This window comes from Salinigranum sp. (assembly GCF_041641895.1).
Lineage (GTDB): Archaea > Halobacteriota > Halobacteria > Halobacteriales > Haloferacaceae > Salinigranum.
This window is the reverse complement of record NZ_JBEPXO010000011.1, coordinates 1-54640: the sequence shown is the minus strand read 5'-3', so window position 1 is coordinate 54640 and position 54640 is coordinate 1. Positions and strand designations below refer to the sequence as shown.

At 68.6% G+C, this 54640-nt stretch carries 55 protein-coding genes, 6 tRNA genes and 1 pseudogene (1 of these 62 cut by a window edge); 32 read left to right on the top strand and 30 right to left on the bottom strand.

The features are described from left to right. A protein-coding gene (locus tag ACESK5_RS04010; protein ID WP_372910256.1) for a type II glyceraldehyde-3-phosphate dehydrogenase crosses the window boundary here: on the top strand, nt 1-888 show its 3' portion. It extends 174 nt beyond the left edge of the window; only the last 888 of its 1062 coding nucleotides appear in the window; its start codon lies beyond the left edge, outside the window; the stop codon is at nt 886-888. A gap of 63 nt (nt 889-951) precedes the next feature. On the opposite strand, the gene ACESK5_RS04005 is transcribed toward ACESK5_RS04010, so the two are convergent. From ACESK5_RS04005 to gap, 4 genes are all read right to left on the bottom strand, one after another. Further along, entirely contained in the window at nt 952-1923 is a 972-nt protein-coding gene (locus ACESK5_RS04005) for a WD40/YVTN/BNR-like repeat-containing protein (protein ID WP_372910255.1), read from the bottom strand. A gap of 146 nt (nt 1924-2069) precedes the next feature. Further along, nucleotides 2070-2765: a helix-turn-helix domain-containing protein gene (locus tag ACESK5_RS04000; RefSeq protein WP_372910254.1), complete on the bottom strand. Its 696-nt coding sequence runs from the start codon at nt 2763-2765 to the stop codon at nt 2070-2072. Nucleotides 2766-2853: 88 nt separating this feature from the next. Further along, nucleotides 2854-4059, bottom strand: a complete 1206-nt coding sequence (gene pgk / locus ACESK5_RS03995; RefSeq protein ID WP_372910253.1) for a phosphoglycerate kinase — start codon at nt 4057-4059, stop codon at nt 2854-2856. A gap of 163 nt (nt 4060-4222) precedes the next feature. Continuing rightward, nucleotides 4223-5272: a type I glyceraldehyde-3-phosphate dehydrogenase gene (gene gap / locus ACESK5_RS03990; RefSeq protein WP_372910252.1), complete on the bottom strand. Its 1050-nt coding sequence runs from the start codon at nt 5270-5272 to the stop codon at nt 4223-4225. Nucleotides 5273-5465: 193 nt separating this feature from the next. On the opposite strand from gap, the gene ACESK5_RS03985 reads away from it, so the two are divergent. After that, a complete protein-coding gene (locus tag ACESK5_RS03985; protein ID WP_372910251.1) occupies nt 5466-5831 on the top strand; it encodes an Hsp20/alpha crystallin family protein in 366 nt (121 codons plus the stop codon). A gap of 17 nt (nt 5832-5848) precedes the next feature. Here ACESK5_RS03985 and ACESK5_RS03980 read toward each other — a convergent pair whose 3' ends face one another. The 3 genes from ACESK5_RS03980 to ACESK5_RS03970 form a co-directional block, all read right to left on the bottom strand. Beyond that, nucleotides 5849-6736, bottom strand: coding sequence for a RimK family alpha-L-glutamate ligase (locus ACESK5_RS03980; RefSeq protein WP_372910250.1), 888 nt, complete (start codon nt 6734-6736; stop codon nt 5849-5851). Between the two features lie 59 nt (nt 6737-6795). After that, nucleotides 6796-7326 carry a 50S ribosomal protein L16 gene (locus ACESK5_RS03975; protein ID WP_372910249.1) on the bottom strand — a complete coding sequence of 177 codons (531 nt, stop codon included), beginning with the start codon at nt 7324-7326 and terminating at the stop codon, nt 6796-6798. A gap of 163 nt (nt 7327-7489) precedes the next feature. Then, nucleotides 7490-7648, bottom strand: coding sequence for a hypothetical protein (locus ACESK5_RS03970; protein WP_372910248.1), 159 nt, complete (start codon nt 7646-7648; stop codon nt 7490-7492). A gap of 196 nt (nt 7649-7844) precedes the next feature. On the opposite strand from ACESK5_RS03970, the gene ACESK5_RS03965 reads away from it, so the two are divergent. Then, on the top strand, nt 7845-8492 hold the full coding sequence (locus ACESK5_RS03965) for a type 1 glutamine amidotransferase (RefSeq protein WP_372910247.1): 648 nt from the start codon (nt 7845-7847) through the stop codon (nt 8490-8492). Between the two features lie 38 nt (nt 8493-8530). Here the strand turns inward: ACESK5_RS03965 and nucS are convergent, their stop codons facing one another. Then, nucleotides 8531-9316, bottom strand: coding sequence for an endonuclease NucS (gene nucS / locus ACESK5_RS03960; protein WP_372910246.1), 786 nt, complete (start codon nt 9314-9316; stop codon nt 8531-8533). 111 nt (nt 9317-9427) lie between these two features. On the opposite strand from nucS, the gene ACESK5_RS03955 reads away from it, so the two are divergent. Both ACESK5_RS03955 and ACESK5_RS03950 read left to right on the top strand, forming a co-directional pair. Continuing rightward, nucleotides 9428-10681, top strand: coding sequence for an MFS transporter (locus tag ACESK5_RS03955; RefSeq protein WP_372910245.1), 1254 nt, complete (start codon nt 9428-9430; stop codon nt 10679-10681). Between the two features lie 64 nt (nt 10682-10745). Continuing rightward, nucleotides 10746-11201, top strand: coding sequence for a pyridoxamine 5'-phosphate oxidase family protein (locus tag ACESK5_RS03950; protein WP_372910244.1), 456 nt, complete (start codon nt 10746-10748; stop codon nt 11199-11201). 29 nt (nt 11202-11230) lie between these two features. Here ACESK5_RS03950 and ACESK5_RS03945 read toward each other — a convergent pair whose 3' ends face one another. Beyond that, a complete protein-coding gene (locus ACESK5_RS03945; protein WP_372910243.1) occupies nt 11231-12847 on the bottom strand; it encodes a hypothetical protein in 1617 nt (538 codons plus the stop codon). Nucleotides 12848-12925: 78 nt separating this feature from the next. Between ACESK5_RS03945 and ACESK5_RS03940 the strand changes: the two genes are divergently transcribed. After that, entirely contained in the window at nt 12926-13129 is a 204-nt protein-coding gene (locus ACESK5_RS03940; protein WP_372910259.1) for a hypothetical protein, read from the top strand. Nucleotides 13130-13207: 78 nt separating this feature from the next. Here the strand turns inward: ACESK5_RS03940 and ACESK5_RS03935 are convergent, their stop codons facing one another. Further along, nucleotides 13208-13402, bottom strand: a complete 195-nt coding sequence (locus ACESK5_RS03935; RefSeq protein ID WP_136590639.1) for a cold-shock protein — start codon at nt 13400-13402, stop codon at nt 13208-13210. 148 nt (nt 13403-13550) lie between these two features. On the opposite strand from ACESK5_RS03935, the gene ACESK5_RS03930 reads away from it, so the two are divergent. Beyond that, nucleotides 13551-14429 carry a DUF5995 family protein gene (locus ACESK5_RS03930; protein ID WP_372910242.1) on the top strand — a complete coding sequence of 293 codons (879 nt, stop codon included), beginning with the start codon at nt 13551-13553 and terminating at the stop codon, nt 14427-14429. An 89-nt stretch (nt 14430-14518) separates the two neighbouring features. On the opposite strand, the gene ACESK5_RS03925 is transcribed toward ACESK5_RS03930, so the two are convergent. After that, nucleotides 14519-15505, bottom strand: coding sequence for a Gfo/Idh/MocA family protein (locus ACESK5_RS03925; RefSeq protein WP_372910241.1), 987 nt, complete (start codon nt 15503-15505; stop codon nt 14519-14521). A 108-nt stretch (nt 15506-15613) separates the two neighbouring features. Between ACESK5_RS03925 and ACESK5_RS03920 the strand changes: the two genes are divergently transcribed. Together ACESK5_RS03920 and ACESK5_RS03915 are read left to right on the top strand one after the other, a co-directional pair. Beyond that, nucleotides 15614-16360 (top strand): DUF429 domain-containing protein, encoded by a 747-nt coding sequence (locus tag ACESK5_RS03920; protein WP_372910240.1) that lies wholly within the window; start codon nt 15614-15616, stop codon nt 16358-16360. 177 nt (nt 16361-16537) lie between these two features. Continuing rightward, nucleotides 16538-17383, top strand: a complete 846-nt coding sequence (locus tag ACESK5_RS03915) for a hypothetical protein (RefSeq protein WP_372910239.1) — start codon at nt 16538-16540, stop codon at nt 17381-17383. Between the two features lie 4 nt (nt 17384-17387). On the opposite strand, the gene ACESK5_RS03910 is transcribed toward ACESK5_RS03915, so the two are convergent. The 7 genes from ACESK5_RS03910 to ACESK5_RS03880 all read right to left on the bottom strand — a co-directional run bounded on the left by ACESK5_RS03910 (nt 17388) and on the right by ACESK5_RS03880 (nt 25924). Further along, complete coding sequence (locus tag ACESK5_RS03910; RefSeq protein WP_372910238.1) at nt 17388-19730, bottom strand: pentapeptide repeat-containing protein; 2343 nt, start codon at nt 19728-19730, stop codon at nt 17388-17390. A 91-nt stretch (nt 19731-19821) separates the two neighbouring features. Further along, nucleotides 19822-21276 (bottom strand): hypothetical protein, encoded by a 1455-nt coding sequence (locus ACESK5_RS03905; protein WP_372910237.1) that lies wholly within the window; start codon nt 21274-21276, stop codon nt 19822-19824. Next, nucleotides 21273-22226 carry a hypothetical protein gene (locus tag ACESK5_RS03900; protein ID WP_372910236.1) on the bottom strand — a complete coding sequence of 318 codons (954 nt, stop codon included), beginning with the start codon at nt 22224-22226 and terminating at the stop codon, nt 21273-21275. Before ACESK5_RS03900 ends, ACESK5_RS03905 begins: the two co-directional genes overlap by 4 nt. Beyond that, nucleotides 22223-22789 (bottom strand): DUF2617 family protein, encoded by a 567-nt coding sequence (locus tag ACESK5_RS03895; RefSeq protein ID WP_372910235.1) that lies wholly within the window; start codon nt 22787-22789, stop codon nt 22223-22225. The genes ACESK5_RS03900 and ACESK5_RS03895 overlap by 4 nt, the downstream gene beginning before the upstream one ends. Nucleotides 22790-22794: 5 nt before the next feature. After that, entirely contained in the window at nt 22795-24549 is a 1755-nt protein-coding gene (locus tag ACESK5_RS03890) for a spermidine synthase (RefSeq protein WP_372910234.1), read from the bottom strand. Between the two features lie 18 nt (nt 24550-24567). Then, nucleotides 24568-25284 carry a twin-arginine translocation signal domain-containing protein gene (locus ACESK5_RS03885; protein ID WP_372910233.1) on the bottom strand — a complete coding sequence of 239 codons (717 nt, stop codon included), beginning with the start codon at nt 25282-25284 and terminating at the stop codon, nt 24568-24570. Between the two features lie 163 nt (nt 25285-25447). After that, nucleotides 25448-25924 carry a redoxin domain-containing protein gene (locus tag ACESK5_RS03880; RefSeq protein WP_372910232.1) on the bottom strand — a complete coding sequence of 159 codons (477 nt, stop codon included), beginning with the start codon at nt 25922-25924 and terminating at the stop codon, nt 25448-25450. A 146-nt stretch (nt 25925-26070) separates the two neighbouring features. Here ACESK5_RS03880 and ACESK5_RS03875 point away from each other — a divergent pair, with 146 nt between their 5' ends. Continuing rightward, complete coding sequence (locus tag ACESK5_RS03875; protein WP_372910231.1) at nt 26071-26505, top strand: SRPBCC family protein; 435 nt, start codon at nt 26071-26073, stop codon at nt 26503-26505. A 439-nt stretch (nt 26506-26944) separates the two neighbouring features. Here the strand turns inward: ACESK5_RS03875 and ACESK5_RS03870 are convergent, their stop codons facing one another. Next, nucleotides 26945-27427, bottom strand: coding sequence for an Hsp20/alpha crystallin family protein (locus tag ACESK5_RS03870; RefSeq protein ID WP_372910230.1), 483 nt, complete (start codon nt 27425-27427; stop codon nt 26945-26947). 259 nt (nt 27428-27686) lie between these two features. Between ACESK5_RS03870 and ACESK5_RS03865 the strand changes: the two genes are divergently transcribed. Next, nucleotides 27687-28217 carry a hypothetical protein gene (locus tag ACESK5_RS03865; RefSeq protein WP_372910229.1) on the top strand — a complete coding sequence of 177 codons (531 nt, stop codon included), beginning with the start codon at nt 27687-27689 and terminating at the stop codon, nt 28215-28217. A 190-nt stretch (nt 28218-28407) separates the two neighbouring features. On the opposite strand, the gene ACESK5_RS03860 is transcribed toward ACESK5_RS03865, so the two are convergent. Then, nucleotides 28408-28481 (bottom strand) — tRNA-Phe (locus ACESK5_RS03860). Nucleotides 28482-28593: 112 nt separating this feature from the next. On the opposite strand from ACESK5_RS03860, the gene ACESK5_RS03855 reads away from it, so the two are divergent. Further along, a complete protein-coding gene (locus ACESK5_RS03855) occupies nt 28594-28920 on the top strand; it encodes a cupin domain-containing protein (protein WP_372910228.1) in 327 nt (108 codons plus the stop codon). A 283-nt stretch (nt 28921-29203) separates the two neighbouring features. Here the strand turns inward: ACESK5_RS03855 and ACESK5_RS03850 are convergent. Beyond that, nucleotides 29204-29277 (bottom strand) — tRNA-Val (locus ACESK5_RS03850). 102 nt (nt 29278-29379) lie between these two features. Here ACESK5_RS03850 and ACESK5_RS03845 point away from each other — a divergent pair. From ACESK5_RS03845 to ACESK5_RS03830, 4 genes are all read left to right on the top strand, one after another. Next, a complete protein-coding gene (locus ACESK5_RS03845) occupies nt 29380-29898 on the top strand; it encodes a DUF192 domain-containing protein (RefSeq protein WP_372910227.1) in 519 nt (172 codons plus the stop codon). Nucleotides 29899-29979: 81 nt separating this feature from the next. Further along, nucleotides 29980-30270 (top strand): hypothetical protein, encoded by a 291-nt coding sequence (locus ACESK5_RS03840; protein WP_372910226.1) that lies wholly within the window; start codon nt 29980-29982, stop codon nt 30268-30270. 50 nt (nt 30271-30320) lie between these two features. Next, on the top strand, nt 30321-32249 hold the full coding sequence (locus ACESK5_RS03835; protein WP_372910225.1) for an ABC transporter ATP-binding protein: 1929 nt from the start codon (nt 30321-30323) through the stop codon (nt 32247-32249). 234 nt (nt 32250-32483) lie between these two features. Next, a complete protein-coding gene (locus ACESK5_RS03830) occupies nt 32484-34049 on the top strand; it encodes a Na+/H+ antiporter NhaC family protein (RefSeq protein WP_372910224.1) in 1566 nt (521 codons plus the stop codon). 50 nt (nt 34050-34099) lie between these two features. On the opposite strand, the gene ACESK5_RS03825 is transcribed toward ACESK5_RS03830, so the two are convergent. After that, nucleotides 34100-34537, bottom strand: a complete 438-nt coding sequence (locus tag ACESK5_RS03825) for a DUF5790 family protein (RefSeq protein ID WP_372910223.1) — start codon at nt 34535-34537, stop codon at nt 34100-34102. A gap of 98 nt (nt 34538-34635) precedes the next feature. Beyond that, complete coding sequence (locus ACESK5_RS03820) at nt 34636-34974, bottom strand: dihydroneopterin aldolase family protein (protein WP_372910222.1); 339 nt, start codon at nt 34972-34974, stop codon at nt 34636-34638. Nucleotides 34975-35147: 173 nt separating this feature from the next. Here ACESK5_RS03820 and azf point away from each other — a divergent pair, with 173 nt between their 5' ends. Further along, entirely contained in the window at nt 35148-35942 is a 795-nt protein-coding gene (gene azf / locus ACESK5_RS03815) for an NAD-dependent glucose-6-phosphate dehydrogenase Azf (RefSeq protein ID WP_372910221.1), read from the top strand. Between the two features lie 13 nt (nt 35943-35955). Here the strand turns inward: azf and ACESK5_RS03810 are convergent, their stop codons facing one another. After that, nucleotides 35956-36567: a DUF309 domain-containing protein gene (locus ACESK5_RS03810; RefSeq protein ID WP_372910220.1), complete on the bottom strand. Its 612-nt coding sequence runs from the start codon at nt 36565-36567 to the stop codon at nt 35956-35958. A gap of 78 nt (nt 36568-36645) precedes the next feature. Here ACESK5_RS03810 and ACESK5_RS03805 point away from each other — a divergent pair, with 78 nt between their 5' ends. Next, nucleotides 36646-36924 carry a hypothetical protein gene (locus ACESK5_RS03805; protein ID WP_372910219.1) on the top strand — a complete coding sequence of 93 codons (279 nt, stop codon included), beginning with the start codon at nt 36646-36648 and terminating at the stop codon, nt 36922-36924. Nucleotides 36925-37498: 574 nt separating this feature from the next. Here the strand turns inward: ACESK5_RS03805 and ACESK5_RS03800 are convergent. Both ACESK5_RS03800 and ACESK5_RS03795 read right to left on the bottom strand, forming a co-directional pair. Then, nucleotides 37499-38293 (bottom strand): alpha/beta fold hydrolase, encoded by a 795-nt coding sequence (locus ACESK5_RS03800; RefSeq protein WP_372910218.1) that lies wholly within the window; start codon nt 38291-38293, stop codon nt 37499-37501. 521 nt (nt 38294-38814) lie between these two features. After that, a tRNA-Arg gene (locus tag ACESK5_RS03795) sits at nt 38815-38887 on the bottom strand. A 138-nt stretch (nt 38888-39025) separates the two neighbouring features. Here ACESK5_RS03795 and ACESK5_RS03790 point away from each other — a divergent pair. The 4 genes from ACESK5_RS03790 to ACESK5_RS03775 all read left to right on the top strand — a co-directional run bounded on the left by ACESK5_RS03790 (nt 39026) and on the right by ACESK5_RS03775 (nt 42660). Further along, nucleotides 39026-39541 (top strand): hypothetical protein, encoded by a 516-nt coding sequence (locus tag ACESK5_RS03790; RefSeq protein WP_372910217.1) that lies wholly within the window; start codon nt 39026-39028, stop codon nt 39539-39541. A 145-nt stretch (nt 39542-39686) separates the two neighbouring features. Continuing rightward, nucleotides 39687-41162 (top strand): single-stranded DNA binding protein, encoded by a 1476-nt coding sequence (locus ACESK5_RS03785; RefSeq protein ID WP_372910216.1) that lies wholly within the window; start codon nt 39687-39689, stop codon nt 41160-41162. A gap of 59 nt (nt 41163-41221) precedes the next feature. Then, a complete protein-coding gene (locus ACESK5_RS03780; protein WP_372910215.1) occupies nt 41222-41653 on the top strand; it encodes a histone family protein in 432 nt (143 codons plus the stop codon). Nucleotides 41654-41655: 2 nt separating this feature from the next. Continuing rightward, nucleotides 41656-42660, top strand: a complete 1005-nt coding sequence (locus ACESK5_RS03775; protein WP_372910214.1) for a histone deacetylase family protein — start codon at nt 41656-41658, stop codon at nt 42658-42660. Between the two features lie 48 nt (nt 42661-42708). Here the strand turns inward: ACESK5_RS03775 and cca are convergent, their stop codons facing one another. Continuing rightward, nucleotides 42709-44076: a CCA tRNA nucleotidyltransferase gene (gene cca, locus ACESK5_RS03770; RefSeq protein ID WP_372910213.1), complete on the bottom strand. Its 1368-nt coding sequence runs from the start codon at nt 44074-44076 to the stop codon at nt 42709-42711. A 136-nt stretch (nt 44077-44212) separates the two neighbouring features. Here cca and ACESK5_RS03765 point away from each other — a divergent pair. Continuing rightward, a tRNA-Asn gene (locus ACESK5_RS03765) sits at nt 44213-44317 on the top strand. Between the two features lie 302 nt (nt 44318-44619). Here ACESK5_RS03765 and ACESK5_RS03760 read toward each other — a convergent pair. Then, a pseudogene (locus ACESK5_RS03760) lies at nt 44620-44778 on the bottom strand (group I intron-associated PD-(D/E)XK endonuclease); the annotation flags it as partial. A gap of 88 nt (nt 44779-44866) precedes the next feature. On the opposite strand from ACESK5_RS03760, the gene ACESK5_RS03755 reads away from it, so the two are divergent. The 3 genes from ACESK5_RS03755 (at nt 44867) to ACESK5_RS03745 (ending at nt 45945) form a co-directional block, all read left to right on the top strand. Beyond that, nucleotides 44867-44971, top strand: a tRNA-Asn gene (locus ACESK5_RS03755). A gap of 106 nt (nt 44972-45077) precedes the next feature. After that, nucleotides 45078-45150, top strand: a tRNA-Ile gene (locus tag ACESK5_RS03750). Nucleotides 45151-45213: 63 nt separating this feature from the next. After that, nucleotides 45214-45945 carry a cupin domain-containing protein gene (locus ACESK5_RS03745; protein WP_372910212.1) on the top strand — a complete coding sequence of 244 codons (732 nt, stop codon included), beginning with the start codon at nt 45214-45216 and terminating at the stop codon, nt 45943-45945. Between the two features lie 25 nt (nt 45946-45970). Here the strand turns inward: ACESK5_RS03745 and ACESK5_RS03740 are convergent, their stop codons facing one another. Continuing rightward, on the bottom strand, nt 45971-46177 hold the full coding sequence (locus ACESK5_RS03740; protein ID WP_372910211.1) for a hypothetical protein: 207 nt from the start codon (nt 46175-46177) through the stop codon (nt 45971-45973). Then, entirely contained in the window at nt 46162-46773 is a 612-nt protein-coding gene (locus ACESK5_RS03735) for a hypothetical protein (protein ID WP_372910210.1), read from the bottom strand. The genes ACESK5_RS03740 and ACESK5_RS03735 overlap by 16 nt, the downstream gene beginning before the upstream one ends. A 122-nt stretch (nt 46774-46895) precedes the next feature. Between ACESK5_RS03735 and ACESK5_RS03730 the strand changes: the two genes are divergently transcribed. The 6 genes from ACESK5_RS03730 to ACESK5_RS03705 all read left to right on the top strand — a co-directional run bounded on the left by ACESK5_RS03730 (nt 46896) and on the right by ACESK5_RS03705 (nt 54604). Then, nucleotides 46896-47381, top strand: coding sequence for an Lrp/AsnC family transcriptional regulator (locus ACESK5_RS03730; RefSeq protein WP_372910209.1), 486 nt, complete (start codon nt 46896-46898; stop codon nt 47379-47381). Between the two features lie 281 nt (nt 47382-47662). After that, entirely contained in the window at nt 47663-49150 is a 1488-nt protein-coding gene (locus ACESK5_RS03725; RefSeq protein WP_372910208.1) for a proton-conducting transporter membrane subunit, read from the top strand. After that, entirely contained in the window at nt 49140-51626 is a 2487-nt protein-coding gene (locus tag ACESK5_RS03720) for a DUF2309 domain-containing protein (RefSeq protein ID WP_372910207.1), read from the top strand. The genes ACESK5_RS03725 and ACESK5_RS03720 overlap by 11 nt, the downstream gene beginning before the upstream one ends. A gap of 294 nt (nt 51627-51920) precedes the next feature. Continuing rightward, nucleotides 51921-52985, top strand: a complete 1065-nt coding sequence (locus tag ACESK5_RS03715; protein WP_372910206.1) for a metal ABC transporter substrate-binding protein — start codon at nt 51921-51923, stop codon at nt 52983-52985. Continuing rightward, a complete protein-coding gene (locus ACESK5_RS03710; protein ID WP_372910205.1) occupies nt 52982-53734 on the top strand; it encodes a metal ABC transporter ATP-binding protein in 753 nt (250 codons plus the stop codon). Before ACESK5_RS03715 ends, ACESK5_RS03710 begins: the two co-directional genes overlap by 4 nt. A 3-nt stretch (nt 53735-53737) precedes the next feature. Further along, a complete protein-coding gene (locus tag ACESK5_RS03705) occupies nt 53738-54604 on the top strand; it encodes a metal ABC transporter permease (RefSeq protein ID WP_372910204.1) in 867 nt (288 codons plus the stop codon). The last annotated feature ends 36 nt before the right edge of the window (nt 54605-54640 follow it).

Genomic DNA, 54640 nt, shown 5'->3' with positions numbered 1-54640 from the left:
CCGCTCTTCGCCGAGGCCGGACTCGAACTCGCCGGCGCCGTCGACGAACTCGTCGCCGAGGCCGACGTCATCGTCGACGCCACCCCCTCCGGCATCGGGGCCGAGAACCGCTCTCTCTACGAGTCGCACGACACCCCCGCGCTGTTTCAGGGGGGCGAGTCGCCCGACGTCGCGGACGCGAGTTTCAACGCCCGCGCCAACTTCGACGCCGCGGCGGACGCCGACTACGTCCGCGTCGTCTCGTGTAACACCACGGGGCTCTCTCGCGTCATCGCCCCCCTCCAGGAGGAGTACGGCGTCGAGAAGGTCCGGGCCACGCTGGTCCGCCGGGGCGGCGACCCCGGGCAGAACACGCGCGGGCCGATCAACGACATCCTGCCCAACCCCATCTCCGTGCCCTCTCACCACGGCCCCGACGTCAAGACCATCTTCGCCGACCTCGACATCGACACGATGGGGCTGAAGGTGCCCGCGACGCTGATGCACGTCCACGCGCTGAACGTCACGCTCGACGAACGCGTCACCGCTGCACACGTCCAGGCTCTTCTGGAGCAGGAGAACCGCCTCTACGTCATCCCCGAGGGGATGGGTATCGACGGTGTCGGCAAACTGAAGAACTTCGCGCTCGACGCCGGCCGACCGCGCGGTGACCTCTGGGAGAACTGCATCTGGGGCGAGTCCATCGCCGTCCGCGGGCGGGACCTCTACCTGTTCCAGGCCATCCACCAGGAGTCCGACGTCGTCCCCGAGAACGTCGACGCGATTCGGGCCGTGATGGGGCTCGAACCGCAGGACGAGTCGATGCGCCTCACCGACGACAGACTGGGCGTCGGCATCAGCGGTGACCCGGCGGGGTTTAGCCAACAGCAGATTCACGCCGACGACTGACCCACCGGTTCCGGCCCGGTTCCGACTCCTTCTCGTCGCCCGACGCTCGCTGCTCGCCGTCGGCTACCGACGCTCGATGACCGTCCCGCCCGCACCGACGGCTACCGTCGGGTTCGCGCGGACGACGGCCTTCAGGTTCGCGCCGGTCGGCGTCTGTTCCCGCGTCCAGCGGTCGCGGCCGAGACGGAACACCACGCCGCCCCCGCCGACGGTCAGGCCGTCGCCCCCGCCGACCTCGACGTCGCGGAGGCTCGCGTCGCCGGTGTCCGATCGGACCCACTGCGACCCGTTCCACGCGTAGATGGTGCCACCACCGCCGGAGACGGTGACGTCGTCAGGCCCGTCGCTGTCGACGCCGTAGAAGTTGTGGTTCGCGTCGGCGATTCCCAGTTTCTCCCACGTCGCCCCGTCGCTGGTGACGAACACGGTCTGGTTGCCGTCGACGGCGTGGCCCTTCCGGCCGTCGTAGAAGTCGATGGCGTTGACTGCGGCCCCGCTCCCGGGCGTCACGCTGTCCCAGGTTCCGGTCGCGCCGTTCTCGAACGAGTAGTAGACCTTCCCGGAGTCGCCGGCGACGTACACGTTCGCCTCGTCGGCCGTCCCGGTCACGGAGACGTCGTTGAAGTTGTTCGTCACGTCGTTCGGCGCGGAGTGGTCCGTGAGGACGCCCGCCTCGACGTCGTACTCGCCGATGGCGCCGCTCGCGCCGACGAACCACAGTCGCGAGCCGTCGTCGGTGACGTCCGCGCCGTAGAGGTTGTTCCCGTTGCCGGTCGGTCCACCGTCGAGGACCGTCCGCCAGCCGTCGGCCCCTCGCCGGACGACGACGCCGCCCCCGCCGACGGCGTAGACGCCGTCGCTGGTCTCCTCGACGTCGAAGAGCGTGTTGCCCGTCGGCGTCTCCGCCGTGGTCCACCCCTCGGCGGATCCCCCGCCCGTCGCCGCACCGGTCGTGGAGAACACGCCCACACCGGCGAGCGAGGCCGCAGCACCTTTCAGCACTGTTCGTCGCGTGGCTTCGGGGACGTCACTCATCGGAACTCACCGTCGGGAGCGAGGGTCGAGAGTCAGGTAGGCGCTGTTCCTGATAGTTCGACGGTTTAAACCACCCCGTCGGTTCCGTCGGTCCCGACGGTCCTGTCAGTCCTCTCGGTCCCTGGCGACGACGCGCCGGCTGCGGTTCAGCCGTCGCCCTCGTCCGCGTCGTGTTCGGCCGGAAAGAGCTGTCTGCCGACCTTCGCCCGCACCGCGCGGAGGTGTTCCGACACCGTCGCCTTCGAGACGTCGAGGTGGTCGGCCAGTTCGGCGGCCGACACGCCCTCGGACTCGAAGTACCCCAGACGGACGGCGAGCGCCGCCGTCTCGCGCTGTCGCGCCGTGAGGTCGTTCAGGTCGACGAGGACCGTCCGCGGCTCTCCGGTGTCGGCCCCGGCCGCCTCGTCGGTCCGGAGCGCTTCGAGCGACACGCTCTGTCCGAGCTCGTCCAGCGCCTCCATACACGCCCGCAGTTCGGCCTCGTCGACGGCGGCGAACGCGAGCCTGAGCCACTCGTCGGTCACCGACAGGTCGTACGGTCGCAGCGGGAGGTGGTCGAACCCGGCCGCCGGACACCGGGCGGGACAGCGTTCGCAGGCCCACCCGTCCTGGCCGTCTGCGTCGGGGTCGAGGCGGCAGACGACCGTCTCCTTGGTGGCGTCGACGGCCCGCAGCGTCGCGTCGTCCGTCACGGCCGCCGCTTCGTCCTCGAGCACCACCTGCGGCGGCGTCTCCCCCTGTGCCGGGACGAGGTTCCTGACCGTGTAGTCGCTGACGACGCGCCCCAGCGGGCAGTCCTCGCGGGGGCGGACGGCTAGCTGTGCGTGAATCCCGTCGGCCATCGTCGGTCGTTCCCGCCTCGGCCGGCGCTTTCGACCTGTCGAACAAGTGCCTTGTGACGGGGACACCCGTCCCGGACGCCCCGACGCGTCACTCCTGCTTCAGCAGTTCCACGGCGACGAGCGGCTCTCCCGTCAGCGCGCGGATGTACGCGCCGCCCGCGATGGAGACGTGCGAGAAGTCCGACTCCGAGAGGTCGTACATCCCGATGGCGCGGGAGGTGTCGCCGCCGCCGACCACGGAGAAGCAGTCGGTGTCGGCGATGGCTTCGAGGATGCCCACCGTGCCGACTGCGAAGCGTTCGTCCTCGAACAGGCCGAGCGCGCCCTTCACGAAGACGGCCTCGGAGTCGCGGACGATGGGGTCGTACTCGGTGACCGTCTCGGAGCCGACGTCGAGGAACGCGCGGTCCTTCTCGGTGATGATGTCGACGCGGCTCTCCGCGCGCTCGTCGTTCTCGTCCTCGTACGCGAGGTCGACCGCGAGTTCGATCTGGTCGCCGCGCTCGTCGAGGAGCGCCTCGATGGTCTCGTGGTTCGACTCCCACTGGTCGTCGAAGAGGTCCATCCCCTCGATGTCCTCCCCGACGGGGTAGCCGGCCGCACGGAGGAACAGTTCGCCGGCGATACCTCCCAGGCAGAACGTGTCGACCTTGTCGCCGATGGCGTTCATCACCGAGATGACGTCGGTCGCTTTGGTCCCGCCGACGACCATCGTCACGTTCCCCTCGAACTCCTTGGTGGCGATGGCGGAGTTGGCCTCGTACTCCGACACCATCACGCGGCCCGCGTACGCCGGGAGCACGAGCGGGAAGCCGACGAGCGAGGCGTGAGCGCGGTGGGCGGCGGAGTACGCGTCGTTGACGTACGCGTCGAACTCCGGGGCCAGGGTCCGAACGAACTCGCTCTCGGCGTGTTCTTGGGGCTCTCGCTCGGGGAGTTCGTCGTCGGTCATCCGGGTGTTCTCGAGCAGGAGGACGTCGCCGGCGTCGAGGTCACGGATGGCGTCCAGCGCCGTCTGTCCGAACGTCGAGTCGACGAACTCGACGTCGACGCCGGCGTGGTCGGCGAGGATGTCGGCGTGGCTCTCGAGCGAGACGAAGTCGTCGTCGCCGGGGCGGCCCTGGTGCGCCATGAGTGCGACGCGGTGGCCGGCGTCGGCGAGGTCACGGACGGTCTCCGCGTGCCGCTCGAACCGGCGGTTGTCCTGTGCGACGCCGTCCTCGACGGGGGAGTTCAGGTCGAGACGGACGAGGACGCGCTGTTCGGGGTCGAGGTCGTCGAGCGTCTTGAACATGTGTGCGAGGAGGTGGGACGGGCACTTAGTGGTGTGCGACTCCGCCGACCGACCCGCCGGTCGCGCGTCGTAGCGGCGGCGCTCCGCGAGTCGGCTGCGGGCGGGTGCGCCTGGTGCCGGTGGCGCCGTCGCCGGCGTTCGCTCCGGACTGGCTACCGGCCGATCAGTAGTCGTGGACGTACGCGGCGACGTCGAGCATCCGGTTCGAGAACCCGTACTCGTTGTCGTACCACGTCAGGATCTTCGCCTGCTTGCCGTCGGCGACGACGTTCGTCGAGTCGAGGTCGACGTACGACGAGTGGGGGTTCCCGAGGATGTCGCGGGAGACGATCTGGTCGTCCGTGACGCCGAGGACGCCCGCCATCTCGCCTGCCGCCGCGTCCATGAACGCGTCGTTGATCTCCTCGGCGCTCGGCTGGGCCTCGAGTTCGACGACGAGTTCGGTGAGCGAGCCGTTCACCGTGGGGACGCGGATGGCCATCCCGTCGAGCTTCCCGTCGAGCTGGGGGAGAATCTCGGTGGTCGCCTGCGCGGCACCCGTCGACGTCGGGACGATGTTCTCGGCGGCGGCGCGGCCGCGACGGCGCTTCGACTGCGGCGCGTCGATGATGCTCTGACTCCCGGTGTAGGAGTGGACGGTCGTGAGCTGGCCCGCGACGATGCCGAACTCGTCGTCGAGCACCTTCGCGACCGGTGTCACGGAGTTGGTCGTACACGAGGCGTTGGAGACGACCGACTCGCCCTCGTACTCGTCGTGGTTGACGCCGTAGACGATCTGCTTGACCGGTTCGTCGCCCTTCGGCGGTGCGCTGATGACGACCTTGTCCGCGCCCGCGTCGACGTGTGCGGAGGCGTCCTCGTGCGTGCGGAAGATGCCCGTACACTCGAGGGCGACGTCGACGTCGAGGTCGTCCCACGGCAGTTCGGCGGGCGACTGGACGTTGTACAGGTCCACCGACGTCCCGCCGATGGTGAGTTTGTCGTCCTCCAGTTCGACGCCGTCGAGCCGCGGCATGACGGAGTCGTACTTGGCGAGGTACGCCATGTCGTCGAACGACATCACGTCGTTGATACCGACGAGGTCGATTCGGGGCTCGTCCTGGACCGCGCGGAAGAGGTTGCGACCGATACGCCCGAAGCCGTTGAGTCCCACCCTGACGACCTCCTCCTCGGGGACGTCGTCACCGGCACTCAGGTACGATTTTTCACTCATAAGTGAGTTAGTTACGGTTGTATGTCCACGACCACGCACTAAATCTGTTTCGGAACTTCCATCCACCCTGACGGACTCTCCCGCGAGACCGGACGTTCCGGGTCCAGCGGACCGTTCCGCCGACCACGCGCCGATTCTCGCAGATGATTCGTGTTACAGAAGGCTTTTGGTACGAAGAACCATACCTCTGTTCATGCGAAGAGACGACCGTGACGATCCGTTCGACTCTATCTTCGGCGAAATCGAACGGATGATGAGCGAAATGACTGGCGGCGACACCACCGGCTTCGCCTCCGAGACGCACGTCGACGTGTTCGACGAGGGCGACACCGTCCGCCTCGTCGCGGACCTCCCGGGCGTGGAGAAGGACGCAATCGACCTCAAATGTGATGGAGAGACGCTCACCGTCTCGGCCGCGTCGAACCGACGCGAGTACGACGAGCGCATCCGACTCCCGACGCGCGTCGACGAACACTCCGCGTCCGCGTCGTTCAACAACGGCGTGCTCCAGGTCACCTTCGACAAGGTCGAAGACTCCGCCGCCATCGACGTCGAGTAACGGACGGCGTCGCGGTCTCACTCTCTCGATTCTTCGGCTCCAGCCGTCCGCTCGACGAGTCCCGCGAGCGCGTCGTAGAAGCCCGGGTCGTACTTGTCCGCGTGGTCGATCGTCGGCCGTGCGTTCGTCTCCCCGACGACGACACGCTCCTCCGTGACGAGGAGGTCCACCCCCAGATAGTCGATGCCGAGCGCCACGGCGACGGACTCGGCGACCCGTCTGTACTCGACCGGGAGGTCGACGGCGTCGGCCTCGGCTCCGCGGTGGACGTTGTGCTTCCACCGACCGGCCTCGCGCGCCGGGTCGGGGAGTCGGCGCTCGACCCCGCCGTAGCAGTCGCCGTCGACGACCATCGCGCGGTAGTCGCGCGCGTCGGGCAGGAACTCCTGGACGAGGTAGGACTTGTCGCCGGTCGCGCGGTAGTCGTGGACCAGGTCGAGGTAGTCGACCACCCCGAGGAGGGAGTCCTCGTCGTCGACCTTCGTGACGCCCACGCCGCGGGTCGCGGAGTTCGGTTTCACGACCAGCGGGTACGACAGCCCCGAGACGGCTTCGACCACCTCGCGCTCGGAGACGGGGTTCGACAGCATCACCGTCTCCGGCACCGGGAGTCCCGCGTTCGAGAGCGCCGCGGCGACGCCACCCTTGTTCCGCGAGGTCACCACCGCCTCCCGGTCGTTCACCCACGGCACACCGAGGAGGGCGTCGAGCGCACCCCCCTCCATCAGTCGGGAGGGGAAGACGAACCCGACGTCCACGTCCGGGACCCCGTCGGACACCGTGTCGGTGAGGCCGATGGCGCGTTCCTTCGCCCGGAGCGCGACGACGTCGATGCCGCGGTCGGCGAGCGGGTCGCGCATCCGCTCGTACGTCTCCCCCTGCGTGGCGACCGCCAACCGGAGCATACCCTAGCGGTGGCGGGACGAGAGAAAAACCGTTCGACGGGCGACGGGCGGGCCCGACCTCAGGCGACCAGCAGTTCTTCGCCCTTCTCGACGACGATGCGGCACGGCGGCGACATCTTGTTGTACGAGCGGCGGAGCGCGTCCTTCGCGATGTCGGCGTGTTCGGGCTGGCAGTAGATGCTGAAGACGACGTCGCCGTTCATGACGCGGGCGGCCGTCCCCACGGGCTTGCCGAACGACTGGCGCATCCCGTCGGAGACACGGTCGGCACCCGCACCCGTCGCCTGCTTGTTCTCGCGGATGACGTGGTGGGGGTGCTTGTGGAGGATCATCTTGTAGTTCTCCTGCCCCACCTGCTTCAGCATGCGGCGGTTCGCCGACAGGCGCGCCGACTCCAGCGACCCGTGACGGATCTGGCACTCCTCCTCGACGCGGAGGCTGATGTGGACCGGGTAGTCGTCGGGACCGGTCTGGAGGTTACCCATGTTGAACTGTGCGATCTTCGAACCGGGGACGCCCGTGATGTACTCCCGTCGGGTGTACGCGGACGTATCGATCTCCCGGTACATGGAGGCCGGTTTGTCTGCCATGGTTACTTGCGTTGGCGAACGTCTACGCGGGCTAAAAGGGCTTCGAAGCGCCCTCACGCCGTGGGTTGGTTTCACGGCCGACCCCGGCGGCCGCCCCGTCGTCACCCCGACGCGCTCCGCTCTGGCTGTCACCGGGGAGGGCCGCCTCACGCGTCGACGGCAGTCAGAGGTAGAATACCTCGAACTCGTGGCCACACTCGCGACAGGCCAGGTCGCGCCCCCGGAGTCGTTCCCCACCTCCGTCCGGCAGTACCGCATCGAGGTCGGTCCGGACGGTCGCCTCACAGGACGGACACGAGAGTTCGACTGGTCGCCATGCCATGCCACACAGTCACGACTTCTGATGAGTTAACTATGCGCCCGATAACCGTGTTAACGACTCCCAAAATCAGGGTATTCTGAACGTACTCGCTCGACCGAGCTCTCGACGACCCCACACGCACCGGTCGAGACCACTCCCCTCCCGAACACCGAAGTGCTATTACCCTCCCTCCGACCTCCTCTCACGTAGAGACGCCATGCTCCTCGTCTGCGACACCGAGGTCGACCCCGACGCCTACGGCTACCTCCCGCGGGCGCTGCGCGCACTGCTTCCCGACCACGACCACTACCACTATCCGACGCGCGGCGGCGTTCCCTCGCTCGACGGGGTCGACGCCGTCGTCGTCACCGGGAGCACCGCCGGCGTCTACGAGGCCGACGCCCGGCCGTGGATCGAAGAGGCGAAGACGCTCGTCCGTCGGGCCGTCGACCGGGAGGTTCCGACCCTCGGCGTCTGTTTCGGTCACCAGCTCGTGAACGACGCCCTCGGCGGGCACGTCGAACACCGGGGGCTCACCGCCCGTCTCGTCGACGCCGACCTCGCCGACGACCCGCTCTTCGACGGGGTCGAGCCGACCTTCCCGATGGTCCACGGCGACCACGTCACCGACCTCGGCGACGGCATGGAACCCATCGCCAGCGCCGACTACTACCCGTTCCTCGCGACGCGCCACGCCGAGGCGCCGGTCTGGACGACACAGTACCACCCGGAGTTCACCGGCGACCTCCTCCCGCGAATCAAACGCGACTTCGGCTGGGCGGGCGCTCGCGACTTCGGCGACGTCACCGCCACTCGCACGGTGGCGAACTTCTGCCGACTCGCCGGTGTCGAGACCGACGACTGACGCGCACAGGTCGCCGACTCGGTCGCCGGAACGCCGACTCAGTCGTCGGAGCGCTCGTCTCCCGTCTCCCTCTCGTCGTCCGGTCCGTTCTCGCCCTCGGCTGCTGCCGCTTCGTCCGGTTCCAGCGCGACGAAGCCGAACCCGCGCTCGTCGAGCAGCGCCGCCGCACGGTCCGTGACGGACGGGGCCACGAGCACGCCCCGGACCGCCTCGTCGCCGACTTCCCGGCCGACGGCGTCGACGTAGCCCTGTAACTGTCTGACCGCTCCCGGCCCGACCCGCCGGCGTTTCAACTCGACGACGACGGCTCGCCCCGCGCTGTCGCGGCCGAACACGTCGACGGGTCCGGCCGACGTCTCCCGTTCCGTCTCCAGCGGCTCGAACCCCGCCTCGACCAGCGAGGGGTCGTCGAGGATTCGTGTCCGGAGGTCCTCCTCACTCCCCGTCAGTGCGAGTTCCGCCCGCTCCGTCACCGAGAACGCCGAGAGCTGGTCGACCCGTTCGAAGCGGACGTCGAGCACCTCCTCGGGCGTCGTCCGTCGCGACTGCACCCGCAACCGACCGTCGCGGACGCTCGCGCGGTGTTCGCTCCCGGGCGGTTGCCAGTTGACCGGCGTCCGCTTCTCGTCAGTGTGGACGAGCGCCGCCCCGTCCGGTTTCAGGACGAGGAGCCGGTCGCCCGGACCGAGCGAACTCGCGGCTCGGCCGTCGTACTCGACGGTACAGCGGCCGAAGACGACCACCACGTCGCCCCGGTCGAACGCCCGTTCCAGCGCGACGAGCGCGTCGCGGTGGGCCGGCCGGTGGAGGGTTTCGACGCTCACGCCCCTGCTTGCGAGGCGGCGAAGAAAAACCACGCGCCCGGTTCGCCAGTCGTGCAACCCGGTCACACGACCTCGGGTCGGCTTTGTCTGCCTCCCCCGTCTCCCCGAGTGATGACAGACGGCCTCACCGTCAGTCGGCAGACGTCTCGTCTCGTAGCGACCACCCGGTGGCAGGCGCTTCTCGTCCTTGCCGTCGCGGAACTGTTCGCCATGTCGCTGTGGTTCTCGGCGTCGGCCGTCGCCCCCGAACTCGCGTCGACGTGGGGGCTCACGCCGGCACAGACGGGCCTCCTGACCAGCGCCGTCCAGGTCGGCTTCGTCGTCGGGGCGCTCCTCTCGGCCGTGTTGACGCTCTCCGATACGGTCCCGCCGCGGTACCTCTTCGCAGGGTCGTCGGTCGCCGGTGCCGGTCTCACCGTTCTCCTCGCGAGCGCCGTCGACAGCGCCTTCCCCGCCATCGGCCTCCGCTTCCTCACCGGTGTCGCCCTGGCGGGCGTCTACCCACCGGGGATGAAAGTCGCGGCGGGGTGGTTCCGCGAGGGCCGCGGCCTCGCCATCGGGACGCTCATCGGCGCGCTCACCGTCGGGTCGGCCCTCCCGCACCTCGTCCGCGGCGTCGGCGGCATCGGCCGGCCGACGCTCGTCCTCCTCTCGGCGGCCGGTCTCGCCACGCTCGGCGGCGTCCTCGTCCTGTTCGTCCGCCCCGGTCCGCATCAGGCACCGGCCGCCCCGTTCGACCCCGGCGCGGTGAAGCGCATCCTCGTCGACCGGGGGACGCTCCTCGCCAACCTCGGTTACTTCGGTCACATGTGGGAGCTGTACGCGGTGTGGACGTGGATTCCGGCGTTCCTCGCGGCGTCGTTCGCGCTCACCGACGACCCGCTCGCGACCCCACAGGTCGCCGCGCTCGTCGCCTTCGGGACCATCGCCGTCGGCGGCCTCGGTGCGCTCGTCGCCGGCGTCGGCGCCGACCGGTTCGGTCGAACGACGGTGACCAGCGCGTCGATGCTCGTCAGTGGGGCGGCCTCACTGCTCGCGGGCGTCGTCTTCGGCGCGTCGCTCCTCCTCGTCGTCCCCTTCGTCCTCGTGTGGGGGTTCGCCGTCGTCGCCGACTCCGCCCAGTTCTCGGCCGCAGTGACCGAACTCACCGAGGGGAGCTACGTCGGGAGCGCGCTGACGGTCCAGACGGCGCTCGGCTTCCTCCTCACCACCGTCTCCATCCAGCTCGTCCCCCGCCTCGTGGCCGTCGTCGGCTGGCGGTGGGCCTTCGCCCCTCTCGCCATCGGTCCGGCGCTCGGCACCCTCGCCATGCTCCGCCTCCGCGCGCGTCCCGAGGCGCTCCGACTCGCCGGCGGCCGGCGGTGACCGGCCTCTCACGTCGAGAGAACTGTCAGCTTCTCTTATGTCACTCGGTACCGTACCGTATGATATGGAGACGTTTCCACGCATCCAGGGTAACGCGATGGACGACCAGACGGCCCGGCAGTTCCTCGCCGCACAGGGCTTCGGCGTCCTCTCGCTGGCCGCCGACGGAGAGGCGTACGGTATCCCCATCAGCTACGGCTACGACGCCGACACCGAGCGGCTCTACTTCGTCTTCCTCCGCCCCGGTGAGGAGAGCAAGAAGGAACGGTTCAGCGAGGCGACCGAACGCGCCTCCTTCCTGACGTTCGATGTCCCCTCCCGCGAGGAGTGGCGGACGGTCATCGCGTCGGGGACGCTCCGCGCCGTCGGCGACGACGAGTGGCCCGCCCTCCGCGACGCTCTCGACGACAACGCGTGGTTCCCGACGCTCTTCTCGGAGTCGGAGCCGATGCAGGACATCCTCGGCTGGGCGCTCGACGTCGACGAGGTCAGCGGGATGCACAGCCGGGCCGCCCGCTAACGGCGGCGCCCGAACGCGGCGTGGGCGTCTCAGCGCCGAAGGCGGGGGAGCGAGGGTAGCGACGGCAACGACGACAGCGACGGGAGCGACAGCTCCGTGTCCTCGACGTCGACGTACTTCTCGATGGGCACCTCGATGGTCGCGTTCCGGAGGCGGGCGGCGGAGAACACGACGAGCAGGAGCGCCGCGACGGCGAACGCGCCGAACCCGCCGTCCTCGACTGCCGTCGAACTGGTCGTCGCCTCGCCACCCTCGCGCTCGCCGCTGGGCCGTTCCGCCGCCGCGCCCCCGTCCGTCGGGGCCTCGGTGGCCGGCGCGGCCGCGTCGTCGCTCGCCTCTGCTGCCGAGGCTGGCGCCGTCGGCACCGCGTACCGCGTGACGTGTTCGGTGCCGTCGGCGTCGACGGCACGGACCACGACGGTCGTTCCCCCATCCGTGGCGAGGGTGAGTTCCTCCTCGAACTCGATGTCGTTCCACACGTCACTGCCGTCGTACACCTGCTCGAAGTCGACGACCGTCCCGCTCTCGTCGACCGTCTCGACCGAGAGCGAACTGACGCGCCCGTCGCGAGCGGCACCGTAGACGTGGACTGCCTCTTCGGCGACGAGGTGGGTCCGCGCCTCGTCGACGGCGAGGGTCGGCACCACGTTCCGGACGTAGTCGACGACGACGAGTTCCTGCACCTCGTTCCCGCTCGTGTCGGTCGCCCAGACGGTGATGCGGTTCGGACCGGGCACGAGTTCGACCTCACGGCTGAATCGAATCTCCTCGCGCGTGGGGTCCGCCGTCGGTCCCCTCCCGACGACGATGGACCGACGGCTCACCTCGCCGAAGACGGCGTACGAGACGTTGTTCACCTGGACGTTGTCCGTCGCGGTCCCGTTGACGAAGACGGTCGACGAGGAGGTCTCCGCGGGGACGCTCTCGAACGACAGCGTTGGATCGGTGCTGTCGGCGACGACGAAGGAGAGGTCGTACGTCCGACTGTTGCCGAACGCGTCCTGGACGACGATGCGCACCGTGTTCTCGCCGGGACCGAAGAAGAGTTCCTGTGAGAAGCGGTCGCCGGGGTCGCGGACGACGTGGGTCCGGCTCACGACCTCGTAGTCGACGGCGCTCTGCGCGCGGTGCGCCCGGGTGATGCGGACGAACTCGACGTCCGAGGCGTCCGTGAGCGTCCCCGAGAGAGTCACGCGCGACGCCGAGAGCGTCACCTCCGCCGGCGGCCGTCCGCGGGGGTCGCTCTCGAACGGCTCCTCGAACCCCACGAACGGGGCCACCTCGTCCTTGACGACCGTGACCCGACTCGCCGCGACGCTCCCGTCGGAGCCGGTGACGACGACCTGTACCTCCTGCGGTTCGTTCGGGAGGTCGAGCCGCATCGACTCCGACACCGTCTCCGTCCCCGGGAGCCACGTCTGGACCGTCCGGTCGTCGACGCGGACCACGACGCGCTCGACGGTCGTCCGCGCGCTCGCGTTCACCGACAGGACCGGGTCCTCTGGCACGACGAGTCGGTCTCCGGAGGCCATCGGCGTCCCGTTCACCGCGAGGTCGACCGTCGGCTCCGCTGCGACGACCGTCACCGGGACGGACCCGACGAGGACGAGGAGGGCGAGGAGCACGGCGAGCGGACCTCGCTGCATTGGTCGAGACTTGGCTGAGTCGTACGTAAGCGTTGTGCGGCGATTATCCCGACTGATAACCGATTGCGGGCGCGGCCGATGCGAGGCGTTTTGGTGCTCGTGGCCGAACTCTCGACTGTGACCCGCGAGGACCACCTCACCTGTGACGGGTGTTCGACGACCGTCCCCCGAGCGGACGCGATTCGGACCGAGACGTACGGCGACCTCGACGCCGACCGCTGGCAGACGCTCTGCTGTCCGTCCTGCGGGACGCGACTGCGGACCGTCCTCGTCCGCGACTAGCGCCGTCGCTCGTCACCCGTCGAAATGAACGAAAATTGACTGTCGAACGCCGATGCCTCGGACCGCGTGTCTCCGCGGTTACAGGCGGGTCAGGTTCTTCGCGCGCGGGCCCTTGGGGGCCTGCTCGATCTCGAACTCGACTTCTTGCCCTTCCTCCAGGTCCGGACCGCCGACGTCTTCCATGTGGAAGAAGACGTCTTCGTCTGCATCCTCGGTGGAGATGAAACCGTAACCGCCAGTGTCGTTGAAGAAATCAACCTTACCGGTCGCCATTGCATCTACCGGGAGACGATGCGAGGATATAACACTTGCGGCGCGCGTCCCGGAAGACCGCGGAGGAGGCCTGATTTGTCAAGTATCGACGGCCTGAACGTCCCGCAGGCAACGTATTTGTGTCGGCGTGACGTCCGCGACGAACGCAATGTCACCGTCGCCGGACGCTCCGCGAACGCACCTCCACCGCACGTGGGTCGGACTCCGCCGCGGCCCCCCCGACCCCACGTCCGACGACGCTGCCGACCCGGACTCGGCCGTCCTCGCCCTCGTGGCCGACCCGTTCGAGAGCGTCGACGACGCCCACCGGCGCCTCGTCGCCCTCGAACGCCTGTTCCACGCCCGCGGGGACCGACGCGGCCCGTTCCTCGCCATCTACAGTCGCGTCACCCGCGAGGTCGGCCGCGAGATCGAGGCGGGGTCGTTCGCCGACCCCGCGTGGGTCGAGTCGTACCTCGTCGCCTTCGCCGACCTCTACCGCGAGGCGCTCTTCCGGTTCGAGACGGGCGACACCGAGGCGCTCGCCGACCCGTGGCAGGTGGCGTTCGAGTCCGCCAGCGCGGGACGGAACCTCGTTGCACAGGACGCGGTCCTCGGCATCAACGCCCACGTGAACTACGACCTGGCGCTCGCGCTCTCGACGATCGGCGTCGGCCCAGACCGGGCGGCGAAGTACGCCGACCACTGCGCCGTCAACGACGTCCTCCGCCGTCTCGTCGACGAGGTGCAGGACCGACTCGCCGACCGGTACGCACCCGGCCTCTTCGACGTCGACGAGTCGCTCGGCCGTCTCGACGAGGCGCTGTCGTTCGTCGCCCTCGCGGAGGGGCGGGACACCGCCTGGTGGGCCGCCGTCGCCCTCGCCGACTCCCGGTTCGGCGTCCGGGCGGCCGTCACCCGGTGGTTCCTGCGTACCTCGGCCACCGGCGTCGCCCACCTGCTCCTGAGTCCGACGGTCAGTCGACGCCTCCGCGACGCGCTTCGTGAGGTCGAGCGCGGCCGCGACCCGCAGGTCGAGAGCGACTGACCGTCCCCCGCGTCTCCGACCGACCGTCCGCCTCGTTCTGACCGGCTGACGCGCCGACTCCGTCGTCGTTTCCAGCGCCGACGCCCCTGCTACTCGCCGCTCGCGGCGTCGAGGTCGACGACCGTCCCCGACGCCGCGCTCTCGTAGATGGCGTCGACGACGCGCATGTTCCCGAGCGTCTCCTCGCGAGTGATCCGCGGTTCGACGCCCCGGTCGACGGCCGCGGCGAACGCCTCGACCTGTAACTGGTAGTGGTCGGCGGGTTCGAACTCCTCGACGACGGTCCGGCCGTCCACGTGCCACCGCAGCGTGACCGCCTCGTCGGCGTCGGCCCCGAACGCCGGGTCGGCCTGGAGCCACCCGTCCGTGGTCTCGACGCGGTAGTACTGGCTCTGTGCCCGGTCGAACCCCGAGGCGACCCGTGCCGTCGCGCCGTCGTACCCGAGAGCCGCGGCCATCGACGTGTCGACGCCCGCGTTCCGGTCGTCGGCTGTCCGTGCCGACACCGTCTCCGGTTCGCCGAGGAAGAGTCGGGCCGCGTTGACCGCGTAACAGCCGACGTCCATGACGCTCCCCCCGGCGAGAGACGGGTCAAGCCGGATGTCCTCGTCGTCGTCGAGGTGGAACGAGAACGCGGCGTCGACGCTCCGGACGGTCCCGAGTTCGCGCTCGACGACGTCCACCGCGCGTTCGGTCCGCGGGTGGAACCGGTACATGAACGCCTCCATCAGCGTCACGCCTCGCTCCTCGACGTGGTCGAACACCTCCTCGGCCTCCGCCGTGTCGGCCGTCAGCGGCTTCTCACAGAGGACGTGCTTGCCGTGGTCGGCGGCGCGTTTCGTCCACTCGCCGTGGAGGGCGTTCGGGAGCGGGTTGTACACCGCGTCCACCTCGTCGTCCGCGAGGAGTTCCTCGTAGCTCCCGTACGCGCGGGGGACGTCGTGTTCGCGGGCGACCCGTTCGGCGCGGGAGACGTCGCGCGACGCCAGCGCGAGCGCCGTGTGTTCGCTCTTCTGGACGGCGGGGAGCAGGTACTCGAGGCCGATGTCGGCCGTGCTGAGGATGCCGAAGCGCATACCTGTCACTCCGTGGACTCCCCCAAATAGCTGCGGGCGACGGCACCGTCGCCACCGGCCGCTCCCGGGAGCGCACCCTTTTGTCCTCGGCTGTCCGACTTCCACCCGATGACGGACGATGGACTGTTCGTCGGTGCCGTCTGGTGTTCCGGCCCGTGGCTCGCCGTCGTCTTCGACGGGCGGACGTTCGACCACGCGGCGGTGTTCGACGGTATCGGCGACGTCTGGCTGCGCTACGAGGACGGAGCGAGCCGCATCCTCGCCGACGTCCCCGTCGGTCTGGTCGACGGCGAGACCGACCGGCGGCGGTGTGACGTCCTCGCCCGCGACGTCCTCGGCCCTCGCCGCGACACGGTCTTCGACCCGCCCGCCCGCGAGGCCACCCGCAAACGCCGGTTCCCCGCCGCCAGCAGGACGCACGAACGGAAGACGGGTCGTGACCTCTCACAGCGCGCGTTCGAGGCGCGCGAGGCCATCGCCGCCGTCGACGAACTCCTCCAGGAACTCCCCGAGGCCCGCGACGTCGTCGGAGCGGCCCACCCGGAGGTCTGTTTCCGCGCGTTCGCGGGCCGTCCGCTCGACCACCCCCGCGACGTCGCCGCGGGCTACGCCGAACGCCTCCGCATCCTCGCCGAGCACGACCCCGACGGCCCCGTGACGGTCCAGAACGCCGCCGAGTCGACTGGTGGCGCTGCAATCGACGTCCCGGACGTCCTCGACGCCGTCGTCCTCGCGTACACTGCTCGCCCGGGGTCGGGTCGTCTGCGCTCGCTCCCGGCGGACCCCCCGCGCGACGCCACCGGCCTCCCGATGCGACTGTGGTACCGCGCGGAGACGGCGCTCTTGGCGTCGTAGCCTCCTTCCGCCCGTCCCGCCCGTCGGCGGAGACGTCTCGACGGCAGACACGACGCACGACCGCTCACTACCTCACCGCATCTCACCCCCGCCGCATCTCACCCGCCACCGCTCCCGTGCCCCGTGCGTGCACGAACCTCTACGATATTTTATATTATCGCGGAGAGTATCAGACGTATGCTCACGAGTCGATTCCTCGTCGTCACTGTCGCGCTGTTACTGTTCTCCGCCGGGTGCCTCGGCGGGGGCGGCGTCCCGGACGCTGGCGGTGCCGACGGTGCCAGCGACGGGGCGGACGCGGCCACGCAGTCGGGCGACGCGGACACGAACGCCGGTGACGGACAGAGCGGGACCGACGACCTGGAACTCTCGGACGCCGAGCAGGCGCTCCGTGACGCCGGGAGCTTCACCGCCACGTGGACGTACCGCGGCGTCGACGAACGCGGCGTCGAGGCCGAGGTGCGCTACGAGTTCTACGTCGACACCGTGGTCGAACGGTCGCTCACCGTCCTCTCGTCGGCCCGCGACGGGCAACCCGACGGCGGGTCGATGCAGCAGTTCGTCGCCGACGGTACGACCTACGTCCAGTCGGGTCCCGCGGACGCGCCGACGTACTTCTCGTCCGAACAGCCGATGAGCGACCCGCTGGCGACTGCGGTTGGCTTCTCGCAGGCGCGGGTGTACGAGTCCGACGACGACCTCTCGTTCGCCGGGAGTGAGACGTTCGACGGCGTCCCCGTCGACCGGTACGAACTCTCCGAGGTCGACTCGCAGCTCGTCCAGGCCGGCTCCGCGGCGGGCGTCGCCACCGGCTCCGGCGAGGCGCGCATCACGGACTTCCACTACACGGTCCTCGTCGACGCCGACGGCATCGCGCGCTACGAGTCGTGGTCGTTCGAGGGTGAGACCACCGACGGCGAGGTCATCAGCGGCCAGTGGGAGTACTCGCTGACGAAGGTGGGGTCGACCACCGTCGACGACCCCGAGTGGCTGGCGGCGGCACAGGCCGCCCCGGGGAGCTAGTCGGCTAGTTCCCCCCGAGGACACGCTTGAACAGCGTGAACGTCAGGAGCGTGAAGAACAGGCCGTTCAGCATCCCCTGGCTGGCGGCGAGCACCTTCGCGGCCCACCCGACGGGGCCGATGTCGCCGTAGCCGATGGTGCTGAAGCTGATGTAGCTGTAGTAGAGCCCGTCGAACAGCACGCCCGGGGCCGTCGGTGCGGTTCCGTCGAGGCCGGGGGCGAACACCGACCCCGCCTGCGTCAGGAACGGGCCACCGAGGACGTACAGCACGCCGAACAGCGCGGGGAGCAGGAACGTCCACGCGGCGATGCGGGGGAGGCGGTTGCCGTACCCACAGGTCACCTGCATGAACGAGTTCAGCCCGACGCTCGCCGCCTTCTTCACCCGCCCCCACGCGTTGAGCGAGTACTCGTTGAGGAGGATGTCCTCGTTCTTCTGCCGGTTGTAGTAGTAGCGTTTGAACTCGAACTCGCGGCTGGCGGGCGTGTCGCCGACGGCCGTCGCGCTGTCCTGGGCCTTCCGGTAGGTCTCCTCGATGGTCTCGTTCGTCAGCGCCACCGCGTACGACCCGGTGGCGTCGTTCTCGACGAAGTCGTGGATGGTCCAGTCGTTCCGCTCCAGGTAGGCGTGGTGGTCGCTGAAGTCGAACTCGTCGAACTCGGTGAGACAGAAGCGGAAGTGGTCGAGGAGTTCGTGGCCGTCGCTCGACCCGTCGAGGCGGACGTCGCCGAGCGTGGCGCGCGTCAGGTCGTACGGGACCGACGCGCCGCCCTGGACGATTTCCCCGCCGTTGACGACGGCGTCGGTCAGGTCGACGTACGAGTCCGACCCGCCGGGGACGAGTTCGAACGCCGCGGCTTCGCGGAACGTCACGGCCCGGAAGTCACAGACTCCGTGGAACGTCGCCCCCCGGAACGACCCGCGCGTGAAGCGCGCGTCGCGGAAGTCGGCGTCGCCCTCGAACGCCACGCCGTCGAACGAGGCGTTCTGCTCGACGTGGTTCGCTTCGCCCTCGAACGCCGCGCCCCGGAAGGTGACAGTCGCCTCGAACGTCGCCTCGCCGAAGTCGGCGTCGGCACGGAAGCGCGCCTCGTCGAACGTCGTGCGCCGGGCGAACGTCACCTCGCGGAAGTCGGCGTCGCCCGCAAACGTCGTCTCGACTGCCGTCAGTCGACCGTCGAACGCCGACCCGTCGAAGACGACTGGCGCCTCGAACGTCGCGTGTTCGAGGTTCGTCACGCCGGCCACCGTGAGGTCGTGACAGTCCGCTCGCGCCCGGAACGTCGCCCGGTCGAAGTTCGCGTCGCCGCGGCAGTCGGCCCGCTTGAAGTCCGCGAACCGGAACGTCGCGAGCTTGAAGTCCGCCTCCTTCTCGAAGACGGCACTCTCGAACGTCACGTCGTCGCTCGCCGTCCGACTCCCGCCGTCGAAACTGGCACCCCGAAACTCCGCGAGTCGCCTGAACCGGGCCTCGACGAAACTGGCGTCGTGGTCGAACCGCGCCTCGTCGAAGTCCGCGATGCGCTCGAACGTCGCGCCGTCGAATGTCGTGTCGCCCCCGAAGTCGGTGTGCTCGAAGTCGGTGCTCGCCTCGAACGTCGCCCCGGTGAAACTGACGTAGCCGAACCCGGCCTGTCTGAACCTCGCCGCGCCGTGGAACGTCGCGTCGGCGAACGTGAGGTGGTCGCCGAGGACGTGGCTGTCGCCCTCGGCGGTGAGGTTCCGGAAGTCGGCGACGTCCTCGAACGCCACACCCTCGAAGCAGGCACCCTCCTCGAACACCGCCTCGGTGCAGTCGACGCCCCCGGTGAACGTGGTGCCGCCGAAGTCGACGTCCTCGCGGAACGTCGCCTCCGCCGCCTCGAACCGCTCGACGACGGCGTCGCTGGCGTCGACGTCGCCCGTCACCGTCGCGTCCTCGACGGTCAGGCGTCCCACGGTCGCCTCCCGGAGGTTCAACCCCTGGTCGAGGCGGCCGTGGGTCAGGTCGACTCCCGCTATCTCGGCGTGCTGGAAGTTGAGGACGTGGTTCGTGTCGCCGTCGACCTGCCGGTACGTCAGCGAGAGGTGTGGCAGGGTCGCGCCGACGTACTCGTTGCGGCACGGGTCGTCGACGGCCAGGTTGGCGAGGAGGCGCTCGACGACGTCCGTCGAATCGACGTCGTGTGCGCCCCGTTCGTCGTCGGACATGTGGAAGACGCAGTAGTCGCTCCCGTCGTGGGCGGGGTGGGGACACTCCCACGTCGTCCGGAGACTCGCGTCCGTCCGCCGTGCGGGGTCGAACGTGTATCCACACTGATGTTTCTGGTCGACGCGTCCGTTCTGTCCGCTCGTCTGCTGTGACATGGGTGGAGGGCGTGGTGTCGGTCCGGCGGAACGGCCGAATCCCACGACAGTTCAACCGGACAGTATATCAAACTCCGGGTTCGGTCCGGCGTCACTCACCGTCGCGGAGCCGCCGCCACAGCGTGGCCACACCGACCCCGACGAGGACGCCGAGGCCGATGTCGTCCGCCGCCGGCGGCACGGCGCGCGAGAGCGCGTCGAGGCGGTGGCTCACGTCGGCTGTCGCGTCGGCGGTCGGTACGTCCCCGACGCCCACGAGCCACGCCGCCTGGCCGGCGTCGGTCTCTGTCGACCCGGCGAGGAGGAAGCCCTCGTCGAGCGCGTGGACCGTCTCGCCGTGGCTCCAGTCGCCTTCGAAGTAGGTGGTCACCCAGCGCACCTCGCCGGCGGGACCGGTCCGGAGCACCCAGGTGCCCCGCCGCCCGTTCGGGTCGTCCTCTTCGGGCGTGCGCTCCCGCGTCCCGACGAGGAGGTAGCCGTCCCCCTCGTCGAGGGCAGCGAGGCCGTCGAGCCAGTTCCAGGGTCCACGCGAGTGGGTCGCCTCCCACGCGTGGCCGCCGTCGGCGTCGAGACGGAGGTGCCACCCCCGGCCGTCGTCGTCGGTGGCGAAACCCCGGTTGCCGACGCAGACGACGCCCGACGCGTCCGCGTGGAGGGCCGCGAGACGACTCCCCCGCGGTCTCTCGGGTGACCACCGCCACCGCACGGTCCCGTCGGGGTCGAGTCGGGCGACGAGGCCCGTCTCGTCACGGCCCGACGGCTGTTCGCCTCCGGCAGTGACTGGTGACGTCGACCCGCCGACGTACCAGGCGTCGTCGACTGCGCTCGCAGCGGTCAGCGCGCCCTCCTCGTCCTCGCTCCCGAGCGTGGTCTCCCAGCGGCGGTGTCCGGCCGGCGAGAGGTACGCCACCCACGGCCGAGGGCGGGTCTCACGGCGCTCACGGCGTCGGCCGGCGACGAGAAAGCCGCCGCCGACGCGGACGAGGGCGTCGGCCTGGCCGGCCGCGGCCGCCGGCTGGAGCGTCCGCGTCCACACGACGTCGCCACCCCTGTCGAGGCGGACGACCCAGGGGTCGGCCGAGAGCGGCGTCTCGGCGAACGGGCTGGAGCCGTCGAGGTTGGTCCCCCCGGCGAGGACGACGCCGCCGTCGGGGTGCGGTGCGCCGTCGGCGACACCCGACTTCACCGTCCCGTACGTGCGCTGCCAGCGAGTCTGTCCTCGTTTGTCCGTGCGGACGGCCAGGCCGCGCAGGTCGTCGTGTTCCCCCGCGACGCCCGCGAGGACGTACTCGTCGCCGACCGGAACGACCGTCAGGAACCGGGCGGCGTGTTCGCCGACCGCGTACCGCCGGGTCCACCTGGCCGCGGGTGGAGCGGGAGTTGGAGACGGTGTCGAGGGTGGTGTCGGGGTTACGTCGGTGTCGGTCTGTGCGTGGACGGCGCGGCCCCCGATCAGCCCTGCGCCGGCGACGGCGCCGCCGACTGCTGTCAGCACCCGGCGTCTGGAGGGCGCGGCGACGTCGGGTGGTCGCGACTCTCCCGTCACTGGAGGACCTTCCGGCGCTCCTCGCTCGTCAGCGTGGCGTCGTGGGCGTTCGGCGAGCAGTGCTCACACTCGGTCGCCGGGTTCGTGCTTCGCTCGTACACCCACACCGGGTACGAGAAGAGGAAGAACGCCTCCATCTGGTGGCGCTCGACGATGGCGTCCGCGGGTTCGCCGCAGTTCCCACACCACTCCTCGTCGGTGGCTGGCTCCTGGTAGACGACCTTGTGCCGGCCGAATCCGGCCGTCTCACACGCCTCCCGTTTCGACTGCTCGACGAGGTCCTCGACCGGGAACGGTTCCTCGTCGACGGCGTTGCCGAAGCCGGCGTCCGACTCGACCGTCGAACCGAGGTAGGGGCCGACGCTGACGCTGTTGTCGTAGCCGCAGAAGTGGACGGACACCTCGCCACCACGCCCGTCGAGGTGGATTTCGTGCCCCCAGCCGACGACGTAGACGTCGACGTCCGTCCGTACCCGGTCGACCGTGACGTCGTGGCCTGCACCGGTGACGTAGACGCCGGTGTCGGGGTCCGACGCCCGGGTGCGCTGCTGCCACCCGTGGCTGACGACGTCGCACGCCCCGGGGTCGAGGTCTGGGGCCGACGCCGAGTAGACGTTCTCCGACCCCAGGACCGAGAGGGTGCCGTCGGCCGCGTCCACGGGGACGAACACGTCCGCGACGTTCGACAGCGTCAGGTCGCCGCCGACGCCGCCGGGTTCGGCGTAGGCGTCCTCGTCACCCTGGATTCGCGTCCGGGGGTCGGGTGGCTCCGCACTCTGTCCGAGCGTCTGGTGGGTGAAGACGTACTCCGCGTCGGTCACATGGACGTCGCCCGCGACGCTCTCCGCCCGGAGGAACACGTCCGCGGTGTCGGTGACCGACACGGGTGGGGATTCGGACCCGGCGAGCGTCAGGTCGCCCGTCGAGGAGACGGTCCGGTCCGCGGTCATCGGTCGACCCCCCGGGGCGGTTCGGCGGGGCGGTCGTTCGGCCCCGCACCGACCCGTTCGAGTCGGGTCTCCGTGCGGACGGCGACGTCGCGTTCGGGGTAGGTGTGGTACGTCTCGTATCCTCTGTCGGCGACGAGGCGGACGGTGGTCCACGCTCCGGGGCCGAACCGGTAGGCGACGGTCACGTCCCCGGGGCCCGGGAACGACGAGAGCGGGTGGACCGAGAGGTCGGTCGTCGCCGTCACCGCTCGCTCCCTGTCCGTCGTGTCGACCCGAGCCGTGACCCCCTGGTCGAGTGCGACTGTCTCGCTCGCCTCGACCGTCTGGGGGACACACGAACAGACCTCGTGGTAGCCGAGCGCCGGCGCGGTGACGACGTGTGACTGGCCGACGACGGCGACGGTGCAGGGTTCGCCGAGGAGCGTCTCGGGGGTGAGCGCCTTCACGTCGAACGCCGCGAAGTCCGGCGGCGTCTGTGGGTAGGCGACGTGCAGTTCGGTCGAGTCGGTCGAGTCGGCCGGGTCGCCGAAGTCGGTGTCGGAGGGGGTTGATGCGGGTGTCATGGTGTCTACGTGTCGACGAGGACGTCGTAGTTCGGGTCGAAGATGGAGTTCACCTCGACGCCGTTGTATCGGGGGAGTTCGCGCCACCGGAGGTCCCGGTAGCGGTCACGGTGCGCGCGGACGTACGCCCCGCCGGCGTCGACGTCGAAGCCGGACCGTTCGCCCGGCGCGAGGAGGTAGAACCGCTCGACGCGTTCCTCGGTGCCGTCGCCGTCGACGTCCTCCCACGCCCAGTAGGGGGCGTACCGCGTGAAGCCGGCGTCGCCGACGGTGTTGACGAACGCCTTGTTGTGCTGTGCGTAGGCGTTCTCGTCGTAGACCCAGACGGCGACCACGCCGTCGGGGGCGAGGTTGTCCCGAATCGACCGGTAGAACTCCGTCGAGTACAACGGGAGGAGGTCGTCGTCCGTCGCGCCAGGGACGTCGAGGAGGACGAGGTCGTACGTCTCGTTCGTCTGCGACAGGTACGCGTAGCCGTCGCCGACGGTGGTGTTCAGCCGGTCGTACTCGTAGGCGTCGTCGTGCCACTGCGAGAGGAACGGGTCGTCCTTCGCGTAGGCCATGAACGCCGCGTCGAGGTCGACCTGGTCGACGCTGACGCCGTACTCCCGGAGGGAGTCGACGGCGACGAAGTCGCCGCCACCGACGACGAGCACGTTCGTCTCCGAGCCGTTCGAGAAGCGCGACATCGGGACGTCGACCAGCCCCTGGTGGTACGAGTCGGCCCACGACTCACACAGCTGGACGGCGTCGTCCAGGCGGAGACACCGCTCCGTCTCCCCGGCGAAGTGCGGGTTCGGTCCCGCGCCGGTCCAGGTCCGCTCGTACGCGACGACGTGCTGGTAGGGTGTCGTCCGCTGGTCGACCACCGCCACCGACATCGCACCCGGCGGATACTCGTTCTCCACCTGCTGTTCGAGGTAGCGTTCGGACAGTTCCCGGTCGACCCGGTCGGCGTTCGCGACGGCGACACCACAGGCGGCGGTGACGAGGAGACAGGCAGCGACGAGCGCCGCCGACTCGCGGCTCACCAGCCGCTCCCGTGCGGCGTCGACCCGCCACCGAGTGCTGTACCCGCCCAGGACGGCGAGCGCGGCCAGTCCGTTCAGCAGCGCGAGGACGAACACCGTCGGGATGAGACCCAGTCCGGGGTACAGCACCCGCGCGTAGACGACGGCGCCGACGAGGCCGCCGAGGTAGTCCATCGCGAGGACGAGCGACAGGCCGCTCCGGGCCTCGGTCGTCCGTTCGGTGTGCCAGCCGAGCGAGAGCACCCGGACGACACCGCGATGCGCGGCGTCGGCGACGCGGGTCAGGGTGGGGGGTAGGACTGCCGAGCCGTCACCGCTCTCGTCGACCATCCGGGTCAACAGGGGGAGTTCGAAGCCCGAGAGGAAGCCGACGACGACGACGGGGGTCCGCGCGACGACCCAGACGAGTTCCGCCGGGACGGACTGCGGGATGCGGACGCTGTTGAGGCCGACGACGAGCAGGAAGCCCGCCGGCGCGACGAACGCGAGGTACACCTCGGTCCGGAAGAGGTTCGACACCCGGTCGTCCGACAGGTCGTCGGAGAGCGCCGAGCCGACGCCGAGGCTGACGAAGTACAGCCCGATGGTGACGACGTACTGCGTGACGGTGCCGCCGTACATCACGGTCAGGAGCTCCGAGTAGACGAACTCGTACGCGAAGCTACAGAAGGAGACGACGAACGTCAGCGCGAGCAGGGCGAGCAGCTCGGTACGGGCAGTGCGTGACATCGGAGGCCGAGTGAACGGTTAGACGCGCGGGGAGACCTTCCACTCCTCCTCGATGGCCATCCCCCCCTCGAAGGGGTCGTCCTTGACGTGGACGTCGACGCTCGCCCAGCCGAACGAGTGGTCGACGTTCTCGCCGACGAGTTCCGCGCCGACCCGGTACCACCCCTCGTCTCCGGCCTCGAAGGTGTGCTGGCCCGAGGGGTCCTCGACGGTCCGGTCCCAGGGGACCGGTCCCGGTTCGGGCGGGTCGTCGACGTACGTCGGGTTCCGGCCGAGCGACGCGAAGCCGACGCTTCCGACGACGACGGCGTACCGCGTCACCTCGTCGGCGTGGTTGTCGTACCAGTCGTCGCTGTCGTCGGTCCCGTGGTACCACGCGTAGCCGTTGTGCGTCCGCGGAGCGGAGGAGTATCCGCCGGTTCCGCGGCCGGTGGCCCCGCTCCCGCCCCCGCCCTTCCCGCCGCCCTTCGCCCGCGCGGCCCCGACGGGACTGAGACGGCCGAGCAGGGAGCGCGGTGCGTCGAGTGACGAGGACGACCCGCCGTCGTAGCGGGAGACGACCCAGGGGTCGTCGGCCAGGTCAATCTGGAGTCTGGGCTGCTCGCCCGACGTGCGGAGTTCGACGTCGGAGAGGGCGTTCGACTTGCGGGGTGGAGGGGCGGTGTCGCCGAGACATCCGGCGGCGGCACACAGTGCCACGGCACCGGACGCCTGGAGGAATCGGCGTCGTCGCATGACTGTGAACCGGAGTTTCGCGCAGGCTGGTATATGTCTGGTGGTCCGACGAGTGGTGTCACGGGACGGCCGAAACGCGGGGCTCGACCCGGCGACACGGCCGGTCCTCGTCGAGAAGGTGTCGGGCCTCGGCAGTGTGGGTCGGCGGACGCCGAGGGGTCGCTTACGAGGCGGCTTCGACGGCGTCGAGCAGTTCCTCGTAGTCGGGTTCGACCGTCGGGTCGTCGGTGGTCCAGACGTAGCTGACTTCGCCGTCGCCGTCGACGACGTAGACGGCGCGGTTCGCGACGCCGAGGAGGCCGAGGTCCTCGATGTCGATTCGCAGCCCGTACGCCTCGATTGCCGTCCGGTCCATGTCGCTGACGAGGTCGAACCCGAGGCCGTGCTCCTCGCGGAAGGCGTTGAGCGAGAACGCCGAGTCGGCGCTGACGCCGAGGACGGTCGCTCCCGCCGCCTCGAAGTCGTCGAGGTGGTCCTGCAGGGCGACCATCTCGTTCGAGCACGGCGGCGTGAACGCGCCGGGGAAGAAGGCGAGGACGACCGGCCCGTCACCGAGGTGCTCGGACAGGTCGAACGTCTCGACGTCGCCGTTCGCCAGTGTCGCGGTGAACGTCGGTGCGGTGTCGGATTCTGCTACCATCGTTCGAAGGTCGGCCCGGACGGTGAAAAGGGGCGGTGAACGGGGGGATATGACCGGCTGTCGAACGCGTTGTCACGTCATTCCGTCACACCGGTCGCCGGAGCGGGCGTCGAAACAGCGTTGTTCACAGACGACGTCTCTCTGTCGTGCAACACATCGCGACACACGTCGACGTCGACGCACCGCCCGCGGTCGTCTGGGACTGCCTCGCCGACCTCGCGTCGTACCCCGACTGGAACCCACACGTCGTCAGCGCGACTGGGACGCTCGAGGAGGGCTCGACGCTCCGAATCCGCGTCCGTCGGGTGGGGGCCGCCGACCGTGAGATGACGGTGACCGTCACCGACGTCGACCCCGAACGCCGTCTGGCGTGGGTCGGGCGGCTCTGGTCACCGTGGCTGTTCGAAGGACGACACACGTTCGAGCTCGAACCGCTCTCCGGCGACCGGACCCGGCTCCACAACCGCGAGGAGGTCTCCGGGGTGCTCGGGCGGTTCGTCGTCACCGAGACCCCCGAGCGTGACTACGAGGCCATGAACCGGGCCGTGAAGGAGCGGGTCGAACGGGCGACGGTGACGTGACGCGTCGAGCGTCCCCGACGTCACGGGGAGCGTCGACGTCGCCGGTCCGGCCGTGAACCGTGGTATCGACTCCGCCGGCAGGCTCTCCGGACGAGTCCGGGCCTTCCGTCCTCATCGTTTCGTCCGAATCCGGGGTCGGCGAAGCGGACACGCGACTCGTCCCGTACAACTACCCCCTGCCACTGCAACCTCAGGCGCTTTGCTCGTCGGAGGCGAAGGGTCCACTCGTGCTCGAAACACTCCGCTCGTTCGCGAGAGAGGCACTCAGTCTCGTCATCGCTATCGTCACGTTCCCGCTTCGACTGCTCCGCTCGCTGCTGTAAGCGGCGCGAGCACGGCGAGAACCGTCGAACGCGGGCCGCGGGCGTCCGCCGTCTCAGGGGGTCGCGGCTCGCTCCCCGACCCGGACGCCGCGCGACGACGACGTGAGGACGACTCCCTACGCTCCGGACTCGCCGACCGGCCGGAGCCGAATCTCCAGAACGCCGTTGTTGAACGTCGACTTGCGGACCTCGAACTGCCCACCGGGTAGCGACACCCGCTCAACGACGGCGCCTTCGACGAGGACCACGAGGTCGTTCGTCGTTTCGACGATGCCGGCCGAGACGTCCTCGAAGTCGACCCCGGGCAGGTCGACGACCACGAGCACGTGCTCGTCCTCCCGGTAGGTCTCGACGTGGTACTCGTCTGCCGCCTCGCCCACGTCCGTCGCCGACGGCTCCGTGTCCCGTGCGGACGGCTCGGGAGTCCCGGCGGCGCCTGTTCGTCCCGTGCGCTCCGCTCCCTCGCCGCTGTCACCCCCGCCGAGGACGCCTCCGAGGAGGTCGCTCACCGACAGACCGAACTCGACGTGGATGTCGTCGCTCCCCTCGTCGTTCCCGCGCGAGTCGTCGTCCGGACCGCTGTGGTTCTCACCGGTCATCGTGTTCTGTTTCTCCCGACCGACGTTGTCCCGCGACGCGTAAAAGCGACCGGCTGGAACTCTCGCCGTGCGGCCGGCTGGCTCTCGGCTCGTCGACGGCCGAGGGTCGGACCCTCGCTCAACGGCGACCGGGTCCCCTCGTTCCGCACCGGTGGGCGCCACGCGCGTCACCCTGCGAACCGGCGCGGACGAACGGCCACTCGACGGCCATGCACTCGCCTGCCGAGCGCTTACGCCACGCCGCGCGGAAGACGCACCGATGGTATCCCGCTCGCGCGCAGACGAGGAAGCCCCGCCCGACCCGTCGCCGTCGGATCCGCCCAGTTCGTCCGCCCTCTCGAAGCGCCTCCACCGCGGTGTCGAGGGTGGTCTCCTGGGGACGGTGGTGATGACGGTCTTCCGCCTGCCGGTGACCCGGTCGCTCCCGCCGTCCGCCGACTTCTGGGCGCAGTTCGTCCACGGTGGCCGAGCGATGGAGTATCCGGCCGCCGGCCTCCTCCTCCACCTCCTCTACGGCGCTTCGGCCGGGGCGCTGTTCGCAGCGGTGCTCCCCTCCCGGGAGTCGGTCGAGACGAGCGGCGGCCGACGCGGCCCGCCGACCCCGGTCGAACAGTCGAGCGCGGGACCGCTCGCCGTCGTCTTCGGCGTCCTGCTCTCCGTGTTCGGCGAGCGAATCCTGGTGCGCGGCCTGCTCGACATCGCGCCGGACGACAGCTACGCGTTCCACGTCGGCCACCTGGTCTACGGTCTAACGCTGGGGGCGTGGCTCGCCACGCGGACCGACGACTGAACGGCCGCGAACGTCACCGACTTCGCCCGCTATGCTGGCTGTGATTGCCCGGTTCGACCCGTGAGGAGTCCGTCTCGCTGCCCACGGACGGCTCGCGATGCCCGTCGTCGTTCGCGGTAGACGTGCCGCCTCCCGGATTGTGACCCAGAGGAGGACGGTCGCCTCGCTCCCTCGCTGATTCACAGGAAAATGCCGCCTCCCGGATTTGAACCGGGGACAGCTCGATCTTCAGTCGAGTGCTCTCCCAGTCTGAGCTAAGGCGGCGCGTGCTGAACGAAGCCGATGAGAGAAAAAAGGATTTCGGATTGAACCGACCGTTTTCGCCGGTTTTTGCTCACGCCCGCAACGCTATCGTTCCTCGCATCGACCGACAGGTGTGGACCACACCTCCCTCTCCGACCTCCCCGACCTCTCCGACGCCGACGAACCCTATCTCGAGTTCCTGCGCCGGGACTCACTGAGCGTCGGCCTCTACCGACTTCCTGCGGGCGCCGTCGACCAACAGGAGCCACACACCGAGGACGAAGTCTACTACGTCGTCTCGGGACGCGCCAGCATCGTCGTCGCCGACGAGACGTCCCCCGTCGAGGCTGGCGACGTCGTCTTCGTCGAACGCGAGGTCGACCACCGGTTCGTCGACGTCGAGGCTGACCTGACGGTGCTCGTCTTCTTCGCCCCCGCGGAGGGGACGCTCGGGGACTGAAGGTGTCGGGACGGGGCTGGCGCTTCTCTCCACGGGGGCTCGGGCGGATTCGAACTTCGCGAGACTTGGTCCCTCCGGTCCTCGTCTCTCACGCTCGAATCCCAGTCAGCCACACACTGCGACGACGCGACTCGCTTCGCTCGTCGGCCGGTCGCAGAGAAGTGGGCTCGGGCGGATTCGAACCACGCCCGGACGTGCTCGCACGCTGCGCGCGCCCGGTCAGGTTCTCCCGCCCTCGTTACACATATTCGTGGCTCACCGTTCGGTTCGCCACAGAATCTGATGGGCTCGGGCGGATTCGAACCACCGATTTCGGCCTTGTAAAGGCCGCGTCATAACCAACTAGACCACGAGCCCGTATCCCGACGGACACGCTTCGCCGGAATAACGGTTTCTGATTCTCCTCGCTCTCCCACGGCCGACGGAACGCTTACGCACGTCCCTCGCTTGCCCCTGCACATGGGCATCGACACCCGACAGCTCCTCGGAGTCGCCGTCGCGTTCGTGCTCCTGACGGCCGGCGTCGTCGTGGTCCAGTCGGGTCTCCTCGCGACTGTCGACCCGCCGGACGACGGCGAGTACGAGCGGGCGACGGTCACGCTCGTCGACGCCTCCGGCGACCGACTGGCCGACATCGACGTCCGCGTCGCCGACACGGCCGAGAAACGCTACCTCGGCCTCTCCGACACCGAGTCGCTCGCCCCCCGGGAGGGGATGCTGTTCGTCCACGACTCCGCCGGTGAGTACGCCTACGTCATGCGCGACATGGACTTCCCGCTCGACATCGTCTTCGTCGCCCCCGACGGGACGGTCACGACCATCCACCACGCGTCGCTCCCGCCCGAGGGAACGAACAACTCCGACCTCACTCGCTACCGGGGCACCGGTCGCTACGTGCTCGAACTCCCCCGCGGGACCGCGAACGAGACGGGACTCGACGAGGGCGACCGGGTCGTCGTCCCCGAGTCGGTCGGCTGAGCCGGTGCGTCCGACGTCTCCCCCACGGGGACAGGAGTCGACCGAAACCCTCTGGTGCTGGGGGTCGTAGCCGGGCGTGTCATGACCGACGTCGACTCTTCGACGACCGACGCCGTCGACGCGCTCGGCGCACAGGAGGGGTGGCACGCCGAGGGGTTCGCGGCGCGCGTCCACTACCGCGGCGCGGACGACCACTACAGCGTCGAGTACTACGCTCCCTCCGACTGCGTCCTCTACTGGAAGGTGAAGGGTGACGGTGAACTCGCGGTCCCCGTCGGCCGGGAGACGGTCCCCGACCCACTTCGAGAGCGAATCAGGCAGGACCTCGGCGAGGCCGGCATCGACCCGGCGGTCGAGTCGCGCGTCGTCTGAGCGGGTGAGGCGCTGAAACGCTTTTACTCGCGCACCCCTGACGAGCGGTAATGGACGTCGGCCTCGACGACGACGACCCGTTCGAGGAACAGCGCGACAACGTGCAGAACCCGATGCGTCGCCTGTTCCTCGCGTACGGGCGCGAGCGAGCGGGTTCGTTCACGCTCGGCCTCACCGCCAGCGTCGCCGCTCGACTCCTCGACCTCCTGCCCCCGCTCCTCCTCGGCGTCGCCATCGACGCCATCTTCCTCGACAACGAGGCGTACGACCTCCCGCTCGTCCCCGCCGCGTGGATTCCCGCCGACGCCGAAGCGCAGTTCTGGTTCACCATCGGCCTCGTCGCCCTCGGTTTCTTCGGCGGGGCGGGACTCCACTACGTCCGTAACTGGGGGTGGAACCGCTTCGCTCAGCACGTCCAGCACGCGGTTCGCGTCGACACGTACGAGTCGATGCAACGGCTCAACATGGCCTTCTTCGCCGACAAGCAGACCGGCGAGATGATGTCCATCCTCTCGAACGACGTCAACCGGTTGGAGACGTTTCTCAACGACGGCCTCAACTCCGCGTTCCGGCTGGGTATCATGGTCCTCGGCATCGCCGGCGTGCTGTTCTGGCTCAACCCACAACTCGCCGTCGTCGCGCTCCTCCCCGTGCCGCTCATCGCCTTCTTCACCTACCTGTTCATCCGGACCATCCAGCCGAAGTACGCCGCCGTGCGCGCCGCGGTGGGCACGGTGAACTCCCGCCTGGAGAACAACCTCGGCGGCATCTCGGTCATCAAGGCCGCCAACACCGAGTCGTACGAGTCCGACCGCGTCGAGGATGTCTCGCTCGACTACTACGACGCCAACTGGGACGCCATCGAGACGCGCATCGTCTTCTTCCCCGCGCTCCGTGTCCTCGCCGGTATCGGCTTCCTCCTCACCTTCACCGTCGGCGGTCTCTGGGTCTTCCAAGGGAGCGGTCCGTGGATATTCACGGGAACGCTCTCGCCCGGTGACTTCGTCGTCTTCGTCCTCTTCACCCAGCGGTTCGTCTGGCCGCTCGCGCAGTTCGGGCAGATAATCAACATGTACCAGCGCGCGTACGCCAGCGCGGAACGCGTCTTCGGCCTCATGGACGAACCCGCCCGTATCCCCGAACGGGAAGACGCGCCCGACCTCGTCGTGAGCGAGGGGAGAGTCGAGTACGACGGCGTCTCCTTCGGCTACGACACCTCGGCGGAACGCGTCGTCGAGGACGTCTCGTTCACCGTCGAAGGCGGTGACACCGTCGCCCTGGTCGGCCCTACCGGTGCCGGCAAGTCGACGCTCCTCAGACTCCTCCTCCGCCTGTACGACGTCGACGAGGGTGCCATCGAAATCGACGGGCAGGACGTCCGCGACGTCTCGGTGTCGAGTCTCCGTCGCGCGATGGGCTACGTCAGCCAGGAGACGTTCCTCTTCCACGGGACCGTGAAGGAGAACATCGCCTACGGCTCGTTCGGTGCGAGCGACGAGGAAGTCGTCGCCGCCGCGAAAGCCGCCGAGGCCCACGAGTTCATCCAGAACCTCCCGGACGGGTACGACACGATGGTCGGCGAGCGCGGGGTCAAACTCTCCGGCGGACAGCGTCAGCGGGTCGCCATCGCTCGCGCCGTCCTCCGGGACCCCGCCGTCCTCGTCCTCGACGAGGCGACGTCGGACGTGGACACGGAGACGGAGATGCTCATCCAGCGGTCGCTCGACTCCCTGACGGAGGACCGGACGACGTTCGCTATCGCCCACCGCCTCTCGACTATCAAGGACGCCGACCAGATCGTCGTCGTCGAGGACGGCCGGGTCGTCGAACGTGGCACCCACGACGAACTCATCGACGAGAACGGCCTGTACGCACACCTCTGGGGCGTCCAGGCCGGCGAGATAGACGACCTCCCCGAGGAGTTCGTCGAACGTGCTCGGGGCCGGGGTGCTCGCGTCGAAGTCGACAGCGACGACTGACTGCTCGAGGCCCGCTCGGTCGGTCACCGCCGGTCGTCCCGTCGGGCCCTCTACGACGACGCGTCCGGTCGAACAGACGCTCTCGAAGGACGACGCCGGAGACGGCTCTCCACCGTGACCTCGGACACGGACTCCAGTTCTAGGTCTACACCACTCCTGGTATCCCTCGAAACAGTATCGAATCCTCACACACCAGCCTTTTGATGGATAGCTGTCAACCCGCCTTCCGGCGTCATGACAGCCGAAACGTACGGCCTCATCAGCCTCCTCCCGGCGCTGCTCGCGATCGGATTGACACTCGTCACCCGACAGGTGCTCCTGTCGCTGTTCGCAGGCATCTGGATCGGCGCAACAGTCCTCGTCGGCTGGAACCCCGCCGCGGGGGCCGCGCGGAGCCTCCAGTTCGTCGTCGACAACGTCACGGCGACGTTCAACGTCAAGCTGTTGTTGTTCACGTTCCTCATCGGGGCGATGCTCGGGATGATCTTCCTCTCGGGCGGGATGAACGCCCTGGCGGAGCGCATCGCCGAGCGGATCCGCACGCGGCGACAGGCGGAACTCGGGACGTCGTTGTTGGGGATGACCATCTTCGTCGACTCCTACGCGTCGACGATGATCACGGGGTCGGTGATGCGACCCATCACCGACCGCTTCGACATCAGTCGTGAGAAACTGGCGTACATCCTCGACTCGACCACCTCGCCCACCGCGTCGGTGTCGGTCGTCTCGACGTGGCTCGGGTTCGAGGTCGGACTCATCGCCGAACAGTTGAACACCATCGGCGTCGACCGGAGCGCGTTCCTGCTGTTCCTCGAATCCATCCCGTACCGGTTCTACAGCCTCCTCGCCATCGTACTGGTGTTCATCGTCGTCCTCGCCGGCTGGGACTTCGGCCCGATGGCGAAGGCCGAACGTCGTGCCCGCACCGAGGGCAAGGTACTCGCCGACAACGCGAACCCGCTGTTGGAGACGCAGGAGGACGACATCCAGACTCCCGACCACGTCGACCCGCGCTGGTGGTACTTCGCCGCCCCCATCGCCGCGCTCGTGGCGATGACCGGTTTCTCGCTGTACTACACCGGTGGCGGGTTCGGTGGCCGGAGTCTCACGGACGCGCTGGCGAACGCGGCGACTGCCGACTCGATCCTCTGGGCCTCGTTCACTGGCTGTGGCGTCGTCCTGGCGATTCTGGTCGGCCACGCACGCATCGCGCTCGACGAAGTGAGCGACGCCATCTTCGAGGGGTTCAAGATGGTCATGTTCCCCGTCGCAGTGCTCTCGCTCGCGTGGTCTATCGGTGCCGTGAGTCAGGCACTGGGCGTCGGCCCGTACGTCGTCGCCATCAGCGAGGGCGTCGTCACGCCTCAGCTCCTCCCGGCGGTCATCTTCCTCAGCGCCGTCCTCATCAGCTTCAGCATCGGGACGTCCTGGGGGACGATGGGGATCATGTTCCCCGTCGCCATCCCGCTGGGGCACGCCATCGGCGCGCCGCTGGCACCGGCTATCGCCGCCATCCTCACCGGCGCACTGTTCGGCGACCACTGCTCACCCATCTCCGACACGACGGTGATGTCGAGTATGTTCGCCGCGAGCGACCACGTCGACCACGTCAACACCCAGATTCCGTACGCGGTGCTCGCGGGCGTCGTCGCCACCGGGCTGTTCCTCCTCGCCGGGTACGGCGTCTCGGCGTTCGTCGCACTGCCGGCGGGAGTCGCTGCGGTCGCACTCGTGGCGTACCTGCTCTCGGAAGAACTGTCGGTCGAGATACCCAGTTCGTACGACTCGGGCGCCGACTGACGGGACGCAGCCGATTCGGTCGGTGACGCTCGGGGGTGCGAACCGCCGGACTACTCCTCTTCTTCCTCTTCTTCCTCTTCTTCCTCTTCTTCCTCTTCGCCCGCGTCCTGCAGCGCACCGCGCAACTGGGGCATCACGCCGGTCAGTTCGGCGACCTGTTCGCGTGCCTCGGTCACCGTCTCGATGAGCGTTTCGAGTTCTTCGATTTCGGTTTCGAGGTCCTCCGCGTCCTCGAACGCCTCGGCGCGAGAGCCGATGACGTACCACTTCTTCGCCTGTCGGAGTTCCTCGGCGGCGTCGCCGACGTCGAGCGACGACTTCAGTCCGTTGAGGACGCCGAGGACGTTGTCCGCGTCCGTCTCCCAGACGTCGTCGGGAGCAGGGAGTTCCGCGCGTGCGGCGTCGAGGTGCTCTTCGACGTCCGCGCGCATCTCCGCCGCGGCTTCGCCGAACAGGTCGTCGTCACCGAGTTGGGCCTGACTGCTCATACTCCCCGTTCGACCGCGTTCGAGTTAAACGCCTGCCGCGAAGTGAAAGTGAACGGTGCCGCGAGCGGGCCACACGCGGCGGTCTACGCCCACCGGGGTCACTCGACCGAGACGAGTTTCATCAGCGGGTAGCCCGCGTCCATCTCCATCCGCGTCCGGACCACCCGCGCCTCGTACTCGATGCGCATCTCGACGTCCATCAGGCTCCCCGTGAGTTCGGTGTAGCCGTTCTCGTGGTCGATAGCGGCGGCGACGCGCTCCTCGTGGATGTCGACCGAGACGGACACACAGTACGGCTGGTTCTCGATGGCCTCCTCCATCGCCCGTTCGAGGCTCTCGATACTGTCCGGCGAGACGGGCGTCCCCGCGAACTGGTGGTAGAGCGAACCGAACTTGATGCCCGCCTCGAAGCACGCCTGTTCTGCGTCGGTAGCCATGGCGGCACTGGGGGCCGGTCCCGCAAGAGTCCACGGGTCTCCCCGCGACCGCCCGGTGGCGGGAACGACCGACGGCGCGCCGCTGAACGGTCGACGGTCCCGCACGGCGTCGGGCGACTGCCCCCGTTCGAACCGCACCTTACTTACGCCCCCCACGCACAACGACAACTCGAATGGACAAGCCGGTTCTCTTGACGGGGGCGGGCGGTCGCGTCGGGCAGGCCATCCTCGGCCACCTCGGCGACCGCTACCACTGGCGACTCCTCGACCGCGAACCCCTGTCGAGCGACAAGATTCCCGACACCGTATCTGACGCCGACGTGTTCGTCGCCGACGTCACCGACGACTACGCCGTCCGGAACGCCGTCGACGGCGTCGGTGCGGTCGTCCACCTCGCGGGTGACCCCCGTCCCGAAGCCCCGTGGGACTCCGTCCTCCGGAACAACATCGACGGCACGCAGACGATGCTCGAAACCGCCGCCAACGCCGGCGTCGAGAAGTTCGCGTTCGCCTCCTCGAACCACGCCGTCGGCGCGTACGAGACGGAAGACCGCACGCCGCAGATGTACCGGACCGACGACCAGTTCCGCCTCGACGGTTCCGAACTCCCCCGACCGGGGAACCTCTACGGCGTCTCGAAGGCCGCCGGCGAGACACTCGGACGGTACTACCACGACGAGTCGGGAATGAGCGTCGTCTGCGTCCGTATCGGCAACCTCACCCGCGGCCACCCACCGCGGAACTACGAACGCGGCCAGGCGATGTGGCTCTCCTACCGCGACTGTGCCCACCTGTTCGACTGCTGTCTGCAGGCCGACTACGAGTACGAGGTCGTCTACGGTATCTCCGACAACGACCGGAAGTACTACTCTATCGACCGTGCGCGGGACGTCCTGGGCTACGACCCACAGGACAACTCCGCCGACTACCACGCCGACGGTACGCCGAAGGAACACCTCGCGGAGTAGTCTCCCGCGCTCGTTACTCGAACAACCCCTCGACGTCGGTCTCTTCTCGCCGCCGCCGCTGGACGTGGTCGCGCAGGCGGTCGTAGACCAGGCCACGCCGCGCCGCGTCCTGAACGAAGTCGACGACGAGCGCCCGAAACCGTGACTGAGCGGTTCGTTCCTCCTCGCGAGCGTACACGACTGCCCGCGCGACCACGTCCTCGTCGAAGCCGTACTCCTCCGCGACGACCGCTGCCGCGACGTCGAGGGCGTCGAGCGACAGGGCCGCGGCACCGAGTTCGTCCCCCTCGTAGCGGAGCGACGGCGGGCGTGCACGCTCGACGTACTCGGGGTCGGCCGCGACGCGAGCGAGGTACGCCCGGACCCTCGCGAGGTCCACACCCCGGTAGTCGGCGGCTAACCCGTCGAGATACCCCCCCGCCGACCGCGCGAGTTTTCCCGCTCCGCTCCAGTTCCGTCGTCGCCCGTGGTAGACGACGGCGGTGAACTGGATGAGGCCGTGGAGGAACCGCTCGTCGTCCGTCCCCGTCTCGAGTTCGAGCCACGTCGCCTCCCAGGCGTCGTGGGCTGCGTGGTGCTCTCCGGCGTTGTAGACGGCGACGCCGGCGGTGAGCGCGTCGTGCATACTCGGCATCGTGTTAGTTATTATCAGTTCGGTCAGTAGCGCTGCTATACTTATGTATGTGCGTGTCTTCGTTGAATTGTGGTAGCACGTCACACCCGACGCTCCGGTTGGCACGCGACCAGCGGGTGCGTCTGCATCGACTGCGGGACCCGCTACCTGCTCACGAACGCGTACAAGGGCAACTACTGCCCCGACTGTCACGAGACGTGGGTCACCCGTCAGCGAGATGACCCACCCACGGCACGGCCCTCACCGCGATTCGGCCCGTCGCTTTCAGTTGAGGACGTCGCCGACGCGGACGCCTCCGACGACTCGGACGACTCGGACGACTCTGACGACCCGTACGACACCGCGTGAACGGACGCTCGCTCTCGCCGCCGTCGCGTGAGTGGACCCGCCGCCACGTCGAGAAGGAGCGCCCCTCCGTCGAGTCGTCGAGAGAAGTCTCGACGAGCCGGCTCGAACCAACTGGTCCCGGTCCGAAGGCGCACGGGAACGTGGGCAGGCACCTTTGCACGTCCAGGAACTCTACGCCGAGACGAAACGTTGTGCTCGGCGAAATTTGAACCCATATTGTATCACGCCACAAGTGTCAGAAAAAAGTCTTAAACGTATCGGGCGTAAAGCAGCTTCTGGAGGGCCGTTGGCTGCTCCTCACTCCTCTCCCTCTCGCAGGCGGCCCTCTTCACGACTGACACGACCAGGACACCCCAGGTCGGGTCCCGCGCCGTGTCTCCTGTGTTCGACCCGCCGGGAGTCCCGTGAGCAGCGCGAGACGACGAGTCGTCTCGCTGGCCATGCGGGCGACTGTCGTGTCGCCCACAGACGAAGCGAACGGGACGTCGGCTCGAAGGAGGTGTCGTCGCTGGGTACCGGTCGTCGTCGGCCTCGAATCGGTGGCGTCCCGTCTTGCCTCTCACAACCGACAGTATCAGGACCTCCCGGCGACGCCGACGTCCCGACTGCTGAGTCCGGAGACGAAGCCACTGAGTTCACGGTTGAACTTCGCCGGTTCCTCCACGAACGGGCAGTGGCTGCTCCCGTCGAACATCACGAGCTCCGAGTCGGGGAGCTGCTCGTGCATCCACGCTCCGATATCCCCCGGGAAGACCGCGCTCTGTCCGCCGTAGGGGAGGAGCGTCGGGACGTCGACCTCGCTCACCACGTCTCGGAAGTCCGCGGACGCCATCTCCTCGAACATCGCGACCGTCACGGGCGTCGGCGTCTTCATCGTCTCCGCGAATATCTCGTCTACCTTCGCTTCCGACTGCTGTTCGACGAAGAACGCAGGGATGACCTGTCCCTTCACGAAGCCCGCCCGGTCGGTCTGTAACGCCTCGACGACCCCTTTGGCTGCTTCGGAGCAGAACTCGCCGAACAGTGGGTACTCCCAGCCATCGTCCATGTGCCAGCACGGACTCTGGTCGACGAATCCGAACGTACGGACGTCCTGGCTTCCGAACTGCTCGAAGTAGCTCAACGCGATTTCGGTCCCCATCGACCAGCCGACGAACGTCACGTCGGTGAGGTCGAGTGACTCGATGACGTGACGCATGTCGCGTGCGTACTGCGCCAGCGTGTGTCCGTCGTCGGCCTTTCCCGAGAGTCCGTGCCCACGGAGGTCGGGGTGCGACGACGTGGTGTGTCTCTGCGAGCGCCGGGATGTTCTCGCGCCACCAGTACTCCGCGTTGCACGTCCAGCCGTGAACGAGGAGAATCGTCTCACCCTCGCCCTGTTCTTCGTAGTATAACGGAACACTGTCTGGCGTCTCGATGTATTCTATATTTCACACAACGATTGTACACATATTGAGCGCTTTTCAGTACTCTCTGATTGTGCTCGCCGCTGTCTAGTGTGAAAACCCGATAGTTTCGTGGAACGGCGGAAACGTCGCTCACCGTTTTTGCACTTGTAAAATGTAGCGTCCTGACGGAGTCCCACACGAGCAGAGCGAGTGTGGGGCACGTCAGGCCGCGAACAGCGCGGGACCACGGGTCCCGCGAGCAACTGGAAGCGCTGCTTCCGGTGACGAAGTGAGCGTCCTGACGGAGATTTGAACTCATCCGGACGTGCTCGCTTCGCTGTGCGCGCCCGGTCTGCTCAAATCTTCGTGTCGAGTCAGCAGCCTCGGCAGAGGCGAGTGACACGGAGGTCACTCGCCGTTTGGCCTCGGAAGAATGACGTCCTGACGGAGTCCCACACGAACGCAGTGGGTGTGGGGCACGTCAGGTCGCGAATGAAATGAGCGTCCTGACGGAGATTTGAACTCCGGTCCCTGGCTCCGCAAGCCAAGAGGATAGTCCACTACCCTATCAGGACTCACCTGAGCAGAGGCCCGTCCGGCTTAAGACGGTTACGGTTCCGTCGGTCGACGGCAGACAGTCGCACACTGCCGTAACACAAAGCCGGGCTTGTGTCTCGCCAACGACTATCCCTCCGGCCGGAGACGTCGCTCACATGCGACGGCGCGCCCTTCTCTCGACGCTCGGTCTCGCGCTCACGACGCCCACCGCCGGTTGCCTCGGTGGTGGGGCACCTCCCGTCGCCGAGAACAGCGGTACCGAGGACGCTGACGGTACCGACGACGGCAGCGACGGGAGCGGGACCGCTACCCACCCGCGCTTCGTCGAGACGTCGCTCACCGACACCGGTCGGTGCGAGAACCCCGGAACGGCGAGTGTCCGCTTCGGGGACGACGGCGTGACCGTCACTGGCTGTGCCCACGGTCCGAACGGCTGTGCCGTCCCGGCCCTCGCCGACGTCTCGTACGACCCCGCGAACGACCTGCTCACCGTCGTCGTCGCCAGTGAGGTCGAACGCCGCGGGGATGTGGGCTGCACCCAGGCGCTGGTCCCGCTGGGCTACGAGGTCCGCGTGGTGATGGACGGGGCCGTTCCCGAGGTGGTCAGCGTCGTCCACGACGACGTCGACGGCCGGCGCGAAGTCGTCCGCGTCGGCCGCGACGGGGCGTAGGTTCAAGTACGAACCCGCGCCTACCTCCGGTCGATGCTGTTCCGGGCAAATCAGTCGAAATCGACGGCCGTGAGGGCTATCGAACCCGTTCTACGGGACCAAAGACAAGTCTTAAGCGCGACTCTACCCTGGTGCTGAACGGATTATGGGTGCCATCGAGGATGTCTACGAGGACGTCTCCCCGGACGTCGACTTCGAGGAGTTCGAGGCCGCCGTCCAGGAGAAGGTCGAACAGATGGGGGGGCTCGCGGACGAGGAGACTGCCGCGATGCTCGTCGCCCACGAGCTGGAGGACGCCGGCGGCGAGGTGTCGGGCATCGCCGACATCGAACCCGGCATGGACGAGGTGAAGTTCGTCGCCAAGGTGGTCAGCGTCGGCGAACTCCGGACGTTCGACCGCGACGGTGAGGACGCCGAGGGGAGAGTCGTGAACGTCGAAGTCGCCGACGAGACCGGGCGTATCCGCGCCGCGCTGTGGGACGACGCGGCCGAGGCGGCCGTCGACGAACTCGAGGTCGGTCAGGTACTCCGCATCGCGGGCCGTCCAAAGGACGGCTACAACGGCGTCGAAGTGAACGTCGACCGCGTCGAACCCGACGACGAGGCCGACGTGGACGTCCAGGTGCTCGACACCTACCGGGTGGAGGACCTCTCGCTCGGCCTCTCCGACGTGAACCTCTCCGGCCGGGTGCTCGCGACAGACTCGGTCCGGACGTTCGACCGCGACGACGGCACCGAGGGCAAAGTCGCCAACCTCGTGCTGGGCGACCCGACCGGGCGCGTGCGAGTCACGCTCTGGGACGAGCGCGCGGCACTCGCGACCGAGTTCTCCGAGGGCGAGTCCGTCGAAGTCGTCGACGGCTACGTCCGCGAACGCGACGGTGACCTCGAACTCCACGTCGGCAATCGCGGGAGCGTCGAGCCCATCGACGAGGACATCGACTACGTCCCCGAGACCGACCCCATCGGGGCGCTGGAGATCGGCCAGACCGTCGACGTCGCGGGCGGGGTCATCGAACTCGACGAGAAGCGGACGTTCGACCGCGACGACGGCTCGCAGGGGCAGGTGCGGAACGTCCGCATCAAGGACGACACTGGCGACATCCGGGTGGCACTCTGGGGTGACAAGGCCGACGTCGACGTCGACCTCGGCCAGTACGCCGTCTTCACCGACGTCCAGGTCAAGGACGGGTGGCAGGACGAACTGGAGTGTTCGGCCAACTGGCGCTCGACCGTCTCGGTGCTCGACGAGCGGCCGGACGACGCCCCGACCCACGATGCAGCCACCGCCGCGACCACGACGTCCGGAGGGAGCGAAAGCCAGGGGAGTCTGAGTTCGTTCGACTCCGCGTCCGACTCGTCCGCGTCGTCATCGTCGTCGACCGCGTCCGCGTCGTCGACTGCCGACGCCGCCACTGCCGGGTCCGCCGACGACACCACCGGCGAACGCGACGAAATCGAGTTCACGGGCACGGTCGTGCAGGCCGGAAGCCCCGTCGTGCTCGACGACGGCACGGAGACGTACAGCGTCGACACCGACGCCAGCCTCCGCCTCGGCGAGGAGGTGACCGTTCGCGGACGCGTCCGTGACGGCCGCATCGACGCCGAAGACGTCTTCTGAGCCGCTCGTTCGGCTGGCGACGGAAAGGATTATACGGCGGGTAACCTGGATAATTGTGTATGAGTGTCGAGCTCCCGTTCGCCCCGGTCGACTCTATCATCCGACGCAACGCGGGTGAGCTCCGGGTGAGCGCCGACGCCGCGGAGGAACTCGCTCGGCGCATCCAAGAGCACGGGGCGTCGCTGGCCGTCGACGCGGCCGAGCATGCGACGACGGACGGCCGGAAGACGCTGATGGCCGCGGACTTCGACGTCGAGCAGGTCGTCGACCGGGAGGCGCTCGAACTCCCCGTCGCGCCGGTCGACCGCATCGCCCGTCTCCGGATCGACGATCGCTACCGGGTGTCGATGGAGGCACGCATCGCACTGGCGGACGTGCTCGAGGACTACGCCGACAACGTCGCGGCGGCAGCGGCCATCCTGGCTCGCCACGCCGACCGCCGAACCATCCAGGCGGAGGACATCGAGACGTACTTCGCCCTCTTCACGTAGCCATGCAGTTCGGCTACAACGAGGTCTGTCTGGAGCACGACACCGGCTCGCGGCACCCGGAGACGCCGGACCGACTACGCGCCATCAGGCGCGCGCTCGCGAAGCGTCACGGCGTCGAGTACGTCGAGTCCGCGCCCGTCGAGCAGGCGCGCGTCGAGGCGGTCCACGACCCCGACTACGTCACGGAGATCAAGCAGTTCTGTGAGGACGGCGGCGGCAACTGGGACCCCGACACGGTCGCCAGCGTGTCGACGTGGGAGGCGACGCTCGCGAGTGCCGGCCTCGCCGAGTGGGCCGCACGGGAGGCTGTCGCGGGAGCGGACGGCCGCGACACGCCGTTCGCCCTCGGCCGCCCGCCGGGACACCACGCCGTCGAGGACGACGCGATGGGCTTCTGTTTCGTCAACAACGCGGCCGTCGCCGCCCAGGCGCTCCTCGACGACGGCGAGGTCGACCGGGTCGCCATCTTCGACTGGGACGTCCACCACGGCAACGGGACGCAGGACATCTTCTACGACCGCGGCGACGTCTTCTACGCCTCCTTCCACGAGGACGGCCTCTACCCCGGCACCGGGAAGGTCGCCGAGACGGGTGCGGGCGAGGGTGAGGGGACGACCCTCAACGTCCCCCTCGCGGCGGGCGCGGGCGACGGCGACTACCTCTACGCCCTCGACGAGACGCTCGCTCCCGCGCTCGACGAGTTCGACCCCGACCTCCTCGTCGTCAGCGCCGGGTTCGACGCGCACCGCCACGACCCCATCTCGCGGATGCGCGTCTCCACCGAGGGGTACGCGCTCCTCACCGACCGCGTCCGCGACGTCGCCCAGTCCTCTAACGCGGGCCTCTCGTTCGTCCTCGAAGGTGGCTACGGCCTCGACACCCTCTCGGACGGGGTTGCGACGGTCCACGAGACGTTCGACGGCCGCCGTCCCATCGACCCGGACGAGGGTCCGAACGAGAAGACCGAACTCCTCGTCGACGACGTCCGCGACGCCTTCGGCCTCTGAGTCCGCGTCCGGCTTCGGTCTAGCTCTTGTTCTTGCTCTCGGTGTCGGTCACGGCTGCGGCTCGAAGTACGTCCGCAGTTCCACTCCGAACTCCTCGGCCAGCGTCGCCACCTCGGCTCCGGCGAGGACCTCGTACCCCTCCTCGAGTACCGACTCGACGTGCTTGCCGAGCGCGACGTCGAACACCGCGTCGCTCTCGAGGAACACCCGGGCGACCGTCCACTCTCGGGATCGCTCGACCACGTACCGGTCGTCGTCGATGAACGGGCCGTACACTCCCTCGTCGTCGACGTACGCCTCGAAGAACCCCTCTGCGTGCGACCGGACGTGGACCGGCGGCCCCTCGTGACGCTCGACGGCCGGGAGCGTCGCGGACTCGACTTCGAACAGGAGGACCGCGTGGTCGTCGGCGCACGCCTCCGCCCGGAGGACGCCGAAGCCGAGCCGGTCGAGTTCACTCCCGAGCCCGTTCAGCGACTTCCGTAGCTGGGGGTAGAGCTGGTCGTCGACGAGGTCGGGTGCCTCGAATCGGACGGCGAGCGGCGTCGTCCCCCGGCGTTCGAGGTGGTCACGGACCGCCTGTTCGTCGAGTGGCGCGGGCTCTCCCCGGAAGAACAGCTCCGTTCGGGGGTCGTCGACGACGTCGCGGGCGTAGTGCTGGAGTCGCGCGACGTTCGCGGCCGAACAGACGGCGGCGACGTTGCGCGCGGGGTCGGTCGGGTCGACGACCACGAGCGGGTCGTCGTGGTCGCGCGTCCCGTGCGCTTCGGGGTCGAACGTCACGGGCGGCTGCCAGTCGGCGGCCGCCTCCAGGAGGGGAACGACGCCTCCGTACTCCACCACGAGCAGTTCCGTGAGGTACCCCGAGAAGCCTCTCGTCCGCAGGTTCGAGCCGTACGCGCCGACGGCCTTGAGCAGGCGTTTGAACACACGCACGTCGCGCGCGAGGGCAGGCGTGATTCGTTCGGTCAGGTAGGCGTTGTGGAACGGCGTCCGGTCGACGGCCGACCGCGTCTGCGAAGCGTCTTCGACGTCGTAACACGGGACCAGGTCGACGTCGAAGCCCTCGAACGTGCCGGTGACGTACGGGTGTTCGGCGTACTCCTCGTGGCCTTCAGGGAGCACTGCCCGCCCGACGACGAGACCGTACCGTTCGAGCGCCGCGCGGTCGACGTCCGCGGGAAACCGGACGAAGAGGTCGATGTCCCGGTCGCCCGCCAGCCACGTCCCGCGTGCGGTCGACCCCACCTGGAGGACGTCGGTCCCGGCGGCGACTTCGGACGGCAGTTCCGCTTCGACGGCACGTTCGACCCGCGTCCGGAGCTCGTCGACCGCCGCCGCCAGCCGTTCGCGCTCGGCCGCGTCGGGCGCGACGCGCTCGTCGACCCGGGCCACGACTGCCTCGAGTTCGGTCATCGGAGTCGCTTGTCCGCCCCCGCGCGAAAGCGTGTCGGTCCCCCTGACGCCGTGCGCCGCCGTGCCGCAGGCGGGTGAAAACGAAAGCCCTATCAAATCATCTCCAGTACGGGAGAGTGCGTCGATTGCGACGCGAGCCATCGTAGCTCAGCTGGTAGAGCGCCTCGCTGTTACGGGGAGTAGTTCCGAGCTGTTCGCCGCAGAGACGAGGTGGTCCCAGGTTCGAGTCCTGGCGATGGCGCTTCTCTTCATCCCACCTGCTCTAGTACCACGTCCAGTTCGTACGCCTCGTGCCAGTTGATTCCCCGCTTCTGATTGTTCGCCGGGGGCTCGTATCTGAGCTGCATCTTTCCAGCCGCGGCGTCGTCGAGTCCACGAGATACGTCTCTTCCGTCGTCGGGCTGTAGACCGCGAAGTAGTCCACGCGTTCGCGGTAGTCACTCCGTTCGTAACCGTCGGACCGAGCCCGCGTACTGACTGTCTCGAACGTATCGTTCCGTTGTGGTCGTATCCCGTCTTTACCTGCAAGCGGTGGAACCCGCCACCGTAGTCGATGACGAGGTCGTACGGCTCGTTGTCGTACGCAGGTACGAGAACCGGGATGCCACGCTTGAGGAACTCGGCTGTGACGATTGCCTCCGTGGCCTGTCCTCGAAGATGCGGTCCATCGAGCCGTGCGAAGTGACTCGTGTCGTCGCTCATTACGCCCACCTTCTCCGGCCGTACTGTTGTACGTACCTGCGACGAAGCGAAACCACTTTCAGTAGTCCTGGGGTAGCAAGGTATGCTTGCCATCGTAGCTCAGCTGGTAGAGCGCCTCGCTGTTACGGGGAGTAGCCCCGGGCTGTTTCCCGCAGAGACGAGGTGGTCCCAGGTTCGAGTCCTGGCGATGGCGCTTCTCCGATTCTCACCCTCGGAGTCAGCGGTGTGGACGCGACGATTCGTGCGACGGCACCCCGAGTCGCTACTTCTAAGACCGGGGACCTGTTCTCCCGAGATACGGGCCCTTAGCTCAGTGGTCAGAGCGCTCGGCTCATAACCGGGTGGTCAGGGGTTCGAACCCCCTAGGGCCCATGCGTTCCTGCGAACGCCAGTGAGCAGTGACACCTGAACTCCCGAGGGCCCACGGATGCCGCGGTGAGCAACACGAGCAGCGAACCCTGCACCAGTCCGGGACCCCTGCCCGTCGCGCTCAGCGAACGGCGGTCGGCGCTCCCATTGGCGGACGACCACGCCGACCCCGCTCTCTCGGCGGATGAGACGTTCTCGGCCGGTAACTACAATCCCTCCCGAGGCCTCCAGACGGTCGACGGGACGGGTCTGGACCACCCGACGTCGGCTCCACGTCCGCTCCCCGTCGGAGAACTGATGACGAGTCACAACCCCGAACCCGAGAGCCGAAACGCGCACGACCACGACCACTACCACGTCCTCGGTGCGACGGTGTCGATTACCGCCGACGCCGAGACGACCGACGGCGAGTATCTGGTCCTCGATATGCTGGTCCCCCCGGGGTTCGAGAACGGCCTTCACACGCACGAGCAGAGCGAGGTGTTCCACGCCGTCGAGGGTGAGGCACGGCTCCACGCCGACGGACGGGACGAAATCCTCCGCCCGGGAGCGTCCGGCTACGTGCCGGGCGGCGAGCGACACGGGTTCGCCAACGAGAGCGACGACGTGTGTCGCGTCGTCGCGGTCATGACCCCCGGTGGTGGCGAAGGGTTCTTCAGAGCGGTCGGTCAGCGGACCGAAACCCGGTCGCTCCCCGACCCCGTCGAGCCGACCGAAGAGACACTCCGGTCGGTGTTCGCGACCGGCGCCCAGTACGGCTTCGAGTTCCTGGGTCGGCTCCCCGAACGGGTCGACTAGTCCAGACACCGGGTCGGCGCCTCGGTCACGTCCCGCCGTCGGCGGCCACCGCCCGTGTCTCGACATCCTCCAGCGTCATCGGATCGGCCGCCGCGAGATAGCCGTCGACCGTCTCCTCGGCCCACGTTCGGACGCTCTCGTCGTCGGTCACGATGACGCCCTGTGGCCTCCCACCCCCGTCGACGGCTCCGATAATCACCGTCTCGTCTGCGATGGTCAGGATGACGGGCACCGGCTCGGCGGCGATCGCGACGCGCGTTCCCTGCGCGAGCAGTTCCCGAGGTGCGCAGTGGATTTCGGGTCGGCGAGGAGTGTCTCGATGAGCGCCGGGTCCAGCACCTCCTCGAAGCACTGGTCCTCGCCGACGAAGCACCGTCTGGTGGCCGGGTTCCCCTCCGGCAGGAACGTGTACGTGACCATGCGGATGTGCTCCGCCGCGTGGACCTGCTGTAGCATCCGTCTGGTCGGCGCGAGCGGGTCGTTCGGGTGTGGCAGAACGACCTCCGCGTCTCGGAAACGGTCGAAGTCGAAGTCGAACGCCCGAACCGGAAGCCAGCGAACGACTCGGCCCAGTGCGGCGACGGCGTCCATGGTCTCGAACACGCGTGCGAACTCGGCGGCTGCGAGTTCTCCGACCGGCGTGAGCGCGAAGGCCCCGTCCCGTTTCGTCACCAGTCCACCCTCGTCGAGCGCCCGCACCTGTCGGTGAATCGTCGGCCGCGACACGCCCACCCGTCCCTGGAGGTCCTGCCGGTCCAGCGGTCCCTCACGTAGCGCGTCGAGAACCGACCACCGTCTGGTGAGGCCCACGAACTCGTCGACGTCCATCTTCTCGTGGATTGGTACCAGAACGCATGAAGTTTGTCGTCCGTTCGGTTCCGGAGTGGGGGACCGGTCCTGCACCCGACCGACGTACAACGCTAAAGTAGCTTTGCCGCGGACCTACGGGTATGAGCGAGACGGACATCGACGACGTGGACAGGGCCATCCTGTACACGTTACAGGAGGACGCCCGGAACCCGTCGTCAGGTGACATCGCGGAGCGCGCCGGCACCTCGGACAGTACCGTCCGGAAGCGTATCAAACGCCTCGAAGCGGACGGGATAATCAAGGGGTACAGCGCAGAGGTCGACTACCAGCGGTCGGGTTACCCGCTCCGGATGCTGCTCTTCTGCACCGCCTCGATTCCGGAACGAGGCGACCTCATTCCCGACATCCTGAACATCGACGGCGTCGTCTCCGTGCAGGAGCTGGTGACGGGCGAACAGAACCTGCTGGTCACCGCCGTCGGGGAGTCCGACAACGACATCACGCCCGTCGCACAGGAACTCCTCGAGATGGGGCTGAGAGTCGCCGACGAAGTCCTCGTCCGGAGCCACGAGACGACCCCCTTCGGCAAGTTCGACCCGGAACGGCGCTCCGACGACGAACCGTAGGCCGCGACGCCCGGCCCCCGTTCCCCGCGGCGTTCCGGCTCCGACGTCTCGTACCCCTCGCCGAGACGTCGCCACCAGGCACGACCTTCTCGTGACCGCCAGCCGTCCAGCCAGAGGTGCGCTCCCTGCGAAGACCATAATGTTCTATAATATGGGTTATAGAGAACAGTTTGGTCAAATCAGTAGATTTAATAACTAATATGTTCGTCATAGGGTGAGGGCGGCCGGTGACTGTGCTCGCGGGTGGTCGTCGCGGTCACCGGTCGTCGACGAATCAAACGATGCCACAGGAAACCGAGACGACGACGGTGGGACAGCTTCCGACCCCGAGCGGCGACGAATCGCGCGTACCGGTCGTGTCGACGCGACTCGTGTGGCTCCTGTGGGGTGTGAGTCTGGGCGCGCTGGCACTGTACGTCGGGAGTGGCGAGACGTGGGGACTGAGCGGACTGGTCGCCGTCGACGGGCTCACCGTCCTGATGTGGGTGACGGTCACTTTCTTCAGCGGAATCGTTCACAGCTACTCGCGGCGTTACATGGCCGGGAGCCGGAACGTCGACCGGTTCTTCGTCCGCGTGTTCGCGTTCACGCTGGCCGTGATGGTGCTGGTCGCGGCCGACAGCCTCGTGCTGTTCTGGGGCGCGTGGCTCGTGATGGGCGTCGTGATGGCCAGCCTCGTCGGCTACGTCGACGGGTGGCCACAGGCGCGGGCCGCGGCTTCCCTCGCCCGTCGGTACTTCCTCGCGAGTAGCGCGCTCCTCGGTGTCGCGCTCGGGACGATGTGGTGGCACACCGGAACGACGACGGTGTCGGGCCTCGTGTCGACGCCCGGGGCCACCCCGTCGACGGTCGTCCTGTTCGCCGCCGGTGCGCTCCTGCTGGCCGCGATGGTCCAGTCGGCGCTGGTTCCGTTCCACACGTGGCTGCTCTCGTCGATGACGGCCCCGACGCCGGCCTCGGCACTGATGCACGCCGGCTTCGTCAACGCCGGCGGGATTCTGCTGGTCCGTTTCGCGCCGGTCGTCACCGTCGACGCCGGGGTGATGCTCGCGGTGGTGCTCGTCGGTGCGGCGAGCGCCCTGACGGGGAAACTCCTGAAGACCGTCCAGACGGACGTCAAAGGGGAACTCGGCTGCTCGACGGTCGGCCAGATGGGCTTCATGATCATGCAGGCCGGCCTCGGCTTCTTCGGGGCCGCCATCGCTCACCTCGTCCTGCACGGGTTCTACAAGGCCTACCAGTTCCTCGCGTCGGGGGAGCGGGTCACACACGAGAGCCCCACCGAGCGCAACCCGACCGGTTCGGTCGGCCTCGTCGGCGTCGTCGTCGTCGTCGCCACCGCCGTCGCGGGGGGCGTCCTGTTCGCCGCGCTCACCGGGAAGGGAACGGGACTGAACACCGGCCTCTTGCTCGTGTTGGTCGTCGTTCTGACCGTCCTGCAGGCCACCCGGGACATCGTCGGACGGACGGCGCTCCGCTCCGCGGTTCGCTACGGACTCGTCCCGCTAGTGGCTCTCCCGGCGCTCGCCATCTACGCCGGGGTGTACCGTGCCGTCGACGGGCTGTTGGCCGGCCTCCCCGCCGTCGGCCAACCGGCGGAACTGACGGTGGTTCACGGTCTCGTCGCCGTCGCGTTCCTCCTGGCGTATCTCGCCATCGAGAGCGGCGTCTACCGGCACAGCACGCGCCTGTACGTGACCCTGTTGAACGCGGGACAGCCCGCCTCGGAAACCCTGCTTACCTCCTCGGAGGACTACCATGAGTACTGAACCAGCTATCGAAGAGAGCATCGACGCGGCGGCCGACGCGGTCGGTTCCGTCTGGCCGCTCCACTCGTTCGTGACCGCCAACCCGCTCGACGGGTTCGAGCACCAGCCGTTCCACGAGGCCGTCGCGAGCGCCGAACGGCTGCTCGGCGGTGACGGCTACCCGAGCGTGGAGACGTTCCGTCGGGCGTGGGAGTCCGGACAAATCGACCCGGCCGTCCTGCGAGCCGAACTGACGACCAGCGGCTACGAGTGCGACCCCGAGACGTCGCTCGACCGCATGGCGGAGGCGGCGGACGCCGCGCCCGAGACGCTCGACACGGCGTCGACGGCCACGGACCGGGTCGACGCCGTCCTGACGAAGTGGTTGGCGGCCTTCCTCGACCAGGGGCGGGCGGAGTGGTCCATGCCGAACCGCGAGAAGGGGTTCTACGAGGCGTTCCGCACCGTCGCGCCGCACGACCGGGACATCCCGGAGCGGGAGACGCTCGCGACGCTCCCGGACAGTCCGGTCGCCGCCATCCAGGACTGCCTCGTCGACTACCCGGTCGGCCAGTGGAAGGACGTCTTCGAGTTCCACCTCGCCGCGCTCCCGGGCTGGACGGGGTTCGTCAAACAGCGTGCCGCCGCCGGCGACGCCTGGCAGTCGTCGTACCCGATTACGCTGCCGGAGTACCTGGCGGTGCGTCTGGCGCTCGCGGACCTGTTCGACGCCCCCCTCGCTCCTGCGGAGGCACCGGCGAGCGAGGACGAGCGCGCCGACGGCGACGCGGGTGACCGCCCGCTCGCGGACGTCTGGCTGACGGCGTGGGAATCGACCTACCGCGCGGAACTGGTCGACTCGCTCACCGACGCGAGCGCGTCGCTCGCGGAGGCCGAGGCTGCGACGCCCGACGGGGGCCGCCCGGACGCCCAGCTGGTCTTCTGTATCGACCCGCGGTCCGAAATCATCCGCCGGCACATCGAGGCCGTCGGGGAGTACGAGACCCACGGCTACGCCGGGTTCTTCGGCATCCCGATGCGGTACACCGGGTACGGGTCCGACGTGACCGTGGACGCCTGTCCGCCGATTCTCGACGCACAGCACCGCATCGCCGACTATCCGACGAAGACGGGGGCGGGTGACCGGCACGCCGAACACGACCGCTGGCACGCCCTCTCCGGAGCGGTGAAGACGGCGGTGGAGAGCCTCAAGTCGAACGCCGCGACGGCGTTCAGCTTCGTCGAGAGCGCCGGGGTCGGATACGGAGTCGGCCTGACCGCCCGGACGCTCCTGCCCGGGCGCGTCCACGACGTCCTCGACGCCGTCGACGCGCGCGTCCCCGACGACCACGAGTTCTGTGAGCCCTCGGTCGACTACAACCCCGACTCCGTCCACGAACTCCGCGAGGGACTCTTCCTCGACGAGAAGGTCGAGTACGCGGCGGCCGCCTTCGAACTCATGGGCTGGGAGGAGTTCGCCCGCGTCGTCGTCTTTGCCGGCCACGGCAGCCAGACGGCGAACAACCCGTTCGCTTCGAGCCTCGACTGTGGTGCCTGCGCCGGCAACCACGGCGGCCCGAACGCCCGTGTGCTCGCGGCCATCTGCAACGACGAGGCGGTCAGGGCGGAACTCCGCGAACGCGGCATCGACGTCCCCGAGGACACGGTCTTCGTCGCGGCCGAACACAACACGACCACCGACGAGGTGGACCTGTACGCCGACGACGTGCCCTCGTCGCACGAGGACGACGTCGAGCGGCTCCGTTCGGACCTCGAAGCCGCCCGTGCCGGCGCGACGGCCGAACGCGTCGGCGACATGGGGGGGACCGCCGACCTGGAGTCGGGCGTCCGCGAGACCGAGCGCCGTGCCGCCGACTGGGCGGAGACGCGTCCCGAGTGGGGACTGGCCGGCAACGCCGGGTTCGTCGTCGGGCCGCGGGCGCTCACCGATGGACTCGACCTCGACGGCCGGTCGTTCCTCCACTCGTACGACTGGACGACCGACCCGGACGGCGACGCGCTCGAGGTCATCATGACCGGCCCGATGGTCGTCACCCAGTGGATCAACACGCAGTACTACTTCGCGACGGTCGACAACGCCGTCTACGGCAGCGGTTCGAAGGTGACCCACAACCCGGTCGGCAACGTCGGCGTCTACCAGGGGAACGGCGGCGACCTGATGACCGGCCTCCCGCTGCAGTCCCTGATGAGCGCCGACGACGAACCGTACCACCAGCCGCTCCGACTCTCGACGGTCGTCCACGCGCCGATCGAGCGCGTGGCCGGTGTCCTGGCCGACCACGCGGCGTTGACTGAACTCTTGGACAACGGCTGGCTCTCGCTGACCGTCGTCGACCCCGAACAGGACCACCGCGCGTTTCACTACGAGGGGACCCGCGGCTGGGTACCGGTCGACGGCGACGAACGGTCGGTCGTCGAAGCCGAAGCCGACGTCGAAGCCGAGCCGGTGACCACCCCGCCGGCAGCAGACGACTGAGGGAACCCCGGCACACGTCTCGGTCGTCTCCTGTTCTGCTCCAGTGGCGTCGCGCGCGTCGTGCGTCGCGTAGACGTCGGCGTCGAGTTCGTCGCACTGTTCCTCACCGAGAGTACAGCCAGTCCGTCGGACGTCCCGACTCACCTCCATCCACACTCGACGCCCGGCACCCCCCGAGCGAGTGACGCCATCACTCACCGCCTCTCGCTCCCGAGTGTCACTGACGCCCAACCGTTATCAAACCACTCGACTCTGATGGTAAGTTATATTAATATCGGAGTAGAATTTATTAACATGACGCGACAGAGCAGACGGCGTTTCCTCGCCGGCACGGCCGCGGTCACAGCGGGCGGGCTGGCCGGCTGTCTCGGCGCGGCGAACACCGGCGGCTCGGTTGGTTCGGCGGACACGGTCGAGAGTTCTTTCTTCGTGTTCTCGGACTTCACGGGGCGCGTCGCCGGCGACCAGATGCGCGTCCGAAATCTGGTACCGTTCGGACAGCACGGACACGGCTGGGAGCCCGGTCCCGACGTCCAGCGCCGCGTGTTCGACGCAACGGCGTTCGTCTACGTGGGCGAGGGGTTCCAACCGTGGGCCGACCGACTGGTCCAGAACCTGGCGTCGGACGGTGCCGACGTCGCAGTCATCGAGGCCCGACGCGGCATCGACCTGCTCTCCGGCGCCGACGACCACGACGAGCACGGTGAGCACGACGAACACGGGACGAACGAGGGAGACCACGCAGCGGACCACGAGACGGACGAGGGTGAGCACGACGACCACGACGACCACGAGACGGACGAGGGCGACCACGACCACGCCGGGGCGGACCCACACTTCTGGCTCGACCCGACCAGAGCGACACAGGCCGTCGAGAACATCGCGGCGGGACTACGCGACGTCGACCCCGCGAACGAGGCAGCGTACACCGAGAACGCCGCGGCGTACGCCGACCGGCTCGCCGCGCTCGACGACACCTACCGCGAGCGACTGGCCGGGCGCACGAGGGACACCGTTCTCGTCGCCGGGCACAACTCGTTCAGATATCTCGGCGACCGGTACGGCTTCGACGTCGCGGCGCTCACCGGTGTCGCCCCCGACGACGAACCGACGCCTCAGGACGTCAGGCGAGCACAGCGAATCATCGACGAGCACGACGTCGAGTACGTCCTCGCGCCCGTCTTCGAGTCCGACCGCGCCGCACAGCAACTCGTCGCGGAGACGAGTGCGCGAGACGCGCTCCCGCTGACACCGGTCCCGACGCTCACCGACGAGTGGGCCGACGAGGGCTGGGGGTTCGTCGACGTGATGGAGCGGGTGAACCTGCCATCGCTGGCAGCGGCGCTCGGTGCCGAATGACGGTCCTCGAACTGACCGACGTCACGTACGCGTACGACGGTCGTCCGGCCGTCGAAGCGGTCTCGCTGTCGGTCGAGGCGGGCGACTTCCTCGGCCTCGTCGGCCCGAACGGCTCCGGCAAGACCACGCTCCTCAAACTCATGCTGGGCCTGCTGCGTCCCGACCAGGGGACGGTCACGCTGTTCGGCGACCCCGCTCACGAGCAGACGGACGGGACGCGCGTCGGCTACGTCGCCCAGGAGACGACCGGGACCGCGAGTCGGATGCCCGTCACCGTCCGCGAAGTCGTCACGATGGGTCGCTACCCGCACGTCGGGTCCGGCCTCCGTCGTCTCCGCCGGCGCGACACCGAGCGCGTCGACGACGCCATGGAGACGGTCGGCATCTCCGACCTGTCCGACCGACTGGTGTCGCGGCTCTCGGGCGGCCAGCGCCAGCGCGTGTTCATCGCCCGGGCGCTCGCCGCCGACGCGGATCTCCTCGCCCTCGACGAACCGACAGTCGGGGTCGACGCCGAGTCCCGGGAGGCGTTCTTCGATCTGCTCCGCGACCTGAACGACCAGGGGCTCACCGTCCTCCTCGTCGAACACGACATCGGCGTCGTCACGGCGTACGCCTCCACGGTGGCGTGTCTCAACCGGCGGCTGTTCTTCCACGGCGACTCGCTGGCCTTCTCCGAGAGCGACGCGCTCCGCGAGGCGTACGGGGCGAACCAGCGACTGCTCGACCACCACCACCATCCACACTGACCGATGTCGCTCCCTCCCGCTCTCACGCTCGTCGTCGCCTTCGTCGCGGAGATGCTCGGCTACCCGTTCATGCAGCGGGCGTTCGTCGCTGGCGTCTGTATCGCCGTCGTCGCGCCGCTCGTCGGCTCCTTCCTCATCCACCGACAGCTGGCGATGATCGGTGACACCCTCGCCCACACCGCGTTCGCGGGCGTTGCCGTCGGACTCTTCCTCAGTAGCCTCCTCGAGACCCCGGTGTCGCCGTCGCTCACCGCGCTCGTCGTCGCCGTCGTGGGTGCGCTCCTCATCCAGACCCTCTCCGAGTACACCGACGTCTACAACGACGTGTCGATGGTCGTCGTTCTCACCGGTGGCTTCGCCGTCGGCACCATCCTCATCAGCCTCACGGGCGGCGGTATCGCCGTCGGCATCAACCAGTACCTCTTCGGGAGCCTCTCGACCATCACGCGCGGCGACGTCGAACTCCTCGTCGCTCTGAGCGCCCTCGTCGTCGCCGTGGTGCTGGTCTCGTACCGACCGCTCGTGTTCGTCACCTTCGACGAGGCGGCCGCCCGCGTGGGCGGTGTCGACGTCCGCTGGACGAACCGGCTGCTCGTCGTCCTCACTGCTCTCGTCGTCGTCGGCGCGATGCAGATGCTGGGCGTCATCCTCGTCGCGGCGATGCTCGTCGTTCCCGTCGCCGCGGCGACGCAGGTGGCGCGGAGCTTCAAGCAGTCGCTCGTGCTCGCGGTCGTCGCCGCACAGGTCGCCGTCCTCGCGGGGACGACGCTGTCGTACGCGTACGGCGTCGCCACCGGGGGCACCATCGTCGTCGTCGCCATCGGCGTCTACGCCGGAGCCGTGTCCCTGACCCTCCTGGGGCGTCGATAGAACGTGCCACCGACGGCCACCGTCCCGGCCGCAGCT

Bases quoted from the DNA above. Each gene is read 5' to 3' on its own strand.
- ACESK5_RS04005 (WP_372910255.1), bottom strand. From the start codon at position 1,923: ATGAGTGACGTCCCCGAAGCCACGCGACGAACAGTGCTGAAAGGTGCT.
- ACESK5_RS04000 (WP_372910254.1), bottom strand. From the start codon at position 2,765: ATGGCCGACGGGATTCACGCACAGCTAGCCGTCCGCCCCCGCGAGGAC.
- pgk (WP_372910253.1), bottom strand. From the start codon at position 4,059: ATGTTCAAGACGCTCGACGACCTCGACCCCGAACAGCGCGTCCTCGTC.
- gap (WP_372910252.1), bottom strand. From the start codon at position 5,272: ATGAGTGAAAAATCGTACCTGAGTGCCGGTGACGACGTCCCCGAGGAG.
- ACESK5_RS03985 (WP_372910251.1), top strand. From the start codon at position 5,466: ATGCGAAGAGACGACCGTGACGATCCGTTCGACTCTATCTTCGGCGAA.
- ACESK5_RS03980 (WP_372910250.1), bottom strand. From the start codon at position 6,736: ATGCTCCGGTTGGCGGTCGCCACGCAGGGGGAGACGTACGAGCGGATG.
- ACESK5_RS03975 (WP_372910249.1), bottom strand. From the start codon at position 7,326: ATGGCAGACAAACCGGCCTCCATGTACCGGGAGATCGATACGTCCGCG.
- ACESK5_RS03970 (WP_372910248.1), bottom strand. From the start codon at position 7,648: ATGGCATGGCGACCAGTCGAACTCTCGTGTCCGTCCTGTGAGGCGACC.
- ACESK5_RS03965 (WP_372910247.1), top strand. From the start codon at position 7,845: ATGCTCCTCGTCTGCGACACCGAGGTCGACCCCGACGCCTACGGCTAC.
- ACESK5_RS03955 (WP_372910245.1), top strand. From the start codon at position 9,428: ATGACAGACGGCCTCACCGTCAGTCGGCAGACGTCTCGTCTCGTAGCG.
- ACESK5_RS03950 (WP_372910244.1), top strand. From the start codon at position 10,746: ATGGAGACGTTTCCACGCATCCAGGGTAACGCGATGGACGACCAGACG.
- ACESK5_RS03945 (WP_372910243.1), bottom strand. From the start codon at position 12,847: ATGCAGCGAGGTCCGCTCGCCGTGCTCCTCGCCCTCCTCGTCCTCGTC.
- ACESK5_RS03940 (WP_372910259.1), top strand. From the start codon at position 12,926: ATGCGAGGCGTTTTGGTGCTCGTGGCCGAACTCTCGACTGTGACCCGC.
- ACESK5_RS03935 (WP_136590639.1), bottom strand. From the start codon at position 13,402: ATGGCGACCGGTAAGGTTGATTTCTTCAACGACACTGGCGGTTACGGT.
- ACESK5_RS03930 (WP_372910242.1), top strand. From the start codon at position 13,551: ATGTCACCGTCGCCGGACGCTCCGCGAACGCACCTCCACCGCACGTGG.
- ACESK5_RS03925 (WP_372910241.1), bottom strand. From the start codon at position 15,505: ATGCGCTTCGGCATCCTCAGCACGGCCGACATCGGCCTCGAGTACCTG.
- ACESK5_RS03920 (WP_372910240.1), top strand. From the start codon at position 15,614: ATGACGGACGATGGACTGTTCGTCGGTGCCGTCTGGTGTTCCGGCCCG.
- ACESK5_RS03915 (WP_372910239.1), top strand. From the start codon at position 16,538: ATGCTCACGAGTCGATTCCTCGTCGTCACTGTCGCGCTGTTACTGTTC.
- ACESK5_RS03910 (WP_372910238.1), bottom strand. From the start codon at position 19,730: ATGTCACAGCAGACGAGCGGACAGAACGGACGCGTCGACCAGAAACAT.
- ACESK5_RS03900 (WP_372910236.1), bottom strand. From the start codon at position 22,226: ATGACCGCGGACCGGACCGTCTCCTCGACGGGCGACCTGACGCTCGCC.
- ACESK5_RS03895 (WP_372910235.1), bottom strand. From the start codon at position 22,789: ATGACACCCGCATCAACCCCCTCCGACACCGACTTCGGCGACCCGGCC.
- ACESK5_RS03890 (WP_372910234.1), bottom strand. From the start codon at position 24,549: ATGTCACGCACTGCCCGTACCGAGCTGCTCGCCCTGCTCGCGCTGACG.
- ACESK5_RS03885 (WP_372910233.1), bottom strand. From the start codon at position 25,284: ATGCGACGACGCCGATTCCTCCAGGCGTCCGGTGCCGTGGCACTGTGT.
- ACESK5_RS03880 (WP_372910232.1), bottom strand. From the start codon at position 25,924: ATGGTAGCAGAATCCGACACCGCACCGACGTTCACCGCGACACTGGCG.
- ACESK5_RS03870 (WP_372910230.1), bottom strand. From the start codon at position 27,427: ATGACCGGTGAGAACCACAGCGGTCCGGACGACGACTCGCGCGGGAAC.
- ACESK5_RS03865 (WP_372910229.1), top strand. From the start codon at position 27,687: ATGGTATCCCGCTCGCGCGCAGACGAGGAAGCCCCGCCCGACCCGTCG.
- ACESK5_RS03845 (WP_372910227.1), top strand. From the start codon at position 29,380: ATGGGCATCGACACCCGACAGCTCCTCGGAGTCGCCGTCGCGTTCGTG.
- ACESK5_RS03840 (WP_372910226.1), top strand. From the start codon at position 29,980: ATGACCGACGTCGACTCTTCGACGACCGACGCCGTCGACGCGCTCGGC.
- ACESK5_RS03835 (WP_372910225.1), top strand. From the start codon at position 30,321: ATGGACGTCGGCCTCGACGACGACGACCCGTTCGAGGAACAGCGCGAC.
- ACESK5_RS03830 (WP_372910224.1), top strand. From the start codon at position 32,484: ATGACAGCCGAAACGTACGGCCTCATCAGCCTCCTCCCGGCGCTGCTC.
- ACESK5_RS03825 (WP_372910223.1), bottom strand. From the start codon at position 34,537: ATGAGCAGTCAGGCCCAACTCGGTGACGACGACCTGTTCGGCGAAGCC.
- ACESK5_RS03820 (WP_372910222.1), bottom strand. From the start codon at position 34,974: ATGGCTACCGACGCAGAACAGGCGTGCTTCGAGGCGGGCATCAAGTTC.
- azf (WP_372910221.1), top strand. From the start codon at position 35,148: ATGGACAAGCCGGTTCTCTTGACGGGGGCGGGCGGTCGCGTCGGGCAG.
- ACESK5_RS03810 (WP_372910220.1), bottom strand. From the start codon at position 36,567: ATGCACGACGCGCTCACCGCCGGCGTCGCCGTCTACAACGCCGGAGAG.
- ACESK5_RS03790 (WP_372910217.1), top strand. From the start codon at position 39,026: ATGCGACGGCGCGCCCTTCTCTCGACGCTCGGTCTCGCGCTCACGACG.
- ACESK5_RS03785 (WP_372910216.1), top strand. From the start codon at position 39,687: ATGGGTGCCATCGAGGATGTCTACGAGGACGTCTCCCCGGACGTCGAC.
- ACESK5_RS03780 (WP_372910215.1), top strand. From the start codon at position 41,222: ATGAGTGTCGAGCTCCCGTTCGCCCCGGTCGACTCTATCATCCGACGC.
- ACESK5_RS03775 (WP_372910214.1), top strand. From the start codon at position 41,656: ATGCAGTTCGGCTACAACGAGGTCTGTCTGGAGCACGACACCGGCTCG.
- cca (WP_372910213.1), bottom strand. From the start codon at position 44,076: ATGACCGAACTCGAGGCAGTCGTGGCCCGGGTCGACGAGCGCGTCGCG.
- ACESK5_RS03735 (WP_372910210.1), bottom strand. From the start codon at position 46,773: ATGGACGTCGACGAGTTCGTGGGCCTCACCAGACGGTGGTCGGTTCTC.
- ACESK5_RS03730 (WP_372910209.1), top strand. From the start codon at position 46,896: ATGAGCGAGACGGACATCGACGACGTGGACAGGGCCATCCTGTACACG.
- ACESK5_RS03725 (WP_372910208.1), top strand. From the start codon at position 47,663: ATGCCACAGGAAACCGAGACGACGACGGTGGGACAGCTTCCGACCCCG.
- ACESK5_RS03720 (WP_372910207.1), top strand. From the start codon at position 49,140: ATGAGTACTGAACCAGCTATCGAAGAGAGCATCGACGCGGCGGCCGAC.
- ACESK5_RS03715 (WP_372910206.1), top strand. From the start codon at position 51,921: ATGACGCGACAGAGCAGACGGCGTTTCCTCGCCGGCACGGCCGCGGTC.
- ACESK5_RS03710 (WP_372910205.1), top strand. From the start codon at position 52,982: ATGACGGTCCTCGAACTGACCGACGTCACGTACGCGTACGACGGTCGT.
- ACESK5_RS03705 (WP_372910204.1), top strand. From the start codon at position 53,738: ATGTCGCTCCCTCCCGCTCTCACGCTCGTCGTCGCCTTCGTCGCGGAG.